Origin of the sequence: Maribacter sp. 4U21, from assembly GCF_002742365.1 — a bacterium.
Classification (GTDB): domain Bacteria; phylum Bacteroidota; class Bacteroidia; order Flavobacteriales; family Flavobacteriaceae; genus Maribacter.
On record NZ_MDGN01000039.1, the window covers coordinates 57,672 to 115,342 of the forward strand.

The window sequence follows — 57,671 nt, forward strand, 5'->3', positions numbered from 1 at the left end:
CCTCCTCGAACTTCTCTTCTTTGATAAGCCGTAGAAACTTTTTTGAACCCGCAACATTGGTACGCTCACCTACATTAATAAAATTTGTTTCAGGGGTAACCACAAGAGGTTCTAGGCCACTTAACTTCAAAATTTTAGTTGTTGGTTGTCGGTTGTCAGTTGATAGTATGTTCGTATTTCCTTCAGACATCAATTATTCTTATAATATTTAATAAACCCATTAATGAGTTTTTTACACTTCAAAATCTGATTCAACAAAGATTTAAATTCGTCTTTTTCTAAATAATTTTGATCAACAGCTAAATATAATTGTGTTTCTAGTTCATACAAAGAACCTCTGGCAATGTGCAAAAACTGTATGGTGTCAGATGATGTTCTGCGCCCGCAACCCTCCGCAATATTTGAAGGAACTGAAACCGCGCTGCGCCGTATTTGACTAGTCAATCCATACATTTCTTCTTTTGGAAAGAGCTTTGATATCTGATAAATTACATTTACCAAAATTCTAGCCTCTTTCCATACTTCCAATTCTGTATACTCCATTATCAATATATTACAAAAAACTGTCAACTGACCACTATCAACTATCAACCATCAACGTCCTTGGTTCATATTCTCTGACCAATTCAGCAATTGCAGCGATATGCTCCGGAGTGGTTCCGCAACAGCCACCAACGATATTTACCAATCCTTTTTCTACGTATTCTTTAATCTGTGCTGCCATCTGTTCGGGAGACTCATCATACTCGCCAAAAGCATTAGGTAATCCTGCATTTGGGTGTGCCGATACGGCATAATCAGACTTATTGGAAATGACCTCTAAATGTGGAACCAATTGACTAGCTCCTAAAGCGCAATTAAACCCGACAGATAAGATTGGAATGTGCGATATGGAAATCAGAAATGCCTCCGCAGTTTGCCCTGATAAGGTTCTGCCCGAAGCATCAGTTATCGTTCCGCTAACCATAATCGGTATAGCTATATTTCGTTCTTCTTTTACTTCCTCTATAGCGAACAAGGCTGCCTTTGCATTTAATGTATCGAAAATGGTTTCTACTAAAAGGATATCTGAACCTCCATCTAGCAATGCTTCTACCTGTTGTTTGTAGGCAATGCGTAAGTCATTGAAAGATACGGCTCTGAACCCTGGGTCGTTTACATCTGGTGACATGCTTGCCATTTTATTTGTGGGACCAATACTGCCCGCTACAAATCTCGGTTTATGCGGTTCTTTGGCAGTGAACTCATCTGCCACCCCTTTCGCTATTCTGGCAGATTCATAATTTAACTCGTACACCAATTCCTCCATATGGTAATCTGACATGGCAATGGTTGTACCTGAAAAGGTATTGGTTTCTACTATATCTGCGCCAGCGGCAAAATATTTTCGATGCACCTCGGCAATAGCCTCAGGTTGTGTTAAAGATAACAGGTCATTATTACCCTGCAGTGGATGTTGCCATTCTTTGAAACGTTCTCCGCGAAAATCATCCTCAGTAAACTTGTAGCGCTGAAGCATAGTGCCCATGGCCCCGTCTAGAACCAAAATTCTTTTATATAGTAAATCTTTAATCATAGTAAAAGTTTGCGCAATTGGCGCTGTTATATAGTTGTATGATCAAGCAAGGGAAAGAGGGAAAGTCTTTTTCGTTATCCTTCTCAAATAACCATTGATATAATTTCAATGGGCTCCACGCTTAGCTTTGGAGTGAGTAGAATGTAGCACCTTCTTTACAGATAAAGGGTTGCTAAGGCTTCATAGGGTCCATTCCCTCCGCCTTTCTTGATAACCATTTCAGTGTATTAATGAACGAATGACAAAGTAACATCAGAGTTACGGTTTTACCAAATTTAAACCACAATTTCTTACCCGATTTTTGATGCAAAAATCCTCTTAAATGTTTGAAAAATCAGAGGATTATTAGCTAATAAAAATATAAGGGGAAATTTTAAGAAATACTTTGTACTACTTCTTTTTTGGCTTCTTTTTTAGAACCATCAAAACCTTCTACTCCGCCAACTGTGGTATATTTCATTACAAAACGTTTGTTAGGATTAATGACCTTGTATGCATATTGGCACATTATCGCTGCCTCATGAAAACCGGATAAAATCAATTTTAGTTTGCCTTCATAGGTGTTTACGTCCCCGATAGCGAATACGCCAGGGATATTGGTCTGGTAATCTTTTGCGTTGTTTACTTTAATTGCGTTTTTTTCAATTTCCAGCCCCCAATTACCAATGGGTCCTAACTTTGGAGATAGACCGAACAGGGGAATAAAGTTATCGACCTCTAAATATGTTTCACCCTTATTCGCATCGTTATGCTTAATAACAACCGCTTCCAATTTTTCATCACCGTAGAGTTTTTTTACCTGTGCTTCGGTAAATAATTTTATCTTACCCCGCTTGGCCAATTCGGATGCTTTCTCCACAGAATCAAGAGCACCTCTAAATTCGTTCCTACGGTGCACCAATGATACCTCAGCGGCTACATCTGCCAAAAAGATGGCCCAGTCCAAAGCGGAATCACCGCCCCCTGCGATAACAACTTTTTTATTACGGTATATTTCTGGATCTTTGATAATATAAGCCACTCCTTTATCCTCGAAATCCTGTATATTTTCGATAGGTGGCTTTCTTGGTTCAAAAGAACCAAGTCCACCAGCGATTACAACAACTGGCGCATGATGTCGGGTGCCTTTATTGGTCGTAACAACATAGGAGCCATCATCTTGCTTGTCTAAAGTTTCCGCCCTTTCACCTAGCGTAAATCCTGGCTCAAAAGGTTTTATTTGTTCCATCAAATTATCGACCAAATCTCCTGCTAATATTTCTGGAAATGCAGGTATATCATAAATGGGCTTTTTAGGATAGATTTCCGAACATTGCCCTCCCGGTTGTGGCAGGGCATCAATTAAATGACACTTTAGTTTAAGTAATCCTGCTTCAAAAACGGTGAACAAACCCGTAGGTCCGGCACCAATGATAAGTATATCTGTTTTAATCATTTTTTTCTAGTATTTCAAATTCTTGATTTTGGGCTCTTGTTGTGATAACCGCTCTATGATTTACGACCGCTCCGATGATGATTATCGCCGGATTGGACAATTGTTGTTTCTTTACTTCTTTACTGATGGTAGCTATGGTCGCCACAGCAATTCTTTCATCTTCTCGTGTACCGTTTTGAATTATAGCTATAGGTATTTGGGCTTTTCCTTCGGCCAAGAACAAGGCTATAATCTCATCTAATTTGGACATTCCCATGAGAATGACGACCGTTGCACTAGACTTTGCCGCCAAGGTTACATCACTAGATAGTTTGTGCGCCTTAGTAGTGCCCGTAATCACCCAAAAACTCTCTGCAAACCCCCTTTTGGTAACCGGTATATTTTGTGATGCCGGTACAGATAAGGAAGAAGAAATACCCGGAACAACAGCAACGGCGATACCGTGTTGTGCAGCAAATTCCATTTCCTCCGCCCCTCGGCCGAAAACAAATGGGTCACCTCCTTTTAGGCGGACTACGTGACCATGGGTTTTGGCCCTACTTACAATCAGGTCGTTTATTTGTTCTTGCTGATACGCATAGCAACCCTTACGCTTCCCCACAAATATTGTTTCCGCGTTGGGGGCGTAGTTCAAAAGTTCTGGGTTGACCAAAGCATCGTAAAGTATAACATCCGCACTTTGCAAGACCTTAACTGCCTTTAAAGTGATGAGCTCCGTATCTCCAGGACCTGCACCAACTACAGTTAATTTTCCGGCTCTCGCTAGCTCCCCAAAAGGCAGGGAACTCTTTCTCTGATGGCTTCTTAAATTTGTCATGCTATGCTTCTTGAAGTTCTTGATTTCTAAAAGCTTCTATATTTTGAAGGAACGCTTTCGCATCTTCCAAATAGCTTTTGGCGAAAGTCTCGGTAGGTTCATTTTGATTTAATTGTAACACCAGATTTTCAAAACCTCCATCAAGTTTAAGACGACCCTCTTTCACAAACTTTTCGTCGAAATCTTTGATAATACTGGCATGGGTATTCACTTTTGTTTTTTCCGCTGTTAACATGGCTTTCGCTGTATTCACCATTGAGGTATAGGCATAATAAATGCTTGCTGCCCATTTTCCCTCTTCTAGGTTTTCCGTTGCTTTTTGTATTTTTTCTTCACTTTCATAAAGCAAGGTGGCGATCAAATCAATTACCACTCCCGCACATTCTCCAATACCAATGGCTTTTTCATAACGTTTATCACTACCCCAATCGATAAAATCTTCTTGCGTAAGGTGCGCTATATCCGTTAATGGTTTAAGAAAATCATAGAAATAATGTTCCCCTTTTTCCTGATAGTAGTCAGCATAGGACAATCCGTTGCCGTTCTTATCAAAATTGTCCAAAATTAAGCGCAAAGCTTGTGGGCCTCTTTTACTGGGTATCTTAACCACTTTATCGGCGAAACGGCCTTCGCCATTACCCATATTACCACCGCCCAACAATACTTGTAATGCCGGAGCAATTAATTTGTCCTTTGTTCGGATGGACATCCCTTGAAAGCCGATATTGGCCATATTATGTTGTCCACAGGCATTCATGCAACCACTGATTTTTATGACTACGTCCGAATTACTGATGTACTGTGGATAATCTGCCTTTATAATACGTTCTAATTCTTCAGCTATTCCTGTACTACTGGCAATACCTAAATTGCACGTGTCAGTTCCGGGACATGCGGTAATATCCAAAGCGGTGTTATAGCCTGCTTCCACAAAACCTAATTTTTCCAATTCCAAATAGAAAAATGGTACCAATTCTTCCTTTATATGAGGAATTAAAATGTTCTGCCGAAGCGATAGTCGTAACTCACCCGCAGCATATTTTTGGACTAAATCCGCAAGTGAACGTGCCTTATCCGTGTAGAAATCACCAAGAAGCACCTTTATGCCGATCGCTACAAAGCCAGCTTGTTTTTGGGGAACGATATTGGTACTCTTCCAAAGTTCAAAAGCTTTCTCATTAGACACCTGTGCATTGGGAACAGGAGCATCCGCTACCTTAATTTTAGGATATGCCTGTGCATCTATTACAACGGTAGCGTTAGGAACTGCCTTCTGTTCTTGAGCCAATAACGCTTTAAAGCCTTCTAAACCAACATCCTTTATCAAAAATTTCATCCTAGCCTTTGCCCTGCTCTTGCGTTCCCCATACCTATCAAATACCCGGACAACACCATCCATTAGGGGAATAATACAGTCAGAGGATAAGAATTCAAAAAGTACGTCCGCATGGCGCGGTTGTGAACCTAGACCACCACCGAGCATTACCTTAAAACCTTTTACGCCATCTTGTATTTTAGCGATAAAACCTAAATCGTGCATGTAAGACAATCCGGTATCGGCGTCACTGGCAGAAAAAGAAACTTTGAACTTTCTACCCATTTCCTGGCTAATAGGGTTCCTTAGAAAATAACGGAATAATGCATCTGCGTACGGAGAAACATCAAAAGGTTCGTTTACGTCTATACCGGCTGTTTCACTAGCTGTTACATTTCGTACCGTATTACCACAAGCCTCCCGTAGGGTAACATCATCCCTTTCTAATTCTGCCCATAACTCCGGGGTTCTGTTCAAATCCACATAATGAATCTGAATATCTTGGCGCGTCGTAATATGCAAGCGACCGGTTGAGTATTCGTCGGAAACATCGCATATACGTTTTAATTGTGTGGAAGTAACTTTTCCATAGGGTAATTTAATACGAATCATTTGAACGCCCTGTTGACGCTGACCATAAACGCCACGTGCCAAACGTAAACTTCGGAATTTCTCCTCATCTAATTTGCCATCCTTGAACTCATGGATTTTGCGTTCCAATTCTAGAATGTCTTTCTCAACAACGGGATTCTCTATTTCTGTTCTAAAACTTTGCATATGTTGCCCCTACTAACCTCCCCAAAGGGAAGGGACACTTTCTTGGGTATGAGAGTGTTTTTTATTAATATTTATCCTATAGATTTGCTAGATTTAAAATCTATTTCAATTCAATCTTTCTTTAAATGAACGTCAGTATTCTTTAACCTTTTAGAAACCAGGGATTATTTATAGTATAAACCCCGCCCCAACGGTACTATTCGTTTGGGTATCTATTAAAATAAAGGAACCATTTGTTCTATGGTCTTTAAATTTATCATAGAAAACAGGCTTGTTCAACCTGAAACTCACTTGTGCTATATCATTCATTCCCAAAGCATCTACCGTGGTATCCACTCCAGAATAATCCGGTGCAATTTTATGCTTCACAGCTTCTACTTTAGCCAAGACCTTATTTACGCCGTGCTGTACAATATACTTATTTCCGGCCGTTAGTTTTTGAGAATCCATCCATGAAATGGTTGCCGTAAACTGTTTTTCCACATTGGGCAAATCATCAACCTTTACCAACATGTCTCCCCTACTTAGATTAATTTCGTCCTCTAATGTTATGGTTACCGACGATCTTCTGGACGCCGTCTGACATTCTTTGTCGTAAAAATAAATTGCCTTGATTTTGGATTTTGTGCGCGACGGTAGTGCTACCACATCATCCCCTACGCTCAACTCGCCTCCATAAACCTTACCTGCAAAACCTCTGAAATCATGATGTTCTTCAGTTTTTGGACGAATTACATATTGTACGGGAAATCTAGGTGTTCCTACATTGGACACCGATTTTAAGTCTAAGCCCTCTAAATGTTCCAATAAGGTCTCTCCATCGTACCATGGAGTATTTTCAGATTTATGTACCACGTTATCACCTTTCAAAGCACTTACCGGAATAAAGGTTATTCGTTGTTCTGCATAATCACGCTTACCCATCAATTTCTGGAAATCTTCTTTAATTTCCTTGTACCGTGCTTCAGAAAAATCGACCAAATCCATTTTATTGATGGCCACTACAACCTCTTTTACCCGCAGTAGATTGTTGATGAAAAAGTGACGATTGGTCTGCTCGATAACCCCTTTTCTGGCATCGATGAGAATAATAGCCGCTTGCGATGTGGAGGCACCCGTTACCATGTTACGGGTATATTCTACATGACCCGGTGTATCCGCAATGATATAGCTTTTGTTTTGTGTAGAAAAATAGATATGAGCTACATCTATCGTAATTCCTTGCTCACGCTCCGCAACCAGACCATCTGTAGCTAGGGAAAAATCCAGATAATCATACCCTTTTTGCTTGCTGGTTTTTTCTATCGCCTCCAACTTATCCGTGGTCAACGATTTAGTGTCGTATAAAAGTCTTCCTATTAAGGTACTTTTACCGTCATCTACACTACCTGCTGTTGCTATTTTTAGTACTTCCATAAGTTCTTCCTAGCCTCCCCGAAGGGGAGAAACCCTTACTCGGAGTAATTTTAATTATTACTATTTTTTTAATTTAGATGCCACCTATTTTGTTCCCCTTTTTGGGGTTAGCGAACCTAAAAATATCCCTGTTGTTTCCTTTTTTCCATTGCCGCCTCTGAGCGTTTATCATCGATACGCGCACCTCTCTCCGATATGGTGGAGTCGCGAATTTCCTGAACCACGGCTTCAATATCCGTCGCTTCCGAATATACCGCAGCCGTGCAGCTCATATCCCCGACCGTTCTAAACCGGACCATTTTCTCTAACACCTCTTCATCTTCTTCTTGATACACGTAGTCAGAATGCGACCAGATAAGACCGTCTCGTAAAAAGACCTTTCGCTTATGTGCAAAATAAATGGATGGTATTTCTATATTTTCCTCTTTGATATAAGACCAAACATCTAACTCTGTCCAGTTAGAAATTGGAAAGACCCTAACGTTCTGTCCCAGTTCTATTTGCCCGTTCAGCATATCGAACAACTCGGGACGTTGATTACGTTCGTCCCATTGTCCAAAATCATCACGTACCGAAAAAATACGCTCCTTGGCCCTGGCCTTCTCTTCATCTCTACGAGCACCACCGATACAGGCATCAAACTTAAATTCCTCAATCGCATCCAATAACGTGGTCGTTTGCAAGGAATTTCTGCTGGAATACCTTCCAGATTCTTCCTTTACCTTTCCTTGGTCTATGGAATCCTGAACGTTTCTAACGATTAATTCCAAGCCCAATTCTGCAACGAGTTTGTCGCGAAAAGCGATTGTTTCGGGAAAATTATGCCCCGTATCTATATGCATTAGCGGAAAAGGAATCTTTGCCGGCCAAAAGGCTTTTTGAGCCAAACGGACCAAAGTAATGGAATCCTTACCTCCTGAAAACAACAACACCGGCTTTTCAAACTGCGCAGCCACCTCCCTAAAAATATAAATGGCTTCGTTCTCCAAGGCATTCACATGTGAGGTATCTTTCAGTAGCGCTGTTTTAGGTGCTAAAGGCAAATCCAATGCTGTACTACTTATTTCCATAATTATTTATCTATTATCTAAATTCTAACTTGTTACGTCTATTGCCTAATTACGTATGTAGGCCGCACTCTCTATTTTCCAAGACCTTTGTAGGGTCAAAATAGGTATGCTCGTTCGGTAAATCTCTCTCCTTTAAATAAGCGTCCAAGTGTGTATCGTTCCAATGATAGAACGGACTCACTTTAAGAACACCATCCTTGCTTAAGCTCAATATATCTAATGAATCTCTATGTGCAGTCTGTCCTTTTCTAAGGTTGGTAAACCACACATCGGGTCGGTGTGCCGCCATTGCCCTTCTAAACGGCTCTAGTTTTACCTGCTCGGTGAACAAGGCGTGCCTCTCATCATCTATCTGCGGAATACCCATTACGGCATCCCTGTGCGCAGTGGTTTGCTTGGGCACATATAAATCAATGTTCAAGTTTAATCGTGCAATAAGTTCTTCCGCGTGTTTATAGGTATTGGGCGTGTTGTAACCAGTATCGCACCACACCACAGGAATATTATCCTTTACTTGAGATACCGCATAAAGAATGGCTACCTCGTAAGGCCTAAAATTAGTCGTGACCAATGCCTTATTGGCATGTTCGATAGCCCATGATATAATTTCCTCTGGCGGAATTCCCTTGAACTGAACATTCAGATTTCTAATATCTTCTTGTGTAAACGCCATACTGTATATTATTTACCCCAGTTTATTTTATTCCATAAACGTTCATGGAAAAAGTATAAAAACATCTTTGTCACAAAATCTATGGAGGCTATGGAAGCCGCTATGGCAACCTCACCTGTTAGCAGGAACGAAATCAACAGGGTATCCAAAGTACCTATAATGCGCCAGCTAACAGCCTTGGCAACACTTCGTATAGGTCGTTCGGATTTTTTGTCCGAGCCAAACTTAGTTTTAGTCGTTTTTCTATCTAAAATCAATTCATCTACAATCATACCTCTTATACAACTTTTATTATCCTAGTGATTTAATAGGATAACAAAAATAGAATTATTATTTAGATAACAACTATAGTAATTTAGGAAAATTATAATTACCCTATAGATTTTATAGATTTTTAATAAAAAGAAAGGAATTTAAAGAATTGACAAGAATATCTACTGAAAACCGGCTGCTATTTAGGCCAGTAAATCTGCAAGGGTATTGTGGCGGTATACGGATAGGTTAGCATCGCGTACCTTTAGCATTAGCTTATGAACGGCACAGGCGGTTTCGTCCGGGCAATCATCGCACTGCTCGTAAAAATTGAGACTTACACAAGGCACCATGGATATAGGCCCTTCCAATACGCGCATAACATCTGTCATTAAAATTTCGTCCGGATTTTTAATTAGATAGTAACCTCCACCCTTTCCTTTCTTAGAACCCAGGAATCCGGTTTTTCGTAACGATAGTAAAATACTCTCCAAGAATTTTTGGGAAATGTTCTCCTGCTCGGCAATTTCCGCAATCTGAACGGGTTGCTTGTCCTTTCTGCCACCGAGATACGCCAATGCTTTTAAACCGTATTTTGTCTTTTTGGAGAGCATCAGGCTAATATAGGAAAATTAGGAGAGGGAATTCATTAACTAAAACGCTTTATTTATATCAACCATCGGACTTTATCCAAAAACCGAAACCTTTAACCATAGCAATATATCCGCTAGATAAAACAGTACCCGATAAGCCATGCACTTTTTGGCAACCAATCATTATTATTATAACTTACCCTTTTAAATTATAATTAGAATCTCATCAAACTACAAAATGACCCTATCTAAAACCACATTAAAACGCACCAGCATACTTGTCGTATCCTTTTTATTGTTAACAGTTGCGTCCTGTAAAGAAAAAACAAACACCTCAAAAGTTACCGATGATTCCTCTAGCGCTATCGAGAATACGACGGATACCAATGCACCCAAATTTGGTGGCCTAGCGCTGTACACCGTAAGGGATGCCATGGAGGTGGATACCAAAGCCACTTTAAAGACCATCGCCGAAACCGGATACGTAAATATTGAAGCTGCAGGTTATAAAGACGGTAAATATTACGACATGGCCCCCGAAGATTTTAAAGCGTTCTTGGCAGAAGAGGACCTGACCCCTATCAGCACGCATCAAAGCAGCGTAACGATTGATAATGCCGATGAGGAAATGGCTGCTGCCAAAGCCGCTGGTTTCGAATATTTTGTGGTTCCGATTCCGCCAATGGGCCTATTCAATTATGATGCGACTACCAATACCATGAGTATGACCGGCGGTGCCGAAAATTTAGCGAACATACTTGACGAACTTGGAAAAAAAGCCGCCGCTGCTGGACTCCAACTGTTATACCACAACCACGATTTTGAGTTCAAAACGGATGCGGACGGTATCGTACCCATTGACTATTTGTTGGAAAACTGCGACCCTGAATTCGTAAACTTTCAAATGGACTTATTCTGGGTGACCAAAGCAGGGGCCGACCCATTGGCCTATTTTGAAAAGTATCCGGGGCGTTTTAAAATGTGGCATGTAAAGGATATGGATACGGAAGGTAAGTTTGCTCCCGTAGGAAATGGTACTATTGATTTTTCTAGAATTTTAGCCAAAAAAGAGCAATCTGGCATGCGATACTATATGGTTGAGCAGGATAAAACGTTTACCATGAAACCTTTGGAGGCCATTAGAGTAAGTCACGAGGGGATTAAAAAAATCGGCTTTCAGTAACACTTGCCACATGACAATGTTATAGTACATGCCGGTATTCAGTTTAAATTAAAAATGAATATCTACGTTTTGTATCTAGTAATCTTTAGCTGATAAAAAGGGTGTCAAATAAATCAACTAGTCAATTACTAAGCCATAAAAGCTGATTTTCTTTTTTGAGATTGATATGAATTCGTTCCGTAAGGACTCCTTAGTACGCTTTATATCATATCGCTGCCCTAAATAGAACTTCACACTTTTTATACGCAGAAAGCAGTCGACTCAATACAACCCACTCATTATCAGTGCTTATTTTTCTTAGGCCCGTACATCCCTATACTAAATTTGTAATAATTAAAAGTAATACTATTGAATTATAATACTTTAACTATTATTTGTGATAAGTAATACTTTTATATCTGATGTGGTGACTTATATTTGTCTCGAATTTTAAATTAAGTATTATGAGAAGGAATATCATTGCTTTAGCCAGTGCAGTACTATTGACAACAACGATACAAGCACAAGAGCCACAAGAAGGGACCATTGAAATAGATAAGAGCCGTATTTTAGTTGAATCCGTATTATCTGCCGAAGAACAGGCGGCCCTTACGCCCCTAGATGTTTACCATAGCTTGGCCGCTGGAAATGAGCGCTTTGTAATGAGCGACCTTACCGCGCGTGACCACTCCATGCAGATTAGGGAAAGTGCAGATTCGCAATATCCAAAGGCCATTGTGCTTTCTTGTGTAGATAGCAGGGTACCCGTTGAAGATGTTTTTGACAAAGGTATTGGGGACATCTTCGTTGCACGTGTTGCAGGGAATTTCATTAACACCGATATTCTTGGCAGTATGGAATTTGCGACCAAAGTTGCCGGGGCCAAACTCATCTTAGTCTTAGGTCACGAGAACTGTGGAGCCATACATGCGGCCATTGATGGTGCAGAATTAGGAAATATCACCGCTATGCTAAAAAATATTGCTCCTGCAGTGGTCATGTCCACTAAGTCCGAAGGACCGAGAACTTCCAAGAACAGACTACTTGTTCACGAAGTAAGTGAGAATAATGTGCGTGTTGCCATGGACCGCATCGTAAAAGAAAGTACCATTCTCAAAACAATAAAGGACAATGGCGAAATAGATATTAAAGGTGCCGTATATGACATGGATACGGGAGTAGTAAACTTCCTTTAAGAGATTACCATATAAGCTATGCCCTTCCTTCCCAGGAAGGGCATTTTTCTGATACTTTACATACTTATTCTAAAACATTTTCCTGCTTACCCCAAGGCCTGCTCAATATCACGGATAATATCATCAATATGCTCTAAACCTACGGAGATGCGTACCATACCGTCCGTAATACCCGCTTCGGTTCGTTCCTTAACAGACAACTTTCTGTGGGTGGTAGATGCTGGATGGGTTACAATACTCCTAGAATCTCCCAGATTGGCGGAGAGCGACAAAAGCTTTATCCGGTCAAAGAATTGTTTCCCAGCTTCCAAGCCGCCTTTTAATTCAAAAGCCACCACGCACCCGCCGGCTTTCATCTGTTTTTTGGCGATTTCATATTTGGGATGCGATTTTAGGAACGGATATTTCACCCAATTCACATTATTATGCCTTTCTAAAAATTCCGCTAGTTTCAGCGCGTTCTCGCAATGCCTATCTACCCGTAACGCCAGGGTTTCTAAACTTTTGGAAAGCACCCACGCATTGAAAGGAGATAGCGCCGGCCCCGTGATTCTTGAAAAACGGTATACTTTATCAATTAAATTGGCCTTACCTACCGTAATACCGGCCAGAACCCTACCTTGACCGTCCATTAATTTAGTACCGGAATGTATGACCAAATCCGCTCCGAATTTTATGGGCTGTTGCAAATAGGGCGAAGCGAAACAATTGTCTATTACTAATATGAGCTTATGTTTCTCAGCAATTTTTCCCAAAGCTTCTAAATCTAGGATATCCACACCCGGATTGGTGGGGGATTCCGCATAAATAAGCTTGGTACTTGGTGTTATTAGGTGCTCAATACCATCCAAATCATCAATCTTAAAATAACTATGCCCTATATTCCATTTGGGAAAAAAGTTATTGAACAACGAGTGGGTAGAACCAAAAATACTCCGTGCGGAGAGGATATGGTCGCCACTATCCAGAAGTGCCGCCAAGGTAGAAAATACCGCCGCCATACCACTAGCAAAGGCAAAACCTGCCTCAGCACCTTCCATTTGGCAGACTTTCTCAATGAACTCCGAAGAATTTGGATTGGAGTAACGGGAATAGATATTGCGTTCTTTTTCTTCCGCAAAAGAGGCGCGCATATCCTCGGCGTCCTCAAATACAAAACTGGAGGTAAGGTATAGGGGCACTGAATGCTCTAAATGTTCCGTTCGTTTTACCTGCGTACGAATTGCGTTGGTCTCAAATTTGTTGTTCATTTATGCTATTATAATTTCATTTAAGTGACTTCGGCTGAGATTAACCACCTATGTTTCTAGGTCACTGCTGCCAGTCAATCAAAACTACCCTTTCTCCGCTATTCTTAAAATATCTCCAAAAACACCTCTGGCCGTTACGGCCGCACCAGCGCCTGCACCTTGTATCACTAACGGGTTTTCCCCGTAAGACTCCGTGTATATCTCAATAATGGAATCCGACCCTTTTACCTGACCCAATGCGCTGGACTTTGGAACGGAAACTAATTTTACGTCGAGTAGGCCCTTTTCCTTTTGCAGGTTACCATGCAAATCACCAACATACCGCAAAACATGATTCGGTTTTTGGTTCTTTTTTATTTCATTGAACTTTGCATCCAAAACCTCTAAGTTTTGCATAAAGAAATCGGTTTCTACAGTTTGCAAACTCTCAGGAATTAAATTTTTAATGGCAATGTCAGAGAACTCATTACTCAAATCTAGCTCGCGCGCCAAAATCAACAACTTGCGGCCCACATCGTTACCCGATAAATCTTCCCTTGGGTCGGGCTCGGTATAACCTCGCTGCATAGCATCCTTTAAAATAGTAGAAAACGGTGCATCTACCTCAGAAAAGGTATTGAAAATATAACTTAACGAACCGGAGAACACGCCATTTATACGGGTTATATTCTCACCCGAAAGATGTAATAGTTTTATGGTATCAATTAAAGGTAATCCAGCGCCTACGTTAGTTTCATACAGGTATTGTTTTTGATATTTTACGAGTTCTTCCCGTAGCAACTGGTAATAATCGAAGCCCAAGGTGTTGGCAATTTTATTGGAAGATACCATATCAAAACCGTTCTCAACAAAATCAAAATAATGCGCAACAAAATCATTACTGGCCGTATTATCCACGGCTATTAGATTCTCTAAGTGATGGGTTTGCGCAAAATCAAAAATATCCTGAACGGTATAGGACCTCCCTTTTCTCTTTAGTTCACTCTTCCATGTTGCTCCTAAACCCTCGGGATGCAGTACTACCTTTTTAGAGTTGGCGATGGCAAAGACCCGTAAATCGATTCCTTTTCTTTTTGCTATTTTCTTGGTGGATTTTAAAATCTGGTCAATAAGCGTACCACCAACATTTCCATGCCCAAAAATAGCCAAGTTCACTTTTTTACTTATCCCAAAAATCTGACCGTGCATCACATTCAAAGCCTTGGTCAAATCCGATTTTTTAACCACCAAACTAACGTTCTTTCCAGAGGCCGTATTATTAAAAAGCAACGGAATAATCTGGTTTTTTATAAGTGCATTGTATGGTTTGTGAAAGGTGCTTAAATCTTGCCCCACAATGGAAATGACGGATACCTCGTCCATGACCGTAATCATATTGATGTCTTTAGCCTGAAAGTCTTTGGAAAATTCATTTTCCATGGCCTGCTTGGCTTTTTGGGCCTTATTGCGCTTCACGACCAATCCAATACCACGTTCCGAAGAACCTTGGGAAATGATACTAACACTAATGTTATGGTTTTCTAGTGTTTTAAAAATACGGGCATCGATACCGACCTTACCTAGCAAGCCCCTACCCTCTAGATTTATAAGGGCAACGTCTTCAATGACGGATAAGCTCTTAATCCCCTCTTTACTAGATTGGGCGCTAATGAGCGTTCCTTCGTTATCGTTGTTGTAGGTGTTGAGTATTCGTAGCGGAATATTTTTCTCTATCAACGGAATTATGGTCTTTGCATGTAAAATAGTTGCCCCAAAATTAGCCAGCTCATTGGCCTCTGCATACGATAGGTGTGCAAGTCTTTTGGCTTCCTTAACGTAGTCTGGGTTAGCAGTAAAAATACCATCGACATGGGTATAGTTCTGGAGCTCCTCGGCATCTAGAAAATTTGCTATAAGGGCAGCGGAATAATTACTACCGTTTCTGCCTAGTGTCGTCGTTTCTCCATTCTCGGCCGCAGCAATAAAACCCGTAATTACGGGCACTGAACCATTGGGAAGTTTACTTAACAGCAGCGTTAATTTCTCTTTAGAAATTTTTTCTAAAATCTTTGCATCGCCAAAAGCAGCATCTGTGGTCAAAAAATCTCTTGAATCTATAAAAACTGCTTTGATTCCTTTACCGATAAGCAATTTGCTGACCAATTTACCAGAGATGAGTTCTCCATGGGCCAACACCTCGTCTTTTATCTTGGCGCTGTAATCCCCTAATAAGGATACACCTTCAAACAGTTGCGCCAGACTTTTAAACTCTTTGGATAAATCAATATTGGCAAAGGTGTGCTTCTGGTATTTCTCAAACGTCTCAAAATCCGAAAAATAATCTTTTCCCTGAGCGGCCTTCTCCAAGATATCCTCTAGTTGGTCCGTAGCTTTTTCTCTGGCGGACAGGACTACCGCAATATGTTCTCCCGATGACACCTTATGGGACACTATATCCAAAACTCGCTCTAGTCCTTCTCCATTACTTAACGACTTCCCGCCAAATTTCAGGACCTTTAATTTACCGGATTTTCCATTGGTATTGAAAACACCGTCCAGCAGTTTTTCCAACTGTTCAAATTCTATTAAAAAAGCATCATGACCGTGCAAAGACTGTATTTCGCCGTAAGTAACATTGCTATTGGCCTGTGCTATTTGTTTGAAAGTATCCTTGTTTTCTTTAGCCGTAAAGAACAGGTCAGAATCTACACCGACAATATGAATATTGGTATCGCTATTTTGTAATTCTAAGAATCGCTCATTTCCACCTCGGGTAACGTCGATAGTCTTTAGCAGCTGATTCATGAGTTTGTAAGCTGATAATTGAAAACGCTCCTGTAATTTTTTACCGTGATGGGTAAGCCAACTTTCTACATTGAAAACCTGAAGTTCTTCGTTGGTGCTCCTTTTAAACCGCTCCTTAAAGGATTCCGGAGTACGGTAGCACAACATCGCGTGCATACGTGCATCATGAACCGGTTGTTTTGAATTCACCAAGAACTGTTCCTGAATCTGACAGTTAGCAATGAGCCAATCGGTAGATTTCCAATCGGATGCCACAGGAATGAGATGTTCGGTGAGCTTTGGATTGAGCACAGCCATTTCCCAAGCAATACCGCCACCCAAAGAGCCACCGATTATTGCGAATAGCTTCTTTATGGACAGTTTCTCCAAGCCAAGTAAAAAGATTTTAGCCATATCACCGGCCACAAAATCCTTATAATTCTCTATGACGAATTTATCATGACCGTTCCCAGGAATATTGAAAGCGAGTATGGTATACTTTTGCGTATCGATACACTTTTTATCCCCAATTAAAGCAGACCACCAACCTTCTGGCCCGGTAACATTGGAATTGCCGGTTAAAGCATGATTGACCAAAACAAGGGGAGCCGAGTGTAACGCTCTTCCGAACAACTGATACGAAAGCTCAATATCCTGAGTTACTCCGCTGAGGGTGGTATAATTTTTAAGTTTTAATTGGTGTAGCATGATAAAAAATTACTCCCGGTTAAAGCATCTCGACTGCGTTGGTGATGCACCACCAATCAAAAATTGGCATAGCGCATCCCTAACACAGTCGAAAACCTTAATGTAAGAGAATGTTAGACAAGAATAGCCTTGTCAACTTTAGCAAAAGCGTTCTCTAAATCAGTTTTTAAATCTTCAATATCTTCCAGACCTACGGATAAACGAATTAGGTCTTGACCAACTCCCGCTGCAGTTTGTTGCTCAGCAGTAAGTTGTTGGTGGGTGGTACTGGCCGGGTGTATAATCAATGATTTGGTATCACCAATATTGGCCAACAGCGAAAAGACCTCGGTGGCATCCGTTACCTGTTTCGCTACTTCGAAACCTCCTTTGATACCAAAAGTTACCAAACCGCTTTGTCCTTTAGGAAGGTACTCTTGCGCTAAATCGTAGTATTTATTACTTTTTAATCCTGGATAGTTCACCCAGGCAACTTCTTCCCTAGCTTCCAACCAAGTAGCCAGTTCCAAGGCATTGGCACTATGCTGTTTTATACGTACCGGTAAGGTCTCTAATCCTTGTATAATCTGAAAAGCATTGAACGGGCTTAAAGCACCGCCAAAATCTCGTAACCCTTCTAAAATTAGTTTAAAGGTAAATGCCGCCGCTCCCAAGGCTTCGCTATACACCAACCCGTGATATCCCGCGGAAGGTTCGGTAAATTCCGGAAACTTTCCATTTGTCCAATCAAATGTGCCTGCATCTATAATGGCACCACCCAAAGAACTTCCTTGCCCACCAATATATTTAGTAAGTGAGTGTATCACTAGGTTTGCTCCATGCTCTATAGGATTCAACAAACCTGGCGTAGCCACGGTATTATCCACTATGAAAGGAACTTTTGCCGCTTTAGCTTCTTTAGAAATTGCTCTTAAATCGAGTACATCCAGCTTTGGATTCCCTAAAGACTCTACAAAAATAGCACGCGTATTTTCTTTAACCGCCTTACCAAAATTTGTTGGGTCCGATGCATCGACAAAGGTAGTAGTGATACCCAATCTTGGTAGGGTTACATTCAAGAGGTTAAAAGTACCTCCATAAAGACTGCTTGAGGCCACGATATGGTCTCCTGCCTTTAAGAGCGTTAACAGACCTGTAGAAATTGCAGCCGTTCCCGAAGCGAACACTACCGCACCTACACCGCCCTCTACAGCGGCCAAACGGTCTTGCAAAATTTGATTTGTCGGGTTGTTCAATCTCGTATAGATAAAGCCCAGTTCTCCCAAAGAGAAAAGATTGGCCGCATGGTCCGTATCATTGAATACGTAGGACGAGGTTTGATAAATAGGTACAGCTCTAGTTGCTCCCGTTTGTTTTGGGTCGTGACCTGCATGTAAAGCGTTCGTTGCTAATTTTTGATTACTCATGATTTTGTTTTTTAAATAATTAATAAATCGGTAAAAAAGCCAAACCCTAGCCAGCCGACATTGCGGATAGGTAAAATCAAAAAGTTATAAGAAAGTGACTCAATTGCGAAGGCAATTGGTTTTTGGTTATCTGCCAGATATTGTAACAACAATACTAGTAGAATTTAGCACCTTCTTTGTTTGGAACAAAGGGTTGCTAAGGCTTCAAAGGGTCTAATCCCTCCACCTTTCTTGATAACTATTCAATACGTGTTTGAACTTTGTAAAGCACAAATTAAGGTTAGAAACTTTTAATAACCTAATATTTTCGAAAATTTTCACAAAAACCTAGTACTATGATAGATTAATAGCTATTTCAGCGCAAAGTGTGCCTTAATCGTTCTTAAAATTAAAAACCGTATTTCTAATATAGAGCTTTGCCTTACCTCCTCTTACGCGGTACGCACCGTAACGGATGCCCGTTTCCGTTGCCCGTTGGGGGGTCTGGAATATCATAATCAAAACTTTCGCCGTTTATGATGGCATTGGAATAGTGCGACACCACCACGCCGTCCTCTTCCTCGAAACCTGTTTTTAAATAAAAGGTGAAATCTTCGTTCTTGGCCACACGAGTTAGATAAACGTTTTGTCTGCCGCCATCCTGCAGCGTGCCCCCACGTTCGGTTATTTCTTCCCGATAAATATCAAAATGGGTAACCTCCCCATCAGTGACAACGGATTGTGCTATAAATAAGCAAATAGCTGGATCTGGCGACCCTCCCCCGCCAGTGTGTTTCCCTTTGGTCTGGGCAAAATAAGAACCGGTATCACCTACTTCCGCTATACGGTAAATCGCGGAAAACTCGGAAAAATTACCGCCCGTAGGTTTTACTCGGGGTGTCAACGCCCGTTCCATTCTTGGTTGTAGTCCATTGGTGTCTTTATGATTGGAGCCGTCCGCTATTTCATATACACCGTAAACGTTACCGTCCATACTCAACTCCATATAATTGGCATAACAGGTGCGGTCATCCAACCTACCTACATTGACAGGATTTTCTGGCTCATCGTCCACTGCGCCGCCCTCGGTACAATTGAGTCCCGCTAAAGGGTCTGGAAGCGGATTGGGTTCTGCGGTGTCGTCCTCAACCATATCCACTATCTCTATTTCCGGCTCGTCCCTATTTTCGGCTTCATTTCCACAGGCCGTTACACAACATATAAAGAAGACCCAACCAAATGTTTTCGACATTAAAGCGTAAGAACTGATTTTCATTTTTTCTTTAAAATTAATTTTAAGAATCGACAACGTCATACTGGACTGTTATGGTCTGATTCTTCTACCATTAAAAATTTATGGGCTTATGAGGACTTATTTATGGTAAACGAATTCACTGGAATCCTTATCCTTAACTATATTTGAAATCTTAAACAAACGATTATGGCTTCAGGTTTTTTTGCGGTTTTAGATGACGTAGCGGCTTTGCTAGATGATGTTGCGGCAATGAGCAAAATTGCTACTAAGAAAACCGCAGGTATACTTGGTGACGATTTAGCGGTGAATGCGGAAAAAGCTTCTGGCTTTGTTTCCAAAAGAGAACTTCCGGTGCTCTGGGCTATCAGTAAAGGCTCCTTATTGAATAAAATTATTATTCTACCAATTGCCTTTTTACTAAGTGCTTTTTTACCCTGGGCAGTTACGGTGGTGCTTGTTTTGGGAGGTCTATACCTTGCTTTCGAGGGAGCCGAAAAAATTTATGAATTCTTTGTTCCACATGCCAAAGCCCACATTCCGACTCAAGCGGAAGCTCCTAGTAAAAGTGATATCCTTGAACTGGAAAAAGCGAAAATCAAGTCGGCCATTGTGACGGATTTTATTTTATCCGTGGAAATCGTCATCATAGCGCTAGGAACCGTTCTAGACCAACCTTTGGCAACACAAATTGCAGTAGTATCGGTAGTGGCCTTGATAGCCACCGTAGGCGTCTATGGCATCGTAGCACTTATTGTGCGTATGGACGAATTTGGCGCAAGCCTGATTAACCTCACTGAAAGTGACAACAGTATCTCGGATTACATAGGCCGGTTTTTTGTAAATGCCTTACCCAAGGTAATCAAAGCCCTGTCCGTTATTGGAACGATTGCACTGTTGCTCGTGGCTGGAGGTATCTTTGTGCATAACCTTGATTTTCTTCATGGGATATTTCCAACCATCCCCAGTATCATCGTAGAGTTTGTCATAGGATTGCTAGCGGGATTCCTAATGTTGCTTTTCTATAAAGGCGTTAAAAAAGTATTTAAAAAGAAATAGGCTTTTTATTTGAAAAGCATATCGCTTGACTTCATATTTTTTAAGGAGTTAACTATTGTGTTTCTTTTACCACCAAGACGGGTTTTTAAGGACTAAGATTTAATTCCCCTTCCCTGGAGGGTCTAGAGGTGGTTATTAACCTTTGATTTCCTCTAAAACATTACCCAGAATATTTTTTACGTCTGTATTAAAGAACCGAACACTGCTAGAATAATTCTTTCAATTCATTACGAAACTTAAAATTAGGAAAGACGGTTTAGATATGAATGGTAGAGGAGAAAACTGTGGTTCGCCTTCCACCTCACATGAAGCGAAATTTTTTTGTTTTGTTTTTTATTTGTCCTACCAAATAGCAACCCCGAAACTTTGGGGCTAAAAGATTTTGCGTAGATTATTAAAATACGCAAATCTTTAGATTAAACTCGCCCCCCATATTGCTGATAGGTTTTGCTGTTATTAGTTACGATACTTTAGAATAAGCACGTTTTTTGCTTAATATTGAAATCCGTTTTGAGTAATAGGTCCCTCTGTGCTGTCACGTTTGAGTAAGTTTAATGCTAAATTTGTACAGGAAGTAACCAATACTGTTTTAATTGTAACCAAGATGAACATAAAATATAATTTTTGACTTATATTTCTTATTTTGAAATTACAAAAAAGTATAGCTTTTGTCAATTAAGGAACTAAGACTTGTTGGGGTTAAAGAAATTTTGAAGGGAGGTAGCACAAGCCCCCTTTTGATAAATGCAATTGATTCTGATGAAAATGTTGACCCTTATGTATTAAAGTGTTACAAGAGTGATTATATAGAGCAGAATTTTACAGTTGCAAAGGAAATTTTCGTTACAATTATTGCACAAGAGCTTGATTTGCCTGTTCCTGGTTGGGCAATAATAAAATTTGATAATTCTGAATTAGTAGGGTTTTATTCTAAAGAAGGTATTGCACATCTACATAGCGGTTACAAGTTCTGTTCCAAGTATTTTGAAGGATATCAATTATACAACGATTTTATAAGCAATTCCTTTTTGAAGGATTATCATATGGAAAATGTTTTTGCTTTTGACAATATTATACTTAACGTTGACAGAGGTGGTTATAGAAATAAACCTAATTTATTAATAGGAAATTCAGATTTTTTATTAATCGACCATGAACTAACTTTTCCTTTTTTAAATAAATGGTCTGTTAATAACCATATTGATTTTAAATCTCACTTTGTTAGCTACGACCATACCAAGCATATATTTTATAAACGACTTAGAAAAGTTATAAAAAAAGAGAGCGTTTTTGATGAGTTTTATGAAGGGTTGAGAAGTCTAAATTTGGGTAAACTTCGTGCAATAATTGATTGTTTTGAAAGTTTTAACATCGAATGCGGAGAAAAAAAAGCTATTTTTGACTACTTAAATTGGGTGAAAGATAATAGAGATTTTGTTTGTAAAAAGCTAAAAGAGAGGCTTTTATGATAGAAAATAAATATACATATAGTTTACTTACATATAGGCATTCCGCATTGTTAGGAGAGTGCTTAAATATAGGTGTGCTTGTTTATTTTGCTCATGATAAGCGTTTTGTTTTCGAATTTTCCAAAAATTTGTTGAGAATCAAGTCGGTTTACTCAAATGTGTCTGAGAAAACTTTGAAGCACTTTTTAAGACAGATTGACTTAAAAATTGATAAGATTAATAAGAGGAATGATAGCTTCATATATAATGAAATAGAATCATCATTTGATGAATTTGTAAAGGAATATATCTTACCTATTGACGGAAGTGCCTTACAATTTGCAAAGAGTACTGCGAATTACCAATATGGAATATCGAACTTAGCTGTATTGAATTATTTGAACGATCTATTTTTATTTGAATTAACCAAACACGGTGAAAACAAGGAATATCTTCTAGGTAAAAAGTTTTATGATTTTGTAAGTCCTCACGTTAATGAGGTAGGTAAAAGCAATAATCCAAATTTCTATAAAGATTTTGCTATAACTAATACTACAGGTGTCGAATATAAATTCAGATTTGCTTGGTTAAACGGAAGTACAAATTTAGTTAAACCATTGAATTTTGATTTAAAACAACCAATTTCAATTGAAAAAAAGGCACATGAAAATTATGGTTTGTTTGTTGATTTAAGAGATGTTGCTAAAGATAAAAATTTGGAATATCATCTAATTGTGGGTAGACCAACAAAAAAACTATTGTTCAAACAATATGACCACTCTTTAAAAATACTCGGGGATTTACCTGAAACAAAAATTATTGAAGAGGGTGATTTGAAGAGTTATAGTAACAAGTTGATAAGTACTATCAGAAAATAAGTTCTCTTTTCTTTTTTGTTTTGCTATTTTTTGAAAAATCAAACACAACAATCCTATATAGTCAATACAATATCCTACTTTTAAAAAATTTACTCCAACACCGAAAACTCCACACTAGAATCGGTAAAAACAGTATGGGTCTGGGTTTTAAAATCGGCCTCATCGGCTTTAAAGATATTGTCCACATAAGTCTGTGGATTCAAGTCTATTAGAGGAAACCACGTGCTCTGAACCTGCACCTGTAGTTTGTGTCCTTTTTTTATGGTGTGAAACACGTCCTGTAGTTTAATGTTCACCTCCGTTTTCTCGTTAGGCAGAAAGGGCTCTGGATTAGAAAAACTATTCCTGAACCTACCACGAAGCACCTCGCTACGCACCATTAAGTGATAATTACTCATCTTTAAATGGTCTTGCATTTCCTCATTGGTCTCAACATCGGCCGGGTGCACATCTATAATCTTGACAATCCAGTCCGCAGCGTCTCCCGTAGTGGCTACTTTTAGTTTGGCCATTATGTCGCCCGCCAAGGTAAAATCTTCTTGCATCACCTCGGTTTCAAAAACCAGAACATCGGAACGACGTGCAGCAAAACGCTGATCGTCCGTCATATACTTACGTGGCGTAAATACCGATTTAATATCCTCCGAATACGGGACAGGTTTCTTGACATCACTAACGAATTTAATTTCGGAAGCACCTTTTAGCTCTGTGGTCAACTCTTGGTTTTCCGAAAGGAACATAGCTTTCTTTGTAGTGCCTTCAGGAGGCCAAGCATTGTACTCTTTCCATTCTTTTCTGCCAGAATCGTATACATAGGCTTCTGGTAGACCGCTATTAGCATCACCTTTTCCTTTAAGGAAATGATTAAAAAATTTAGTTTCTATTTTCTCTTGGAAAAATTCGGAGATAGAGTCCCCAAAATAATAGTTCCCTACCAAGTTCCTGCCATTTCTTCTTGCCCAGCGTCCATGGTCCCAAGGACCAAAAACCATAGTATTATAGCCATCGGAATTCTTCTCAATATTTTTATAGGTTTCTAAAGGGCCATACAGGTCCTCAGCATCAAACCAACCTCCAACAATCATGGTGGCTACATGGGATTTTGACTTGTCCAAGTGCTGTATTAGTCCGCGACTTTGCCATAACTCATCATAATTGGGGTGTTCCTTTAATTCGTTCCAAAAGTAATCGTCCGTCATACCATCTGGTGCTATGCTCATTTCATCCTTGATATCATATTCAAAGAAGGAATTCAGGTTCTTCAAAGGTCCCTTGTCCAAGAAAAACTGGTACTGGTCTTCGGTCTGCAAATCGGGTAGACTGTACCAGGCCGTATCTATAGGTTGGTCTCCATTTGGTCTTGGCGTACCGAATAAAGAGGTAGCTCTAAAATAGCTCAACAAATAGGCTCCGTTATGATGAAAATCATCGAAGAAAAAATCTCCGATACACGCTTGGGGTGATGATGCTTTTAAGGCCGGGTGCGCGTCTATAGTGGCATAGGTGGCATAATAACCTGGATACGAGATTCCCCACACGCCTACATTACCGTTATTATGCTCAACGTTCTTCACCAACCAGTCAATAGTGTCATAGGTATCCGTGCTCTCGTCTACATCCTTATCCGATGTCTTGTTCGGTATATAAGCCCGCATATTTTCATAGTGACCTTCGCTTAACCACCTACCGCGAACATCTTGATATACGATGATATTACCCTCCTTCATAAGATGAATATTTGGACCAATTTGTGTCTTAAATTCGCCTTCACCATACGGCCTTGAACTGTAGGGGGTGCGTTGCATAAGAATTGGATATTCTTTTGAAGTATCTTTTGGTGTGTATATGGTAGTATGCAAGGTGATGCCATCCCGCATCTCTATATCGACCTCCTTTTTAGTATAATTATCCGAAACGTAAGTTTCAGAAATTTCTGCTTCAGCGGTCTTATTTCTTTTAGTACAAGCAACCAATAAGAATAGGGAAATCAGGACAATACTATAACGGTAAGCGAATTTTGACATGGCTTTAAATTTTAAGTCTTAAAGCTACTAAATTTTATAGCTTTCAAAAGCGGAATGATATAAAATAGAGAAACTAAAACCTTGTCCGACACCTAAATTCCCTGATTCATCTTTCATTTTGTATGAACTATTCTAAAACAAAGAAAGAGGAGATTCTTACTTCGTTCTATTGATAGCAATTATTTATACATTTTTATGTCGGTTTCTTTGCCAATGTATCGGCGCTTAACCTTTAGGCAACCTGTTTTTATGGGCATTTTATTAAGGAATAACGAGCATATCTTACACAAAAAAGAGCGACTTGTAGGTGAGTCGCTCTTTTGATGTATTAAAACTAGTAGGTTTTTCTTTTTAAGCGTATATGCTCAAAAATCAATCAATCCGCACTTGAGACCTTTGGGCCCCAACACCACTTTAAGGTGTAACGTTATTCTCAATTTTAACGGTATGCGCCCCAGAAATGGGGGTTTGTTGTAACACATGATTATTTTCAACAGATTCTACATTTCTAATGACAAACTCGGATATGAGGTCAGTATCCTTCGCACAGGAATTAAAAACAATACAGATTAAAATAATCAAAGACAATTTGGGGAATCTTGGATAACGATACATAGTTGGGGTAGGTTAAGGTTTCAATGTATTTTTGATGAATTTTAAACATCCGTGGAGCAGGCCATCTAACCCTCCTTCAGGAGCTTCAACAATAATTTGTTTTTGTCCGTATTTGGTTTGTACTATTGCTATATATTTCATCATTTTATTTGATGGCGATTTGGGCATCACTCTAATTACACTTTAAATATATGTAGTATTTTTCTTACAAAAAATTTATTGTGGTGTATATAGCTAAATGTGTGGTGTAAACCTAACATTCATGCAATTGTGGTCCTTTTAGAGGTTTTAGGACCAATCGCCTTATGGGCTTGTAAATGCGCCGCATATGCAGCAATCAACTTTTTGATGTGCTATTCAACCAAATAAAAAAGCAACGCTGTAACGTTGCTCCTTAAACATTTTTCAGTACCATGACGGAATACTTCACAGGTTTCCTATAAGACCTTACGCATTTAAACGACCTGTGTAGTTAGGTTAATCAGATTCCAAAAACTTCTTTTACTTCCGCTACGCTATCCAGTTTCTCCCAAGTAAACAGTTCCACTTCTTTCTCTACCTTACCATTATAAGGAGATTCAAACACCTTGGTCACCGTAGTGGGTTCCTTGCCCATATGTCCATAGGCAGCTGTTTCCAGGTAAATAGGGTTTCTTAGTTTTAATCTTTCTTCTATGGCAAATGGACGCATATCGAACAGTTTAGCAACTTTCTCGGCTATAGCACCATCGCTTAGGCCAATATTAGAAGTGCCATAGGTGTCTACATAAATAGATGTTGGCTCTACTACACCAATGGCGTAACTAACCTGTACTAGAATCTCATCTGCAACGCCGGCAGCAACCAAATTTTTGGCCGCATGTCTAGCCGCATAAGCAGCACTACGGTCTACCTTGCTTGGGTCTTTTCCACTAAAGGCTCCGCCACCGTGCGCACCTTTACCACCATAGGTATCCACAATAATCTTACGACCGGTAAGTCCTGTATCTCCGTGAGGGCCTCCGATGACAAATTTACCAGTAGGGTTAATGTGGTAGGTAATCTGCTCGTCGAACAGCTCTTGGATACCTAAAGGCAACTGCGCTTTTACTCTAGGAACTAGAATAGAAACAATATCCGACTTTATCCGAGCTAGCATTTTTTCATCATCCCCATAAAAAGCATCATGTTGTGTAGAGACGACTATGGTATCTATACGTTGTGGCACGTTATCATCAGAATATTCAATGGTTACCTGGGCCTTGGCATCCGGTCTTAAATAGGTAATCTCTTTATTTTCCCTACGTAAATCCGCCAAAACCTGTAGCAGCTTATGTGAAATATCCAGTGCCAAAGGCATATAATTTTCCGTTTCCTTTGTAGCGTACCCGAACATCATCCCCTGGTCACCAGCACCTTGCTGCTCTTTAGCACCTCTATCTACACCTTGATTAATGTCTTGCGATTGTTCATGTATCAAAGAGATAACCCCACAAGAGTCGCCACTAAATTGATACTCCCCTTTGGTATACCCAATTTTATTGATGACCTCTCTGGCGATATTCTGAACGTCCAAATAGGTATCACTCTTCACTTCTCCCGCCAAGACCACCTGCCCCGTAGTTACCAAAGTTTCACAGGCCACTTTACTTTCTGGGTCAAAAGCTAAAAAATGATCGAGAAGTGCATCACTGATTTGGTCCGCTACTTTGTCCGGATGCCCTTCACTGACCGATTCCGAGGTAAATAAATATGCCATTGTATTTTTTAATTATTGGACGATTTGACGGGATGGTTCAACCTTGCTTACAGATCTAGCGAGAAGATTCCGGAGAATACCCGGAAAACTGCTTTAGCATTTTTAACGAGGTTGCAATCAGTCAAATCCTTCCTCCTTATTTATTGCGTAAAAGTATGAAAATTGTTAAGCTTCTAAAAACTATTGGCACTCATTTTGTACCGTTTTTGGATAACAAAACAAGCCCATGAAATATTCGTGTATTTCATCTACATTTTTTTCTAGTAGCTAATATACTTTGTATATTGTGCGGTACAACTTTTGTTTTAACTAACCATTAAAAAACTTCGAAATGCACATTGCCGTTGCCGGAAATATAGGAGCAGGAAAAACCACCCTGACAAAATTGTTGGCAAAACACTACAAATGGGAATCACATTTTGAAGACGTTGTGGACAATCCTTATTTGGACGATTTCTATAACCAAATGGAACGTTGGAGTTTTAATCTTCAGATTTATTTTTTGAATAGCCGGTACCGTCAAATTTTGCAAATACGGGAAAGTGGTAAAGACGTGATACAGGACCGCACCATTTATGAGGATGCACATATTTTTGCTCCTAACTTACATGCCATGGGCCTAATGACCAACAGGGATTTTCAGAACTATTCGGATTTATTCAATTTGATGGAAAGTTTGGTTGAGCCCCCTGAACTCTTAATCTACCTTAGGAGCTCTATTCCCAATCTGGTAAAACAAATTCATAAGCGAGGAAGGGAATACGAAAATACCATTTCCATCGATTATTTAAGTCGGCTTAACGAAAGGTACGAAGCTTGGGTACATGGTTACGAAAAAGGCAATCTTTTGGTTATTGATGTTGACCAACTGGATTTTGTTGACAATCCGGAAGATTTGGGAAGTATAATCAACAAGATTGATGCTGAAATCAACGGTTTGTTTTAATCGGCTTTAATAAAGCCATGCTTTTGAGCATGCACTATGGCATCTTCCGTTTCCTTAACCAATAGAAAGGGCACCTCTTTAAACTCCTTGAACAAGCTAGTTACCCGTTCTATTCTTTTTGTGTCATTGACACTTCTTAGATAGATAGCCTTTACCTGATTTGGATATCTTTTGGCTATTTCTATATAAATATCACCATCTTTTTCTCCACTATCCCCTATAAGCACAAAGGGTAATTCCGGGTACGTTTCTAGAATATTTACAATTTCATGCTGCTTTTGCGGCGCAGCACTTTTTCTATTTCTAGCCCTAAAGCTGGCCATACTTCTTAGTAAAATAGGCCCTTTGGGAAAATCGTTGGTTTTTAGAAATAATTCCAAGTACCTATATAAATTCCATGGACTATGGCTTACATAGAATATTGGGTTCGCCACTGTCCCAGATTTTCCCAGGTGCAACCTATGATAAAAAGATGCCGTACCCTCAAGAGCAGCCCTCTTTGTAGCTCTTTTGAAAACCGTATTTACCAACACCCTCCATTTTAAGGAAGAAACCACCCCCGTATGTAGAATAGTGTCATCTATATCACTAATAACCCCGAATTTTGCCGTATTACTCGGAATAAGCATTTCCGTAGGGAATCTGTTCTGATGAAGAATTTCCCTTTTAAGATTGGTATCCGTATAGGAAAGCTCAAGATTTACCCACCCTTCCGTATTTGCTATTTCATCAAGTTGCTTCACCTCTTCTTCAACCAAAAAATACCCGTCCTTATCCGTAGTTGCCGTATAGCTAGAGGCATTGGGCAGTTTAACGGTAATGTTGGTATGTTTTATTTCATCGCTCTCAAAGCGTTTCCACGTATTCTGTATTAATTTAAAGAAACCTTTTTCCTGTAAATCTATCTCTTCATCCTTCAAAGCCCGACCTCTTACGTACAATTTATTCGGCTTTCCATAACCTTGGAATCCTAAAATTTGAAGCTTATCTTTTTTAAATATTCCCATAAACCAAAAGTAGCATATCTCCTAAACTATAGTATCTCATATGATAAGGGAAATAACGTAAACACTATAATGCACGCTTCCCTAACTCAACTTGGGGCTTTACTCATTACCCCTTCCTTATGCGCTTCTTGACTTATAACTTTAAGAGAAATTCAGAAAATAATGTATAACCCAATTTGCTGTAACGGCAATTTTAAACTTTAGAATTATGGAACTTAAGAAAAATCCTAGAAAAGACATCAACAAGAGAAGTGGTCTATATTTTGCATTTGGACTGGTCTTGGTAATGCTCCTTTCCTATGTGGCATTGGAATGGAAAACCTATGATAAAACCGATATTTATGCGAACAGGTTTGATGTTGAAGACAGTATCGACGAAGAAGCCCCTATATTTCAATTGCAAACACCACCACCCCCTCCTCCGCCACCGGTTGCACCTGTTAAAATTGAAATAGCAGAAGATGATTCAAAAATCGAAGAAACGGTGATTGAAGCTACTGATACAAATCAAGACAATGAAATCATTGATGTTGACAGTATTGTGGTTGATGAATTTATTGATGACGAACCGATTCCTTTTTCGGTAATTGAACATGTTCCAGTATTTCCGGGATGCGAAAACGATAAGGATAAACGTGCTTGTTTCAATAAAATGATACAAAAACATATTGTCAAGAATTTTAGATACCCAGAAATTGCGCAAGAGATGGGTATTCAAGGAAGAGTAAATATTATGTTTGTTATCCAAAAAGATGGAAGCATAGGTCAAATTCAACTTAGAGGTCCAGATAAAAACCTAGAAAAGGAGGCAAAGAGAATCATTGATAAACTCCCTAAAATGACACCGGGAAAGCAACGCGGAACCGCAGTGAAGGTTCCTTTCTCAATACCTATAAATTTTAAACTACAATAATTAAAAAGCCCTTCATGGAATCCATGAAGGGCTTTTTTAATATGAAGTAAGAACTAGGTCTAGTTCATTTCCTCTTTTACTTCTTCAACCACTTTTTCTATTTGAACTTTAACGTCTTCAGAAGTAGCATTAAATGATGCTATTTTAGCTTTTACCTCTTCTTCCGTTCCCTCAAAAACTTGTTCCGAAACAGATTCCTCTCCGTTTTCTGTTAGCGTAGTCACCACTACAGCTCTTGAAGTTCCGTCGACGTTATTGGTCATAGAAACCTCAACACTTCTTTCTGTTTGACTGGAAACTACTTCTGTAGCAGTTTTAGATTCGTTGTAGGCCGTCATGGTATCTCCGCTCATGGCTATACTAGGTGCAATCACCAAAGCAACAACGGACATTAATTTTAACAAGATGTTCAAAGATGGTCCTGAGGTATCCTTGAAAGGATCACCAACGGTATCTCCCACTACAGCCGCCTTATGAGCATCTGTTCCTTTACGACCGTCCGACTCAATCATTTTCTTGGCATTATCCCATGCACCACCTGCGTTAGATTGGAAAATAGCCATTAGAACACCACAAGTTGTAACACCGGCCAATAGCCCGCCTAACATTTCAGCACCACCGATGAATCCAACGGCAACCGGCACGGCAATCGCTAATAAACCTGGCAATACCATTTCCTTAATGGAAGCTTTGGTAGAAATATCCACACATTTGTCATATTCTGCATACCCATCGGCAGCATCGAAAATTTCTCGTTGCGCAGGAGTAGCTTTGGACATATCCGAATCTACCGCTCTCATTACTTCAAGTGCCGCCTTTAATTGTGGAATATCCCTAAACTGACGACGAACCTCTTCAATCATTGCCATCGCAGCTCTACCCACGGCATTCATGGAAAGTGCGGAGAAAACGAACGGTAACATACCACCAACTAAAAGACCTGCCATTACGGTAGGTTTAGAAACATCGATTGAAGTTACGTTAGCTACCTTCATAAAAGCGGAGAACAAGGCCAATGCCGTTAAAGCAGCGGAAGCAATGGCGAAACCTTTACCAATTGCTGCAGTCGTATTACCAACCGCATCTAATTTATCCGTACGCTCTCTTACTTCTGGTTCTAATTCTGCCATTTCTGCGATACCACCAGCATTATCGGAAATTGGTCCGTAGGCATCAACGGCCAATTGTATTCCCGTATTCGCCAACATTCCTACAGCAGCAATCGCAATTCCGTAAAGTCCAGCAAAATGATGCGAAATTAAAATTGCCGCAGCAATCAAGAGAATAGGAATCATCGTAGACATCATACCTACACCTAAACCAGCAATGATGTTAGTTGCAGCTCCTGTTTCTGATTGTTTTACTATGGAATTCACCGGTTTTGTACCCGTTCCTGTATAATATTCTGTAATCTTACCAACACCTAGACCAGCAATAAGACCGGCCAAGGTAGCATAGAAAATACCCATAGCTCCACTCGGAAGGCCTTCTACAGATTCTGGTATCAATGCATTGATGATAAAGAAAGACGCAATCACCATTAAACCTGCGGAACCGAATTCTCCGATGTTCAAAGCTGTTTGTGGGTTCCCGCCATCTTTCACCCTAACAAAGAAGGTTCCTATAATGGACATAATAATACCCACTGCCGCCAGTACCAATGGAAGATATACTGCACCCAACCCTGCGAAATCAGGAGTAATAATGAATGCTCCAAGAACCATAGTTCCTATAATAGAACCAACGTAGGATTCAAATAAATCTGCTCCCATACCCGCAACATCACCAACGTTGTCACCAACGTTATCAGCAATCGTAGCCGGGTTTAAAGGATGATCTTCTGGAATTCCTGCTTCTACCTTTCCTACTAAATCGGCACCAACATCAGCAGCTTTTGTATAGATACCACCACCTACACGTGCAAAAAGTGCAATGGACGAGGCACCCAAAGAGAAACCAGAAAGTACATTAAGTACCAGACCAAGATTATCTGGCCCAGACCAAATATTCTGATAAATCATGAACAACCCACTGAGTCCTAAAACACCAAGACCAACAACACCTAGTCCCATAACCGCCCCACCAGCAAAAGCGACCTCTAGTGCTTTTCCTAAAGAGGTTTTAGCCGCTTGGGTAGTCCTTACATTTGCCTTGGTAGCTACTTTCATTCCAATAAATCCTGCTAGTGCAGAGCAGATAGCCCCAACAATAAAGGATACGGCCACCATACCGTGCGAACCTGCCTCATTACTTCCCTTGAAATACAATAGAGCGGCCACTGCCACTACAAAAATCGAAAGGATTTTATACTCGGCCTTTAAGAAAGACATTGCACCGTCTGCAATATTCTTCGCTATACGCGCCATTTTGTCGTTTCCGACTTCTTGTTTACCTACCCAGGCATTTTTAATCGCTACGAATACGAGCGCTAAGACACCAAATACCGGTAGAAATTGTACAATTAATTCCATTTGTTCAGTTGTTTTATAGTTTTTTAAACGGCTGCTAATGTACTAAAATCAAATAGAATAAAAAAAGCCACTTTTATTGCTAAAAGTGGCTTTTTATAATATGATATTTATCTATATCGTAAAGGTGCGTTTCTTCTTATGTTCGCTTTCGTCATAGCGCTTCACACATTCATGGTATATTGCTATGGCCTCGGCCGCATTGCCCCAACCACCAGTATCTACTTTCTTTTCCTCCAAATCCTTATAGACTTTGAAAAAATGTTTGATTTCTTTTTTACGATGCGGATTTATGTCGCTTAAATCATATTTGTTGTTCCAAACGGGGTCGCTAACAGGGACACAGATTATTTTTTCATCGGGCCCTTTTTCGTCCGTCATGTGAAAAACACCTATGGGCCTAACCTCCATCACCACCATGGGATATGTAGGTTCCGTACCCAAAACCAATACGTCCAATGGGTCTTGGTCCAAGGCCAAGGTCTCTGGGACAAAGCCATAGTCTCCAGGATACATCATGGACGAGAACAACATACGGTCAAATCTTATTTTATGAAGTGTAAAATCGTATTCGTATTTATTTCTACTTCCCTTTGGTATTTCTATTAATACATCAAAAGTTACTTCTTCATCTTTACTCATACTATTTAGTTATTTATGCTATGAACATTAGTTGAACGAAAGCCTGTGCACTAAATTGTTAGACTGCCGTATTTATTAAAAACTAAAACCGAAGGTCCCTGTGACCCCAAAGGGCCTTGCCTCCGGGTTATCCAGATAGTTCCCTCTAAAATTAAAATCAATTCTAAAGATTTTAAAAATATTACCGATACCAAAAGTATACTCGTAGTATATGGTTTCTGAAGGAGCCCTTAACGGTGTATTTATAGTTGCAGGTGCACTCAAAGCCCTGTTGGCATCGGACAAATCTCCCCATACTCCTCTGAGTCCCACAATTTCCCTTAAGTTCAATTTACGCAAAAACGGTATCCTAGAGAAGAGTCGCCCATTAAAATTATGTTCAAGATGTACAGCGGCATAGGTATCCGTTACGAACTCATAAAAATCAAGATTGGGAAAAGTGCCGTAATTAGAAAAAAAGGTCTGGTTGCCAGGGACTACACTCAACAGCCCTAAAGGCACTTCTCCAAAGGTTTTTCCAAGTTCTATGGTACTCATTAATCTACCAAACCCTCCGAGTTGCCATGGCTGATTATAGGAGAATTGAAGTTTACTATAATTAAAATCGCTATCCAAGAATCCATTTGTGCCTTTGGTGAAGTTAAGCAGCAATGTGCTGTAAGTATCGTTTACATCCCTTCTTTCAACACCATAACCAATAGTCTGTTTGCCCGGTGTAAATATCAACAAAGTATTAAAATCGAATTGTCCTATCTCCGATGCCACCCCTGTAGGAGATGTTGCATCAACATAGTCTAAACTAAAATTATTGGGCAGAGCAGAACTGAGCGTTCTAAACGTACCTCCGACCGAAACCCGTAAATTGGTAATAGGTTCAATTTCAAAATTAAGTGCGCTCAAATTTATGTTCGTTAACCTGTTATTGGCCCCAACGGTTAGTAGTGACGAAGATGCGACGCTCCTTCCCAAAACATCGTTCGTAGCGGTTAGACTAACTCCCAGTTGTTCAATATCCCTCCTATTTCCACCGGATACGATTAACCTGCTCTTTTGATCCAGCAAGAACTTTCCCGAAATTCCGTGCTTAAATTTTTTATCGGTAAAACCATAGGCTCCGTAACCCTCAACACGCCATAGATCGTTTTGCCCGCGATAAGTCCTTGCACCAAGCCGAACTCTGGGTCCTTCCGCATCGTTAAAACCGAAAAAATCATAGATGGTGCCTATATCCAGGTTCCATTTATTAATCTCCACATACCCAGAACCTAGGACACTCACTATATTGTAGTAGGACTTAAACTTTGGTACTGTTTTTAGCGTATCGAGCAACTTGTAAATTCCGGCCTCGTCCTTATTAAGGGATTCCAGCCTATTTTCTTCCCAAAAAGCATCATCCTTTACGATGAGTTTAGGTTCTAAAGGATTTCCTTTGCTTCGGTAAAACTCTTTTGGCTGTGCCTTATCAAATTTATAATTATCAAAAACCGTCGTCCGTTTACCATAAACACCCTTTGATTCCTCTTTCTTTTTAAAACTAAAATCACTTAACATATAATCCCGCTTAAGTAAAAAGACGGAATCGTTCATCACCTCAAAATCTTGCTCTATGTAAATTTCCTTGACCCAATTGATATTGGCACTTTTGGTTACTTCCAAGTTGATGTTCTTTATGGCCCAAGTAGAATCATTTACCCAAAAATCTCCTTTGAACGTAAGTTCATTTTTTCGACGCGGATAATAGACAATATTATAACACCATTTGTTATCGATAAAGGCACTATCCCTTAATGCATAATTATAGGTATCTACTCCCGTTCGTGACAATGGACTGGTAAAGCTCTTATCAAAAAACTTTAGGTAATTATCATAAATGTCATAATTCTGGTAAAGGTCCTTTACAAAAGCGATGATGGCCTGATTACTGTCGAAACCTGAATTCTTGTTCCCCAAGACTTCCTCTATCTCTTCTTTGAGACTATTATCGCCATACACCTTAGAAAAGGTTTCGTTCAAAAATATGGGCAGATAGGTTTTGCCGGTAATCCTAGACGTATCCAAATCCTGAAACACGAACTCGAGTCCCTTGAAAATTTTTCGTTGCATTAGGGCACTATCAATCGTATTGAGGTCAAACTCTACTTTTTCATACTTATCAAAAGCGTACTGTTTAAATTTCCGTACCCCGTTCTCTCGTTTTTTGGCCCATATTTTTCGAAGGATGTCTACAGCCGGATTATTCTTTTTAGACTGCTTTCCGGAAATTAACACCACCTCGTTTAATTGTTCTGCTGCTTCCGCGAGAACAATCTCCATTTCGTAGTTGACCCTAGATTTTAAAGTTATTTCCTGATTTTCGAACCCAATGAAGGATACGATCAAAATCTCATGATTGTTATCCGACTCCAAGTAAAATCTACCATTATCATTGGTGATCGTTCCTTCTGTAGAGTTCTTGAACAATACGTTGGCAAAAGCTACAGGCTCGCCCGCATCATCCAAAACCATACCGCTAACCTTGGTCTGAGCACTACTTATAGCAATAAAGAAAAGAAAAAAGGAAAATATGATTTGTTTCATGAATGATGATGTTCTCAAAAGCTACACTGCAAATAACATACCAACAAAAAAGCTTCTTTGACCTTGGTCGAAGAAGCTAAGATACTTTTACAAAAGTTTGATAATTATTTATATAATACTTTTTTAACCGCCTTCACCACATCCTTATGGTTTGGTAACCACTCCTCCAATAATACGGGAGAATAGGGAGCAGGAGTGTCCGCGGTATTAATTTTAACGATTGGAGCATCCAAATAATCAAACGCATGAGCTTGAACGTAATAAGTGATTTCCGTAGCAACATTACCAAAAGGCCAAGCTTCTTCTAATACCACTAAACGATTGGTTTTCTTGACCGACTTTAAAATTGCATCATAGTCCATTGGTTTTACCGTACGTAAATCGATAATCTCACAACTAATACCTTCTTTTTCTAACTCGTCGGCAGCCTTGTCCGCTTCCTTTATAATTTTGCCGAAAGACACAATGGTAACATCGCTGCCCGTTCTTCGCATGTCTGCAACGCCCAGGGGAATGGTATATTCTCCTTCGGGAACCTCACCCTTATCTCCGTACATCTGCTCCGATTCCATGAAAATGACCGGATCATCATCCCTAATGGCCGCTTTTAAAAGTCCTTTGGCATCTGCCGGATTAGATGGTACCACCACTTTAAGACCTGGACAGTTGGCGTACCAACTTTCAAATGCCTGTGAATGCGTAGCTGCTAATTGACCCGCCGAAGCAGTAGGTCCCCTAAAAACTATAGGACAAGGAAATTGCCCACCGGACATTTGCCTGATCTTTGCAGCATTATTTATTATCTGGTCAATACCGACCAACGCAAAATTAAATGTCATAAATTCTACTATGGGTCTGTTCCCTGTCATCGTAGACCCTACGGCAACGCCCGCAAAACCCAATTCGGAGATAGGCGTATCTATGACCCTTTTCTCTCCAAACTCATCTAACATACCTTTAGAAGCTTTGTAGGCACCATTGTACTCAGCAACCTCCTCACCCATCAAATAAATGGATTCATCTCTTCTCATCTCTTCTGACATGGCTTCGGCAATAGCCTCTCTAAACTGTAATGTTTTCATGTATATGGATAATTATATAGATTCTATTCGTATGAAAGCAAGCAAAAATAGCAAATATTATGTCAATTTAATGAATGCTGGAATCAAAAAAAGTTATAAAATTTACTATGCATGCATAGTAAATTTGGAAATTATTAGCTATCTTCGTTACCATCATTTTAAAAGCATTTCATAAATGAAAATATTAGTTTGCATAAGTAATGTTCCAGACACTACTTCAAAGATAAATTTTACCGAAGGAGATACTAAATTCGATACGAACGGCGTCCAATTCGTAATCAACCCTAATGATGAATTTGGATTAACGAGGGCAATGTGGTTCAAAGAAAAACAAGGCGGTACCGTTCATGTTGCCACAGTAGGAGGTCCTAATGTAGAACCCACAATGCGCAAGGCTCTGGCTATCGGTGCCGATGAGGCCATACGGGTTAACGCAGAACCTACAGATGGTTTTTTTGTTGCCCAGCAACTTGCGGATGTTGTTAAAAACGGAGCCTATGATTTGGTTATAGGAGGTAGAGAATCTATTGATTATAATGGCGGAATGGTGCCGGGTATTCTGGCATCTTTACTGGATATGAACTTCGTAAATACCTGCGTACAACTTGAGGTGGACGGGAGCACCGCGACTGCAACAAGAGAAATAGATGGCGGTAAAGAAACCCTAAGTACTAGTCTTCCTTTAGTGGTTGGCGGACAAAAAGGTCTTGTTGAAGAAAGTGATCTTCGCATCCCAAATATGAGAGGAATAATGCAAGCGCGCCAGAAAAAATTAACTGTTGTTGAACCCGTTGATACCGCTAAGACAACGCAAGATGTTAAGTTTGATAAGCCCGCACCGAAGGGAGCCGTAAAGCTTGCTAACGATGTAGACGAATTGGTGAACCTACTTCACAACGAGGCCAAAGTAATATAGGTAGTTAATCTAAAAAGAAAGAAAAATGTCAGTTGTTGTATATACAGAGTCCGAAAACGGAAAATTGAAAAAAAATGCCTTCGAAGTAGCTTCTTATGCTGCCGAAGTTGCAAAGCAGTTAGGCACATCCGCCACTGCGGTAACCATAAATTGTGATGAGAACGAGCTGCTTGGAGATTACGGAATTACGAAGGTCTTACACGTAAAAAACGACGCCTTAGGCACCTTTAACGCTAAAGCTTATGCGCAAGTGGTCGTTAGTGCAGTCGAAAACGAAAGTGCTACGGTTACCATCGTAAGCTCTAGTGCGGACACCAAATTCATGGCACCACTGCTAGCAGCATCTTTAAATGCAGGTTATGTACCTAATGTTGTTGCGGCACCAGAGAGTACCAGCCCTTTCAAAGTAAAAAGAACAGTTTTTAGTAACAAAGGTTTTGCCCATACCGCCATAAATTCCGAGAAGAAAGTGATCGGTGTTTCCAATAATGCTTTTGGTGCTATTGAGAATAAGACCAGTGCTACCGTTGAAGATTTCGCCGTGTCCCTATCCGATAATGCCTTTAGTACCAAATCAACGGAAATAGATAAAGTGGTCGGTAAAGCAACTATTGCTGATGCCGATATCGTCGTATCTGCAGGAAGAGGTTTAAAAGGTCCGGAAAATTGGGGAATGGTAGAAGAATTAGCCGATGTACTCGGTGCCGCGACGGCATGTTCCAAGCCCGTTTCCGATTTAGGCTGGAGACCGCATGGAGAGCACGTAGGACAGACCGGGAAACCTGTAGCAAGTAATCTTTATATCGCAATAGGAATCTCTGGAGCCATACAGCACCTAGCAGGTGTTAGCGCATCAAAAACAAAGGTGGTTATTAATACGGACCCTGAAGCTCCATTTTTTAAAGCCGCAGATTACGGCATCGTGGGTGATGCTTTTGAAGTGGTGCCACAACTCATCGAAAAATTAAAGGATTTTAAAGCTCAAAACAGCTAAATTTTGTTAATTTGTGCCCCGAAAGGGCTGTTCAAATAGTTGGAGTCCCAGTTATCTGAACAGCCTTTTTTATTTTAAACTATCCAATGAGTCTAGTACGATTGAAAATAAAGGGTATTTCCTATAGCCAAACCCAGAATGGTGCCTATGCCCTTATATTGAACGAAGTTGAGGGAGACCGAAAATTACCTATCGTCATAGGGGCTTTTGAGGCACAATCCATTGCCATAGCCTTGGAAAAAGAGATAAAACCACCAAGACCGCTTACCCACGACCTATTTAAAAATTTTTCGGATAGGTTTGAAATTGTCATTAAACAGGTAATCATACATAAACTAGTAGATGGTGTTTTCTATTCCAGTATTATATGCGAACGAGACGGAATAGAGGAAATCATTGACGCAAGAACAAGTGATGCGATTGCTTTGGCACTCCGGTTTAACGCACCCATCTTTACATATAAGACCATTCTGGACAAAGCGGGTATTTTCTTGAAATTCTCCCCTAAAGACGGTGACAAGAAAGATACTGACGACAGTATTATGGTAGATGAGATTCTTCAAGAGGGGGAAACAATTTCCATAGACCAAGGTGCAACCGATGGATATACTGAATTAAGTATAGATGAACTAGAAAAGGAATTGGCCAAAGCAGTGGCCAATGAAGATTACGAGAAAGCCGCAAAGCTGAGGGATGAAATATCCAAGAGAAATTAATGGACAAACCCCAATTTATGAAGAAAGGTACTTGGTTGCTTACAACATTCTGCCTACTTGTAACCCTTAGCCTTTTTTCCCAGACCACAGCTCCAGTTACCGAATCCCTTAGTAATCCTGTAGATACGACCATCATAAACGATGTAGCTTCGGATACCATGAATTCTGCTATCCCCAGTGAAGGTTTTTCACTAAATAGCCTCTGGCGAGGTATTTTGGGCATGATAGTGCTACTTTCCTTAGCATTCTTGTTCAGTTCCAATCGTAAGGCGATTAACTGGAGAACCGTAGGTATTGGTCTTTGCCTGCAACTATTGATAGCCATTGGGGTGCTTAAAGTACCTTTTGTACAGTTGATATTTGAACAAATCGGTAAAATATTCGTGAGCATTTTAGAATTTACCCGTGCCGGCAGTAAATTTCTCTTTGAAGGCCTTGTCGTTGACACAGGCACCTTTGGGTATATTTTCGCTTTTCAGGTACTACCTACCATAATTTTCTTTTCCGCCTTAACATCTTTGCTTTTTTACTTGGGAGTAATACAAAAGGTGGTAAAGTGGCTTGCTTGGTTGTTATCCAAAAGTCTGGGTATTTCAGGAGCGGAAAGTCTTTCCGTAGCCGGTAATATTTTTTTGGGCCAGACCGAAGCCCCACTATTGATCAAGGCTTATTTGGAGAAGATGACAAAGTCGGAAATTCTCTTAGTCATGGTTGGCGGTATGGCTACCGTGGCCGGTGCTGTCTTAGCGGCATATATAGGATTTTTAGGAGGAGAGGATGAAACTTTACAATTATTATTCGCAAAACACCTACTAGCAGCCTCCGTTATGGCCGCGCCAGGTGCTATTGTAATTTCTAAAATGTTGTACCCACAAACGGAGGCGGTCAATACCGACGTTACTGTTTCTTCAGAAAAAATAGGATCTAATCTCCTTGATGCTATTGCCAATGGCACAACCGAAGGTCTAAAACTAGCTGTAAATGTTGGCGCCATGCTCTTAGTTTTTGTTGCTATTATTGCTATGGTCAACGGTATTTTGGAATGGACAGGAGATTTTACCAATCTCAATGGCTGGATGGCGGAGAACACCTCTTATCAAAAATTTTCTTTGGAAGCTATTCTAGGAACCATATTTGCCCCTTTAATGTGGCTGATAGGTATTGCTAAAGAAGATATTATGCTCATGGGGCAATTACTAGGTATTAAACTGGCCGCAAGCGAATTTGTAGGCTATATTCAATTGGCAGAATTGAAGGACGTGACCAGCTTGCCACACTTAAAATTCAACAAATCCATTATCATGGCCACTTATATGCTTTGTGGATTTGCCAACTTTGCTTCAATAGGCATACAAATTGGCGGAATAGGCTCACTAGCCCCTGGCCAAAGAAAGACCCTTTCTGAGTTTGGAATGAAAGCTGTTTTGGGCGGATCATTAGCATCACTCTTATCTGCAACAATTGCCGGTATGATTTTGGGTTAAAAGCCCCTCCCCTAAATCCGCTCCCCAAAGGGAAGAGGACTTCTAAATACTGGTTGATAAATAGTTCATAATCAAATTTGTTTTTAATAGCTAAACAGCTCCAATACTTTTATTTTAGTATTCTTAAAAAGTGTCTCCCCTTTGGGGAGACGGAAGAGGGGCCTATGAAACAATACCACGACTTATTAAAACACGTACTCGCTGAAGGTAACCAAAAAGGAGATCGCACGGGAACAGGTACAAAAAGTGTTTTCGGTTACCAAATGCGATTTGACCTTAGTAAAGGGTTTCCCATGGTAACCACAAAAAAATTACACTTAAAATCCATTGTATACGAACTGCTTTGGTTTTTAAAAGGAGACACCAATATTGCATACCTGCAGGAAAACGGAGTTAGAATATGGAACGAATGGGCAGACGAAAATGGTGATTTGGGTCCAGTTTACGGGCATCAATGGCGTAATTGGAACGATGATGAAATAGACCAGATCAAAGAAGTTGTCCATTCCCTGAAAACCAACCCAAACAGCCGAAGAATGCTGGTATCCGCTTGGAATCCCAGTGTGCTTCCAGATACTTCAAAATCGTTTTCTGAAAACGTAGCGAACAATAAAGCGGCATTGCCCCCTTGTCACGCATTTTTTCAGTTTTACGTGGCCGATGGTAAATTATCTTGCCAACTCTATCAAAGAAGCGCGGATATTTTCTTGGGCGTTCCTTTTAATATCGCCTCTTATGCATTGTTTACCATGATGATGGCCCAGGTCTGTGGCTACGAACCAGGTGATTTTATTCACACCTTTGGTGACGCCCATATTTACAACAACCACATGGAACAGGTTGAATTACAATTGAGCAGGGAACCTAGACCGCTACCTAAAATGGTGCTCAACCCAGAGGTGAAAGATATTTTTGATTTTAAGTTTGAGGATTTTACTTTATTAGATTATAATCCACACCCTCATATAAAAGGGGCGGTAGCGGTATAATTGCAATCTCTTATCCTTATGCATTAATTACCAAAAACCTATTTTATTTATCTTTAGAGAAAATTGTTTTCATGATTCTTACCCATACGCTTCTGGATTTCTTCATTGAAACACGGAAGCATACAGAAACTATTTGTTTTCCGCTTGAGACAGAAGACTATGTAGTTCAACCCATTGTGGACGTATCTCCACCAAAATGGCATCTGGGACATACTACTTGGTTCTTTGAAGAGTTCATACTCAAAGTCTATCAACCAGACTACAAGGTTTTCAATGCTGATTTCTCATTTGTGTTCAATAGTTACTATGAGACCGTAGGTAAGAGAGTGGTCAGAGCCGATAGAGGCAATATGTCCAGACCTTCCGTACAAGAAGTTTACGATTACCGGAAATATGTTACCTCAGCACTCACAGAATTATTGTCCGAAGTACAAAATACCACATTACATGAAGTGCTGGAAATAGGGATACACCATGAAAAACAACATCAAGAATTATTGTTGACGGATATTAAATATGTTTTAGGCAACAATCCGCTACTGCCTAAATATTCCGATACTTTTCAAGAGCATGTTCCTGAAAAGCATGCCCATGAATGGATATCCATTACGGAAGGAATCTATGAAATAGGTCATGCTAACGAAGGTTTCTGTTATGACAATGAACTAGGGAGACATAAGGTTTATCTGAATGACTACTCCATAGCCAACCGTTTGGTGACCAATGGAGAATTCATAGCGTTCATAGAAGCTGGAGGTTACCAAAGGTTTGAGCTTTGGCATGCAGAAGGATGGGATTGGGTGAATAATGAAGCTATTAGTGCGCCCTTATATTGGCATAAAATTGATGGTGAATGGCACCATTACACACTAAACGGTTTACGAGAAATAGCCTTGAATGAACCCCTGACCCATATTTCTTATTTTGAGGCTTTTGCCTATGCCCAATGGAAGGATTGCAGACTTCCCACTGAATTTGAATGGGAAGCGGCACAGCATTTGTTTTCATGGGGACAGCGTTGGGAATGGACTGAAAGTGCCTACCTCCCCTATCCCAATTATAAAAAAGCCGATGGAGCCTTAGGGGAATACAATGGTAAGTTTATGGTAAACCAAAAAGTTCTTAGAGGTAGTTCCGTAGCTACCCCGAACAGCCATTCTAGACCCACCTATCGCAATTTTTTTCAAACGAACTTAAGATGGCAATTTACTGGTTTAAGGTTGGCCAAATAATTACGACATAGCATCTATGCAAAACGAAACCGAACCAAAGTTTACTTCCCAATTTCAAAGGGAGGTCTACCAAGGCCTTACAGCCTATCCCAAGTATTTATCCTCAAAATATATTTACGACAAAGCTGGAGATAAGCTTTTTCAAGATATTATGGCTATGCCCACATATTATCTTACAGATACCGAATTTTCAATTTTAGAAAAGCACAAGGCAGAAATAGCTTCTTATTTTTCCAACGGAGATAGTTTTTTCCACCTCATTGAAATGGGTGCCGGTGATGGTAAGAAAACAAAGATATTACTACGTCATTTTACAGAAAAAGATATCAACTTTACCTTTAGACCAATAGATATAAGCCAAAACGCGCTAGATTCCCTCAAAAAAAATTTAGAGATAGAAATACCAGGTCTTAAAACAGAACCGCTGCAAGGAACTTATTTTGAAACGCTGGAAACACTTCATTTTAATTCAGAGGAAAGAAAAGTGATTCTATTCCTAGGCTCAAACATTGGTAACCTCCTACATGAGCAAGCCATTGAATTTTTATCCAAAGTACAAAGTTACATGCAACCAAACGACCTCTTATTTATAGGCTTTGACCAAAAAAAGAACCCCCAGACGATACTGAACGCTTATAATGATCAAGAGGGAATTACCGCAGCTTTCAATAAAAATTTATTAGTCCGTATCAATAGAGAACTACATGCCAATTTTAAACTTGACAAGTTCATCCATTGGGAAGTCTATGACCCTGAAACGGGCACGGCAAAAAGCTTTTTAGTGTCGAAAGAAAGTCAAAAAGTGCATATTGCTGATTTAGGTCTGAATCTCTCCTTTGAAGCTTGGGAAACCATTCACACGGAAATTTCTCAAAAATATGACGACCAAACAGTGAAATGGCTGGCTGAAAAATCGGGACTGCAAGTTATTACAGAATTTACCGACTCAAAGAACTATTATAAAAATTATCTTTTTAAAAAGTCAGTTTAACAACTAAAATAAAAGCCATGAAAGCTATTTGGAACAATACCGTAATTGCAGAAAGTGATGACACGCTCATAGTAGAAAACAATCATTACTTCCCAGCAGAAAGTATTAAAAAAGAATATTTTAAATGTAGTGACACTCATACTTCTTGTCCGTGGAAAGGAACAGCCTCTTATTACACTTTAGAAGTTGATGGAAAACAAAACCCGGATGCGGCCTGGTATTACCCAGAAGTGAGCGAATTGGCCAAAGGCATCAAAGGCAGAGTAGCTTTTTGGAAAGATGTCACAGTAGAAAAATAATTGGCTATAAAGGTTTAAATGCAAAAGGCATGGATATTATCCATGCCTTTTGCACAACTTTTCCTGCCTATGTTAAACTTCTAGAACAGCGTTCTCAGAACCTGCATAATCATTCCACTGATAACGATCAGCTTCAGTTTCATTAACGTAAGCACCATCAACGATGTACTTAAACTCAAAAGAATTTTCTTTTGGTAAATCAAACGTACCTTTAAAAGTTCCGTTCTTCAATTTTTTTAAAGTGCTGCCTTTTGGGCTCCAATTATTGAAATCTCCAACTACTGCTACTTTTTTTGCTTCTTCAGCAGGCACGGTAAAAGTTACCTTACATACTGGTTTTGTTTTTAAATATTGTTTTGCAATTGCCATGTTAATTCATTTTTAGAATATACGGCAAAACTACTGCATTAAGATGCTCATTTACAATGACTAACATCATTTTTATCATTTTGATAAAAATTTAGCAACATTTAACGTCAATTTTAAAATTAGAACCTCCAAAAATTAGAAGTAGTTAATAGCTATAAGGCTGTCTTTAAGATTTTTACAATAGCATCTATCTCATTTTCTGTATTGTAAAAGTGAAAACTAAGCCTAACACCGTCTCCTCGTTGTGCACAACTCACGTTATTCTCTAATAAATGATTGAAAACCCTAGTATCTACCTTTATATTAAAAATAGTACTGTGCGCTTTTCGTTCCACAATTCTATCTTCAAGTAACCCAAGGGAATTAAACTGTTGTTTTGCTTTTTCAGAAAGCAATTGATTATACTGTGATATTTTATCCATTCCTATGCGCTGCATAAATTCCATGGAAAATTTTAGACTTCCAAAATTTAGGCATGACAAGTGTCCTGGCTCAAATTGCTTTGCAAAACGTATTGCATCTTTTTTATCGAAATCGCCATTGGCGGCATTGAAACCAATAGTGGACAAAGAAAATAGTTCCTTTACACGGTCCGAGAATAACATAAAACCATTTCCATAACCGGCCAAAAGCCATTTATAGGCACTTGCCCCCAAAACATCTATCCCAGAATCTGCAAAGTTAAATTGCCTTGTGCCGCAAAATTGCGTCCCATCTGCCATGATTATTAAATTAGGATAGGTAGTTTTTAATTTCTTGACAAAAGCCAAATCAATTAAAAAACCATCTAGCCATTGCACAAGACTTAGTGCCAAAACATCGATATGTTGAGCGCCTATTGCTTTTTCTATTTTCTCCTCAACGGTAGCACTTGTTTTTACGTAAGAGATGTCAAAGTCTCTGTTTTCAAAAGACCAATTGACGGAAGGATAGTCATTCTCCAGAAGTAAAATCTTCTTTTTGGGATGAAGACCTTCTAACAAGACATTGAGTCCGGTGGAAAAATTGTTGATCAAGGCTACATCCTCCCTTTTGCAGTTAAAGAACTGACCAACAGTTTTTCGGGTATCAGAAAGTATTTGAAGTGATTTTTTTCGCATTCCGCTTCCGTGCAGCAGAAAATCTAAATCGTGCTCTTGGCGCCAATCTATAAGAGAATCGTATAATGGCCCATACACGGCTGTGTTCGCGTAAATACCTTTTCGCGTTACCGGAAATTCCTTTCTTACTTTATCCATCTATTCTTTATATCTATAATGCCCAATTATCTTAAAATCAAAAAGCATATCCTCAAGAACTTGTCCGGCGCCAATATTATGAACAATAAGGTTTCTCTTTCCATCTTTTGATTTTTTATCCACCACTATACCAATATGTGTTAGTCCATGACCTAAATCCCAACAAACAATATCCCCGGGTAGATAATCTGTTGCCAGTTCTGAATTAGCTTTAACCTCACCATGTCGTTCAAAAAACCTCATCAAATTAGGAACCCTACGATGATCTATATTCTTATCCGTTGTTGTTAAACCCCAATTATTTGGATAAGCCTCAAAATTGGACCTCATGTCCTCATGCACTTCTTTTTGTAAATCTATTGCCAACTTTCTATAGGCGCGAATAATGACATCTGTACAAACACCCTTATCGCTCGGAACATCACCGTTGGGATATTTTAGTGCAAAATAACTGGGGTCATAACTTACCCTTTAGTTCGTGAGCTCAAGAGCGTAATCGGATAATGTAGCTGATTGTACTATAGTTTGAGACGTACAAAAAAAACTGCTAAAAACTATGAAGCATCCTATGATATACGTTAGCCGGTTATTATGCATCTTATGACTAGAAATTAAGGTAGCAATGAAAAAAGACAATTCTGAATAAAAGAACAAATTAAACCAGAAAATCCCAATTAGCTTATCTTTAACCTAAAGATAGCCATAGTCCTATTTACTTGGTCCGCTTTTTGCATTTGATTAAGATATATTTAAAAAGATTTAAGTGAACAGTATTACCATGATTGCCGCCGCCGCGGAGAATAACGCCTTGGGAAAGGACAACGACCTTTTGTGGCACCTGCCAAACGATTTTAAGCGTTTTAAAAAATTAACAACGGGACATAAAATTATCATGGGTCGTAAGACCTTTGAAAGCTTTCCTAAACCACTGCCTAACCGCATCCATATTATAGTAACTCGGGATAAAAACTATACGGTGCCCTTTAAGGATTGTATCATAGTCCACGGGCTTGAAGAAGCCTTGAAACTGGCGGAAGACGAAAATGTTTTTATTATTGGTGGAGGTGAAATTTATCAACAGGGACTACCTTATTCAAACAAGATTGAACTTACAAGAGTGCACGGTAATTTTGAAGCAGACACTTTTTTCCCTAAGATAGATAAAGAAAAATGGGAACTTGTCTCCGAAGAACATCACCCAAAAGATGAAAAACACGCATATGCTTTTACGTACCTAACGTACCATAAAATTTCAGGTTCTTAAAAGTCTAAAAAGCTTACTTCTTGCTGAACCGATTCCTTGAGGACAAAACGCTGTAAAACAGCTACTTCCCCATTGGTAAAAAATTGGTGCGTTCCTTTTTCGCTGGCACTATTTAAATTTCCCACTTTTTTCAAAATTGCTTTGGTCTGCCTAGCTACTGCTTCGCCCGAATCTATGATTTGCACATGCTCCGGTAACAACTCCTTTAATACAGGTATTAAATAAGGATAGTGCGTACATCCCAATACAAGGAAATCTATATCCTTTGCGATCATCGGTTCTAAAAATTCTTTTAAAAGCCCTCTGATAGCCTCACTTTGCAATGCTTCTTTTTCTATAAGCTCCACTAAACTTTTACCTTGTTGCTCAATAATTTCTATTCCTTCGGCGTGGTTTTGAGCGGTACTATGAAACAAAGTGCTGGACAAAGTTCCTTTAGTCGCCAATACACCAACCCGCTTTGATTTTGAATTTAATGCTGCCGGTTTTATCGCCGGTTCAATGCCAATAAAAGGTATTTTATACGTTTTTCTTAAATAGTCAATCGCATTGGTGGTGGCCGTATTGCAGGCTACAACTATCAGCTTACACCCTTTATCTAAGAGAAATTCCGTATTCTTAATACTTAACCGTAGTATTTCCTCAGGTGATTTTTCTCCGTAGGGAGCATTTCTACTATCCGCTAAATAGATATAATGCTCGTTAGGCAAAAGGTTATGGATTTCTTTCCATATGGATGTACCTCCCACGCCCGAGTCAAATATACCTATTGGAAGTCTGCTCATAACAATAATTACTGTAATACCTCTGGAATGGGCTTTCCCGTGGTACCGCTTGGAAAGGAAATTCCCAACAGGGCAGCCACCGTAGGGGCAATATCGGGAATTTCTGTTCGTTGTACCGTATTTCCTTTTTTGATGCCTTTCCCATAGAAAAGTAATGGCGTATGTGTGTCATATATTTGAGGGGAACCATGAGTGGACCCTGTCATAGGATAGCTGATAGTGTTAGGCTTTAAGACCACCAAGACATCACCGGACCGTTTTTGGTTATACCCCTTTTGCAGTATGTACGGGATGCCAGAAGTATATTGATATTGCCACATTTGATACCCTGTATACACCCTATCTACATAATCGTAACCCAGAAATTCTTTCGCAATCTCCTCTTGTACATCTTTTAAACTTAAATCCAAGTTCTTGATAATCTTATGATCTAAAAACAATTGCAGATTTGAAAAATTCTTTACTATACCTTCTGTTCCATACTTATATTTTAAAAAATCCGAAAACTTGTCTTTCGTAGTGTTATAATCTACATGACCTGCAGGTATCTTAACATCCTTCAAATAAGCAGGCACTTCTATGGCACCATGATCGGCGGTCAAAAAGAGTGTATATTCCCCTTCGCCAACATTTTTGTCCAATGCTTTGAACAAACGCGCCAGGTCTTCATCTAATCGTACGTAAGTATCTTGAATTTCTTTTGAATTGACCCCGAATTTATGTCCTACATAATCGGTGCTAGAAAAACTTATGGCCAAAAAATCCGGTATATCATCCTTTCCCAGGTTTTCATTTTTTAATGCTTCAATGGCAAAATCAGCGGTAATACTATTCCCATAAGGCGTGGCCTTAATAAATTCAAAATCCCTTGTCTTATCCAATAAATTAGGAGTACTATGGGGAAAGGTAGGTGTCGTTTCCGTCTCAAACAGCCCTTCGTACTTATTGTCATCCTTTCCACTTTCCGTGTAGCTGGTGATATCCCTTAAAGTATTCCAAGGTTTTTTGTAAGACTGTACCGCACCGGAAGAATTAAAATCGTTCACCCATTTTGGCAACGTGGTCATATAATATGAACTAGTTATCCATTTTCCCTCGTCGGCACCATGAAACCAATAAGCAGCATTGGCGGTATGCCCCCCTGGAAGAACTGCACCTCTATCCTTTAACGCTATAGCAATGGTCTTACCCCTCATCTGTGTATGTAGGCGCAACTCATCGGTAATTGTTGTACCCGTCATGCGATGTGGTGACATTTTTCCTGCATCAGACATGGTACCCACAGAACTATAGCTATCATCGGACGCACAGTAGACTTCAATATCCTGTTCTTTGTCATACCAATTGTTTCCTATGATACCATGCGTAGCAGGAGTGGTACCTGTATATACCGAGGTATGCCCCGGCCCTGTGCTAGTAGGCGCATAATTAAAGTGGTTATTCTTACAATTAAAACCTTCTTTCACCATTCGCTTAAACCCGTCATCCCCAAAATCATTATAAAAACGGGTCAAATAATCATAACGCATTTGGTCTACAACGATACCCACTACCAATTTTGGCGAAGTCCTAAGATCACTCTCATCTGCCATTTTGCCTTTCTTTTGTGCCGATAGGTTAAACACAGTGAAAATACCTGTAAAAAGGGTTAAAAAGGAAATTCGATTTCTTTTGTTCATGCTGCGAATGTTGATGCGTAAAAGTAAATAAAATCCTTCTTAAAAGTTTAATTGGAAGTTAAATGAAGTCCTTTATTCTTATTTTTACGTTAAGAAATATATTCTTAATATATGAACTACTTAGCGTCTATTGGCAGCTACTCAATTATGGTTCGGGAGGTTTTTAAAAAACCGACCAAATGGAGGATAATGAAATCGCTCATTTTAAAGGAAATAGACGAGCTCATATACGGCTCTTTGGGTATCATCGTTTTTATCTCTTTTTTCATCGGTGCGGTCGTTGCCATACAGACGGCCTTAAACCTTACCAATCCTATTATACCGAGAAGTCTTATAGGTTTTGCTACTAGACAATCCGTTATCCTAGAGTTTGCGCCCACTTTCGTATCGATAATAATGGCCGGCAAAGTAGGTTCTTACATTACCTCGAGTATCGGTACCATGCGGGTAACGGAACAAATAGACGCCCTTGAAGTCATGGGTGTAAACTCATTGAATTATTTAGTCTTTCCTAAGATAATCGCCATGCTTTTCTATCCCTTTGCTATTGCCATTTCTATGTATGTGGGCATTTTTGGAGGATGGATAGCGGGTGTATTCGGTGGCTTTTTAACCAGTGCCGATTTTGTATCGGGGCTTCAGACAGATTTTGTCCCCTTTCACATTGCCTACGCTTTTGTAAAAACTTTAATCTTTGCCTTTGTAATAGCTACAATTCCGTCCTTTCATGGCTATTATATGAAAGGTGGAGCTTTAGAAGTGGGGAAGGCCAGCACCACTGCATTCGTGTGGACAAGTGTGGTGATCATTATCTTAAACTATTTATTAACGCAACTCCTCTTAGGCTAATGATAGAAGTGAATGACATACAAAAATCGTTTGGAGAAGCACATGTTCTTAAAGGAATATCCACAACTTTTGAAAATGGGAAAACCAATTTGGTCATCGGGCAAAGTGGGTCGGGAAAAACAGTTTTCTTAAAATGTCTTCTAGGTCTCTTTAGTCCTGAAGAAGGTTCCATTGTCTACGATGGCAGACAATACGCTAACCTAACCGAAGATGAAAAGAGAGATTTGCGCCAAGATATGGGTATGGTCTTCCAGGGCAGTGCACTTTTTGATAGTATGACGGTTGAAGGAAATGTAAAATTTCCTTTGGAAATGTTCACCAAACAGTCTGCCTCGGAAATGGAAGATCGCGTAAACACCGTATTAAAGAGAGTAAACTTAATTGATGCCCATCACAAATACCCATCTGAAATCTCCGGTGGAATGCAAAAACGTGTTGCCATTGCAAGGGCCATTGTTATGAACCCAAAGTATCTTTTCTGCGACGAACCTAACTCCGGACTAGATCCTAAAACGGCTATTTTAATTGACAACTTAATCAAAGAAATTACGGAAGAATACGATATTACCACAGTGATAAACACGCATGATATGAATTCCGTGATGCAAATAGGGGAAAAGATATTATTTCTTAAAAATGGTCTTAAGGAATGGGAAGGCACTAAAAATGAAATATTTAAAACGGACAATGAAGCCGTAACGAATTTTGTGTACTCTTCCGATCTGTTCAAAAAAGTTCGCCAGATGTATATTGAAGAGCGAAACTAGTCACTAATAACTTCTTTTATCTTGATATTTTCATCTTTCAAACGAAGTTTAAGCCACTCGAAAATTTTTTTTGCATCCTTTTCTGTTTGAAAACGTTTAGCTTCCTTTTTCCAAGTCACCTCAAAAACTGGTATAGTATCCGTCTTGGTAAAATCAGTAGAAATGAGGTAAGAATACCCCAATCGGTATAAATTTTCGTAATTGGTCTTAGCTTCAAGACTTATCTCCACAAATGGTATTTGACCTACCGCACTTTTATTTAGGCGCGTCAATTCCGATTCCAATAGCGCTATTTTTTCGTCTTTACTCGATAATTGATTTTTTTGGGATTCGTAAAGTTCATTCACATATTTGAGTTCATTCGCCGCTCCACTTTTTGAGCCCTGAACTACGTTTAACGCACTTCCCTTTAATTTAGGATATTCGTTCATTTGATTTTCCCAGGTAGCAATAATGTTATCCGGAATAGTCTCACTTCCCATAAAAACTATTTCAATGGAAGGGTCTAGGCCGTCATTAAATTCTATATCTGTAAAATCCTCTAAAAATCTACCCTCTCCAGAAAATTGATACAGCGCAATTTTTTCGTTTATAAAATTGTTTGCCTCTCTTCTAAAAAGTGATTCTTGAAATACCTTATAAAACGTAATTCCTGCAGGTATCATTACGGCAACCGCCACCAAGGAAGCCAGTCTAGCAATGAGTCTACGCCTTTTAGAATTGACATAACGGACCATTGGAAACCGCAACAACTTTATAATTAGAAAGGTAGCCAGGGCAATGAAAATCGTATTTATCGTAAATAAATACATAGCACCCATGGCATATTCCCAATTCCCGATAGCCAATCCAAACCCCACGGTACAAAGTGGAGGCATCAACGCGGTAGCAATGGCCACACCGAATATAACACTTGCAATAGTTCCCTTTTTAGCTCTGGCGATGACTAGGGCCAGACCACCAAAGAACGCGATTAAAACATCCCTTATATCTGGTGCGGTTCTTGCCAATAACTCGGATGATTCATTTCGAAGCGGAAAAAACTTAAAGAAAAGAAAAGCGGTCAGAACACTGAGTATAACCATTACCGCAAAATTCTTAAGAGAACGCTTTAAGGTATCAATATCGTTAATGCCAATGGACAAGCCAATTCCTAAGATAGGGCCCATTAATGGCGAAATAAGCATCGCACCAATGACAACAGCGGTAGAGTTCGCGTTTAACCCGATAGAGGCTATAAAAATAGAACAGATAAGAATCCAAGACGTGTGCCCTTTGAAAGGAATGTCTGCAATAATAGCTTCCTTGGTGGCATCCTGATCCGTATTAGTTCGTATATCCAACAGCTCGGACAAAAACCTTTTTACGCTACCCGCTAAACCCTTCAGGTCTTTTTTTACTTCCTCACCACTTTCTTGAGGTTTCTCTGAAGGGGTGATATTATCTTGATTTAACCCTTGACTCATATCTTATGCATGTTCACTTCCAAACTTGTCCTTGACCTTCGTCAGGACTTTTTTAATGTCTTGCTCCTTCGATTTTGGATAGATTAAAAGTACTTCTTCCTTATCCACTATAATATAATCTTTTAAGCCATCTACAACAACAATTTTATCTTTCGCCGCACGTATCATATTTCCTGAGGCATCCTCGGCCAAAACTTTGGCGTTTACCACTGCGTTGCCGTCGGAGTCCTTATCCAGCTTATCGAACAATGAACCCCAAGTGCCCAAATCGTTCCAATCAAAGGTTGCTGCCAAAACATATATGGAGCTACTATGCTCCAAAATAGCATAATCAATTGAAATATTTTCGGCCTTTGGGTAATTTTCTGCTATAAAGCCACGTTCCTTATCCGTGTTATAATATGCAAAACCTGACTCAAATAATTGGTACTGCTGGGGCTGATAGGCCTCAAAAGCTCCCACAATGGTTTTTACACTCCACATAAATATACCGCCGTTCCACAAAAAATTACCTTGTGCCAAGAAATCCTTGGCCGTTTCATAATCCGGTTTTTCCCTAAATTGATTTACCTTTTTTATTTGATTATCGTCTGATTTATTATACTCTATATATCCGAAACCGGTGTTGGGAAAAGTGGGTTTAATCCCCAAAGTAAATAGCACATTCTCCTTTTCACATTTTTGAAAGCAAGCGGTAACATCTTCTGCAAATGCTTGTTCATCTTCGATCCAATGATCACTCGGGGCCACTATCATAACCCCATCGGGATTCATCTTCTTAATTTTAAGTGCTGCATAAAGAATACACGGTGCCGTATTTCTCATTGCGGGCTCTAGAACTACTTGCTCCTGTTTTACCTTGGGTAATTGTTCCAGTACTAAATCATTATATCTTTCATTGGTCAATATCAAAATATTCTCTGTTGGAACAAACTTGTTTAAACGTTCAAATGTTTTTTGTATCAAGGTTTTACCCGTACCCAACATGTCATGAAATTGCTTTGGATATTCACCAGTGCTTATTGGCCAAAATCTTGACCCTACTCCACCTGCCATCAAAACCGCGTAATAATTTTTATTCATCTCAATTACGTATTAATTCTACTTCTGCATTGGGCTGAAAAAGGTACATTTTACCAGATTCCACCTCAATACATTCATATCGCTTTACTCTTCTATTCCCTTTTTTAAAAAGCTTGCCATTGTACATTCTGAAAATGCTTCCTAAAGGCAATTCAAAAACGTAGGATTTTTCGGATTGTTGCGCATCATAGGTTTTTAAAGCTATTGACAATCTGGCATCAGTGCTGCTGCTTGCCTTTGGATTTCTAAAATGTGAAGCTAAAAGGGGCAAAAGCATAGATGGGAATATTTCTGGCCGTATAAAGGGAAGCATCAGATGTTGAAAAGTTTTTTTCCATTCCAAACCATGAGGTTTTATGCGCCTTCCAAATTTCTCAAATGCCACCAGATGGGCAATTTCATGAACAAGTGTAATCAAAAACCGATATTTATTCAGTGTTGCATTTACGGTAATTTGATGCTGGCCGTCCGCTGTTCTTCTATAATCGCCATGCCTAGTAACCCGTTCATTCACTATTTTTAAATGAACATTATTTACTCGTATAAGCTCCATGCAAGAAGGCACTGCTCTTTCGGGTAAATATTTCATGAGAACATTATCCATCACAACAAAAATACCTGAAAAAATACTATTGGTTTATTTTAAATTAGTAATATCTTCAAAATCATAAGATGCTTGTTATGAAGAAGTACTTAATAGCCATAGTAACACTAATTATTGTGAGCTGTTCCTCTAAAATATTCTCTAAAAAATGGACTACGGAAATAGCTCCTAAAAATTTTACGGTAGCATTTAATACCTCAAAAGGAGATTTTGATGTGATGATAACAAGGTCCTTATCTCCTAAAGCCGCAGATAGGTTCTATCAACTTGTTAAACATCGTTATTTTGATAATCAACTTTTTTATCGTGTCAATCCTGGTTTCGTAGCACAGTTTGGAAGCACGGACAGCGTAAATTACAATTATTGGAACAGTGTAAAAGTTCCTGATGAAAAAGTGATTCTGGGAAACTCAAAAGGCACGATAAGTTTTGGTAGAGGCGGACCAGAAACAAGAACTACAGACCTTTATATTAATTTAAGTGACAATCATCGCCTAGATACAATTATATACAATAATGTAAAAGGTTTTCCTGCTTTTGGAAAAGTTGTAAATGGTATGGACGTCGTTGAAAGCCTACATTCTGGCTACGCAGACACCACGATGGATACTCTAGACTTGATGTATACTGATAGAAAAGCTTTTTTAGCATTATTTCCAAAACTAGACACTATATATAAAGCCTATGTGAAGCTATAGATTAAGGTGTACTACTACTCACTTGCAATAGCTTACCGTTGTACAATTTATTACCGGTCAGCGCAAAATCCTTAATATACGTCGCCATTTCCAAAGCGGTTGTTGGTGCCTCATATCCAGGGAAAGCCTCCTCTAACATTTCTGTTTGTACCGCACCCAAAGCAAGCACGTTGAAGGATGGGCCAGCCTCCTTGAATTCTTCCGCCCATAGCTCCGTCATTGTGATCACTGCCGCCTTGCTTGAGCTATACGCGGAAAGACCTGGGAATTTCATGCTTCCTTGAACCCCACCCATAGAACTGATAGTAACAACATGGGCATTTTTGTCCATAAACGGTATGACCAATTTAGTTATGGCGGCCACACCAAAGACATTTACATCATAAACGGCTTTGAATTCTTCTTTACTCGTTTCTAGAAAAGGCTTGTTCAAAAGCGCTCCCGCATTATTTATCAACACATCAACCCTCTTCCAATTCTCGTTCAAAAAACGCTCTAATTTTAATAGATCAGCATCACTTACAATGTCAAAAGGAAAGGTGTGAATATCCTTTATACCCAAGCTTTTAATTGGATTTTCGTTTCGAGATAGGGCCAACACTTCATGGCCTTCTTTAGCAAATAATTGTGCTAGTTCAAAACCGATACCTCTACTTGCTCCTGTAACTATAATTTTGGCCATTAGTTATATTTTATTTCTTTAACAGGTGCATTCGATATTCCTTCAACAACAGGTATCATCCTATTCACCACGCGCGCCATATGCTCAAAGTCCATTAGATCAAGCTCATCGCCAACCTTGTGATAATATTCAAAATTGGTAAAATCGAAACTACTAAAGGTTTGTGACGGCACATTAAAAGCCTTATGAAACGCATAGTTATCCGATCGCTTGAACAAATTAAAGGCCTTAGCTTTTGGCAAAAACCCTGTCAATTTTTCTTTGGCATATATATTACTTACTTCCGATAAATTTGAGAGTTCATAACCGGTCAGGTATAACAAATGATCTTTATTGACCATTGGCACGCCGACCATTTCAAAATTGAGCATCGTATAAAGCGTAATATCTTCACCTTTCAGCTTTTCAGCTAAATGTTTGGAACCAAGTAGTCCTTTTTCTTCAGCACTAAATAGCGCAAATATAATACTCCTCTTATTTGATTTTGTTTCACCAAAATACCTAGCCAGCTCTAGTACAACACTAGTTCCGGATGTATTGTCGTTTGCTCCGTTAGCAATAGCATCACCATTTTCGCTACCCATGATACCTATATGATCATAGTGGGCACCAATAATTATAAATTCCTTTTTTAGTTGTGGGTCCGTGCCTTCCAAATAACCTACCACATTAGAAGTTGGTTTCTCAAAATTACTCAGTGTATCCCTATACGTTTTAAAATAAGGCGATACATTATTATTTTTAAAAATACCCGCTATAAAATCAGCAGCTTTTTCTATACCCACACTTCCAGAATCTCTGCCCTCTAAATCATCCGATGCCAAAAAGGTCATGATACCTTCTATTTTTTCTGCCGATGTAAAGGACATTTGAGTGGTCGCATTTAAGGCTGACCCCTTTGCTACCATTGGTTTCTCTTCTTTACCAATTGCTCCCACCAAAGCACCAGTGGCTTCATTGGTAGTATTCATCGTGTTACTGGCGTTTTTGTTCTGAACACCACATGCCATTAGCAAGAGTGTTTGAGCTAAAATAATCAGTCTTTTCATTTTTCCACTTTATATTAAAGATAAAAAGCATCCCGAAAAGAGGATGCTTTTTACTGTTTATTTAAGATTTGGCTTATGCCAACATCGTTACCGGGTTTTCAACGAAATACCTCAGGGTCTGTAAAAATTGGGCTCCGACTGCCCCATCTACCGTCCTATGGTCACACGCAAGTGTCAGTTTCATGGTATTACCCACAACAATTTCTCCATTTTTAACTACTGGTTTTTCTACAATAGCACCGACTGAAAGTATGGCCGAGTTAGGTTGATTGATTATAGAAGTAAACTCCAATATACCGAACATACCTAAATTGGAAACCGTAAAAGTACTACCCTCCATCTCCGATGGCGCAATCTTTTTGGTCCTAGCCTTACCCGCTAAATCCTTAACGGCAGCACCTATTTGTGTAAGACCTAATTGGTCCGCAAACTTAACTACCGGCACAACTAGACCTTCGTCTACGGCAACCGCAACACCCA

Annotated in this window: 52 protein-coding genes, 1 pseudogene and 2 riboswitches (2 of these 55 cut by a window edge); of the genes and pseudogenes, 19 read left to right on the forward strand and 34 right to left on the reverse strand. The window is 39.5% G+C overall.

Going from position 1 to position 57,671, the window contains the following annotated elements:
• The 11 genes from BFP77_RS08270 to BFP77_RS08320 form a co-directional block, all read right to left on the reverse strand.
• Positions 1–190, reverse strand: partial view of a vitamin B12 dependent-methionine synthase activation domain-containing protein gene (locus BFP77_RS08270; RefSeq protein ID WP_099573566.1) — the beginning only. 2,981 nt of this gene lie to the left of the window's left edge; only the first 190 of its 3,171 coding nucleotides appear in the window; the start codon lies at positions 188–190; its stop codon lies off the left edge, out of view.
• The gene (locus BFP77_RS08275; RefSeq protein ID WP_180272330.1) at positions 190–543 is read right to left on the reverse strand and encodes a four helix bundle protein; all 354 of its coding nucleotides are present in this window, start codon (positions 541–543) and stop codon (positions 190–192) included. The genes BFP77_RS08270 and BFP77_RS08275 overlap by 1 nt, the downstream gene beginning before the upstream one ends.
• Before the next feature lie 37 nt (positions 544–580).
• Positions 581–1,576: a homocysteine S-methyltransferase family protein gene (locus BFP77_RS08280; RefSeq protein ID WP_099573568.1), complete on the reverse strand. Its 996-nt coding sequence runs from the start codon at positions 1,574–1,576 to the stop codon at positions 581–583.
• A gap of 118 nt (positions 1,577–1,694) precedes the next feature.
• Positions 1,695–1,793: riboswitch (SAM riboswitch) on the reverse strand.
• 156 nt (positions 1,794–1,949) lie between these two features.
• Positions 1,950–3,011 (reverse strand): NAD(P)/FAD-dependent oxidoreductase, encoded by a 1,062-nt coding sequence (locus BFP77_RS08285; RefSeq protein ID WP_099573569.1) that lies wholly within the window; start codon positions 3,009–3,011, stop codon positions 1,950–1,952.
• Positions 3,004–3,828: a uroporphyrinogen-III C-methyltransferase gene (cobA, locus tag BFP77_RS08290; protein ID WP_099573570.1), complete on the reverse strand. Its 825-nt coding sequence runs from the start codon at positions 3,826–3,828 to the stop codon at positions 3,004–3,006. Before cobA ends, BFP77_RS08285 begins: the two co-directional genes overlap by 8 nt.
• 1 nt (position 3,829) lies before the next feature.
• Positions 3,830–5,920, reverse strand: coding sequence for a HEPN domain-containing protein (locus BFP77_RS08295; RefSeq protein ID WP_099573571.1), 2,091 nt, complete (start codon positions 5,918–5,920; stop codon positions 3,830–3,832).
• A 168-nt stretch (positions 5,921–6,088) separates the two neighbouring features.
• Complete coding sequence (locus BFP77_RS08300) at positions 6,089–7,336, reverse strand: sulfate adenylyltransferase subunit 1 (RefSeq protein ID WP_099573572.1); 1,248 nt, start codon at positions 7,334–7,336, stop codon at positions 6,089–6,091.
• A 116-nt stretch (positions 7,337–7,452) separates the two neighbouring features.
• Complete coding sequence (gene cysD, locus BFP77_RS08305) at positions 7,453–8,406, reverse strand: sulfate adenylyltransferase subunit CysD (protein ID WP_257212912.1); 954 nt, start codon at positions 8,404–8,406, stop codon at positions 7,453–7,455.
• 49 nt (positions 8,407–8,455) lie between these two features.
• Positions 8,456–9,079 carry a phosphoadenosine phosphosulfate reductase domain-containing protein gene (locus tag BFP77_RS08310; protein ID WP_099573573.1) on the reverse strand — a complete coding sequence of 208 codons (624 nt, stop codon included), beginning with the start codon at positions 9,077–9,079 and terminating at the stop codon, positions 8,456–8,458.
• An 8-nt stretch (positions 9,080–9,087) separates the two neighbouring features.
• Positions 9,088–9,351: a DUF2061 domain-containing protein gene (locus BFP77_RS08315; RefSeq protein WP_099573574.1), complete on the reverse strand. Its 264-nt coding sequence runs from the start codon at positions 9,349–9,351 to the stop codon at positions 9,088–9,090.
• A 183-nt stretch (positions 9,352–9,534) separates the two neighbouring features.
• Positions 9,535–9,945, reverse strand: coding sequence for an RrF2 family transcriptional regulator (locus BFP77_RS08320; protein WP_099573575.1), 411 nt, complete (start codon positions 9,943–9,945; stop codon positions 9,535–9,537).
• Positions 9,946–10,162: 217 nt separating this feature from the next.
• Between BFP77_RS08320 and BFP77_RS08325 the strand changes: the two genes are divergently transcribed.
• Together BFP77_RS08325 and BFP77_RS08330 are read left to right on the forward strand one after the other, a co-directional pair.
• Complete coding sequence (locus BFP77_RS08325) at positions 10,163–11,107, forward strand: sugar phosphate isomerase/epimerase family protein (protein WP_099573576.1); 945 nt, start codon at positions 10,163–10,165, stop codon at positions 11,105–11,107.
• A 443-nt stretch (positions 11,108–11,550) separates the two neighbouring features.
• On the forward strand, positions 11,551–12,282 hold the full coding sequence (locus BFP77_RS08330) for a carbonic anhydrase family protein (RefSeq protein ID WP_099573577.1): 732 nt from the start codon (positions 11,551–11,553) through the stop codon (positions 12,280–12,282).
• A gap of 86 nt (positions 12,283–12,368) precedes the next feature.
• Here BFP77_RS08330 and BFP77_RS08335 read toward each other — a convergent pair whose 3' ends face one another.
• The 5 genes from BFP77_RS08335 to BFP77_RS08350 form a co-directional block, all read right to left on the reverse strand.
• A complete protein-coding gene (locus BFP77_RS08335) occupies positions 12,369–13,532 on the reverse strand; it encodes a trans-sulfuration enzyme family protein (RefSeq protein WP_099573578.1) in 1,164 nt (387 codons plus the stop codon).
• A gap of 84 nt (positions 13,533–13,616) precedes the next feature.
• Complete coding sequence (gene thrA, locus BFP77_RS08340) at positions 13,617–17,003, reverse strand: bifunctional aspartate kinase/homoserine dehydrogenase I (protein ID WP_099573579.1); 3,387 nt, start codon at positions 17,001–17,003, stop codon at positions 13,617–13,619.
• 113 nt (positions 17,004–17,116) lie between these two features.
• A complete protein-coding gene (locus BFP77_RS08345; RefSeq protein WP_099573580.1) occupies positions 17,117–18,409 on the reverse strand; it encodes an O-acetylhomoserine aminocarboxypropyltransferase/cysteine synthase family protein in 1,293 nt (430 codons plus the stop codon).
• 123 nt (positions 18,410–18,532) lie between these two features.
• A riboswitch (SAM riboswitch) is annotated at positions 18,533–18,650 on the reverse strand.
• 131 nt (positions 18,651–18,781) lie between these two features.
• Positions 18,782–18,865 carry a hypothetical protein gene (locus BFP77_RS17510; RefSeq protein ID WP_373604820.1) on the reverse strand — a complete coding sequence of 28 codons (84 nt, stop codon included), beginning with the start codon at positions 18,863–18,865 and terminating at the stop codon, positions 18,782–18,784.
• Entirely contained in the window at positions 18,831–19,640 is an 810-nt protein-coding gene (locus BFP77_RS08350) for a hypothetical protein (protein ID WP_143751878.1), read from the reverse strand. Before BFP77_RS08350 ends, BFP77_RS17510 begins: the two co-directional genes overlap by 35 nt.
• A gap of 189 nt (positions 19,641–19,829) precedes the next feature.
• Here BFP77_RS08350 and BFP77_RS08355 point away from each other — a divergent pair, with 189 nt between their 5' ends.
• From BFP77_RS08355 to BFP77_RS08365, 3 genes are all read left to right on the forward strand, one after another.
• Positions 19,830–20,699, forward strand: coding sequence for a DUF808 domain-containing protein (locus BFP77_RS08355; protein ID WP_099573582.1), 870 nt, complete (start codon positions 19,830–19,832; stop codon positions 20,697–20,699).
• A gap of 668 nt (positions 20,700–21,367) precedes the next feature.
• Positions 21,368–22,168: a HipA family kinase gene (locus tag BFP77_RS08360; protein WP_099573583.1), complete on the forward strand. Its 801-nt coding sequence runs from the start codon at positions 21,368–21,370 to the stop codon at positions 22,166–22,168.
• Positions 22,165–23,025, forward strand: a complete 861-nt coding sequence (locus tag BFP77_RS08365; protein WP_099573584.1) for a DUF3037 domain-containing protein — start codon at positions 22,165–22,167, stop codon at positions 23,023–23,025. Before BFP77_RS08360 ends, BFP77_RS08365 begins: the two co-directional genes overlap by 4 nt.
• An 89-nt stretch (positions 23,026–23,114) precedes the next feature.
• Here BFP77_RS08365 and BFP77_RS08370 read toward each other — a convergent pair whose 3' ends face one another.
• Positions 23,115–25,049: a CocE/NonD family hydrolase gene (locus BFP77_RS08370; protein WP_099573585.1), complete on the reverse strand. Its 1,935-nt coding sequence runs from the start codon at positions 25,047–25,049 to the stop codon at positions 23,115–23,117.
• A 1,096-nt stretch (positions 25,050–26,145) separates the two neighbouring features.
• Entirely contained in the window at positions 26,146–27,402 is a 1,257-nt protein-coding gene (gene metK / locus BFP77_RS08375) for a methionine adenosyltransferase (RefSeq protein ID WP_099573586.1), read from the reverse strand.
• A 331-nt stretch (positions 27,403–27,733) separates the two neighbouring features.
• Here metK and BFP77_RS08380 point away from each other — a divergent pair, with 331 nt between their 5' ends.
• Positions 27,734–28,348, forward strand: coding sequence for a deoxynucleoside kinase (locus tag BFP77_RS08380; RefSeq protein WP_099573587.1), 615 nt, complete (start codon positions 27,734–27,736; stop codon positions 28,346–28,348).
• Here BFP77_RS08380 and BFP77_RS08385 read toward each other — a convergent pair.
• A complete protein-coding gene (locus BFP77_RS08385; protein ID WP_099573588.1) occupies positions 28,345–29,355 on the reverse strand; it encodes an App1 family protein in 1,011 nt (336 codons plus the stop codon). The two genes, BFP77_RS08380 and BFP77_RS08385, sit on opposite strands and share 4 nt — an antisense overlap.
• A 208-nt stretch (positions 29,356–29,563) precedes the next feature.
• Here BFP77_RS08385 and BFP77_RS08390 point away from each other — a divergent pair, with 208 nt between their 5' ends.
• Positions 29,564–30,268, forward strand: coding sequence for an energy transducer TonB (locus tag BFP77_RS08390; protein WP_099573589.1), 705 nt, complete (start codon positions 29,564–29,566; stop codon positions 30,266–30,268).
• Between the two features lie 59 nt (positions 30,269–30,327).
• Here BFP77_RS08390 and BFP77_RS08395 read toward each other — a convergent pair whose 3' ends face one another.
• The 4 genes from BFP77_RS08395 to BFP77_RS08410 form a co-directional block, all read right to left on the reverse strand.
• A complete protein-coding gene (locus BFP77_RS08395) occupies positions 30,328–32,739 on the reverse strand; it encodes a sodium-translocating pyrophosphatase (protein ID WP_099573590.1) in 2,412 nt (803 codons plus the stop codon).
• Positions 32,740–32,850: 111 nt separating this feature from the next.
• A complete protein-coding gene (locus tag BFP77_RS08400; protein WP_099573591.1) occupies positions 32,851–33,378 on the reverse strand; it encodes an inorganic diphosphatase in 528 nt (175 codons plus the stop codon).
• Between the two features lie 75 nt (positions 33,379–33,453).
• Positions 33,454–35,955: a DUF5686 family protein gene (locus BFP77_RS08405; RefSeq protein WP_099573592.1), complete on the reverse strand. Its 2,502-nt coding sequence runs from the start codon at positions 35,953–35,955 to the stop codon at positions 33,454–33,456.
• Between the two features lie 104 nt (positions 35,956–36,059).
• Positions 36,060–37,037, reverse strand: a complete 978-nt coding sequence (locus tag BFP77_RS08410) for a pyruvate dehydrogenase complex E1 component subunit beta (RefSeq protein WP_099573593.1) — start codon at positions 37,035–37,037, stop codon at positions 36,060–36,062.
• Positions 37,038–37,212: 175 nt separating this feature from the next.
• Between BFP77_RS08410 and BFP77_RS08415 the strand changes: the two genes are divergently transcribed.
• The 8 genes from BFP77_RS08415 to BFP77_RS08450 all read left to right on the forward strand — a co-directional run bounded on the left by BFP77_RS08415 (position 37,213) and on the right by BFP77_RS08450 (position 44,658).
• On the forward strand, positions 37,213–37,953 hold the full coding sequence (locus BFP77_RS08415) for an electron transfer flavoprotein subunit beta/FixA family protein (RefSeq protein ID WP_099573594.1): 741 nt from the start codon (positions 37,213–37,215) through the stop codon (positions 37,951–37,953).
• Positions 37,954–37,978: 25 nt separating this feature from the next.
• Positions 37,979–38,947 carry an electron transfer flavoprotein subunit alpha/FixB family protein gene (locus tag BFP77_RS08420; protein ID WP_099573595.1) on the forward strand — a complete coding sequence of 323 codons (969 nt, stop codon included), beginning with the start codon at positions 37,979–37,981 and terminating at the stop codon, positions 38,945–38,947.
• Positions 38,948–39,033: 86 nt separating this feature from the next.
• A complete protein-coding gene (locus tag BFP77_RS08425; RefSeq protein WP_099573596.1) occupies positions 39,034–39,663 on the forward strand; it encodes a bifunctional nuclease family protein in 630 nt (209 codons plus the stop codon).
• Between the two features lie 17 nt (positions 39,664–39,680).
• Positions 39,681–41,147, forward strand: a complete 1,467-nt coding sequence (locus BFP77_RS08430) for a NupC/NupG family nucleoside CNT transporter (protein WP_099573597.1) — start codon at positions 39,681–39,683, stop codon at positions 41,145–41,147.
• Positions 41,148–41,311: 164 nt separating this feature from the next.
• Positions 41,312–42,136 carry a thymidylate synthase gene (locus BFP77_RS08435; protein WP_099573598.1) on the forward strand — a complete coding sequence of 275 codons (825 nt, stop codon included), beginning with the start codon at positions 41,312–41,314 and terminating at the stop codon, positions 42,134–42,136.
• Between the two features lie 71 nt (positions 42,137–42,207).
• Complete coding sequence (gene egtB, locus BFP77_RS08440; protein WP_099573599.1) at positions 42,208–43,368, forward strand: ergothioneine biosynthesis protein EgtB; 1,161 nt, start codon at positions 42,208–42,210, stop codon at positions 43,366–43,368.
• Between the two features lie 16 nt (positions 43,369–43,384).
• Complete coding sequence (egtD, locus tag BFP77_RS08445) at positions 43,385–44,359, forward strand: L-histidine N(alpha)-methyltransferase (RefSeq protein ID WP_099573600.1); 975 nt, start codon at positions 43,385–43,387, stop codon at positions 44,357–44,359.
• 17 nt (positions 44,360–44,376) lie between these two features.
• On the forward strand, positions 44,377–44,658 hold the full coding sequence (locus tag BFP77_RS08450; protein ID WP_099573601.1) for a DUF427 domain-containing protein: 282 nt from the start codon (positions 44,377–44,379) through the stop codon (positions 44,656–44,658).
• A 72-nt stretch (positions 44,659–44,730) separates the two neighbouring features.
• On the opposite strand, the gene BFP77_RS08455 is transcribed toward BFP77_RS08450, so the two are convergent.
• The 3 genes and pseudogenes from BFP77_RS08455 to BFP77_RS08465 all read right to left on the reverse strand — a co-directional run bounded on the left by BFP77_RS08455 (position 44,731) and on the right by BFP77_RS08465 (position 46,862).
• Entirely contained in the window at positions 44,731–45,027 is a 297-nt protein-coding gene (locus BFP77_RS08455) for an isoamylase early set domain-containing protein (protein ID WP_099573602.1), read from the reverse strand.
• Between the two features lie 152 nt (positions 45,028–45,179).
• Positions 45,180–46,265 carry an aminotransferase class V-fold PLP-dependent enzyme gene (locus BFP77_RS08460; RefSeq protein WP_099573603.1) on the reverse strand — a complete coding sequence of 362 codons (1,086 nt, stop codon included), beginning with the start codon at positions 46,263–46,265 and terminating at the stop codon, positions 45,180–45,182.
• Positions 46,266–46,862: pseudogene (locus tag BFP77_RS08465) on the reverse strand (DUF1287 domain-containing protein).
• Positions 46,863–47,043: 181 nt separating this feature from the next.
• On the opposite strand from BFP77_RS08465, the gene BFP77_RS08470 reads away from it, so the two are divergent.
• Positions 47,044–47,529 carry a dihydrofolate reductase gene (locus tag BFP77_RS08470; RefSeq protein WP_099573604.1) on the forward strand — a complete coding sequence of 162 codons (486 nt, stop codon included), beginning with the start codon at positions 47,044–47,046 and terminating at the stop codon, positions 47,527–47,529.
• Here the strand turns inward: BFP77_RS08470 and murI are convergent.
• Positions 47,526–48,314 carry a glutamate racemase gene (gene murI / locus BFP77_RS08475; protein ID WP_099573605.1) on the reverse strand — a complete coding sequence of 263 codons (789 nt, stop codon included), beginning with the start codon at positions 48,312–48,314 and terminating at the stop codon, positions 47,526–47,528. The two genes, BFP77_RS08470 and murI, sit on opposite strands and share 4 nt — an antisense overlap.
• 8 nt (positions 48,315–48,322) lie before the next feature.
• Positions 48,323–49,993, reverse strand: a complete 1,671-nt coding sequence (gene pafA / locus BFP77_RS08480) for an alkaline phosphatase PafA (protein ID WP_099573606.1) — start codon at positions 49,991–49,993, stop codon at positions 48,323–48,325.
• Positions 49,994–50,104: 111 nt separating this feature from the next.
• Between pafA and BFP77_RS08485 the strand changes: the two genes are divergently transcribed.
• Positions 50,105–50,842, forward strand: a complete 738-nt coding sequence (locus BFP77_RS08485; RefSeq protein WP_099573607.1) for an MlaE family ABC transporter permease — start codon at positions 50,105–50,107, stop codon at positions 50,840–50,842.
• Positions 50,842–51,609 (forward strand): ABC transporter ATP-binding protein, encoded by a 768-nt coding sequence (locus BFP77_RS08490; protein ID WP_099573608.1) that lies wholly within the window; start codon positions 50,842–50,844, stop codon positions 51,607–51,609. Before BFP77_RS08485 ends, BFP77_RS08490 begins: the two co-directional genes overlap by 1 nt.
• Here BFP77_RS08490 and BFP77_RS08495 read toward each other — a convergent pair.
• Genes BFP77_RS08495 through BFP77_RS08505 form a run of 3 tightly spaced genes read right to left on the reverse strand, consistent with a single transcriptional unit; the run spans position 51,606 to position 54,762 of the window.
• Positions 51,606–53,075, reverse strand: a complete 1,470-nt coding sequence (locus tag BFP77_RS08495; protein WP_099573609.1) for a DUF389 domain-containing protein — start codon at positions 53,073–53,075, stop codon at positions 51,606–51,608. The genes BFP77_RS08490 and BFP77_RS08495 overlap by 4 nt on opposite strands.
• Before the next feature lie 3 nt (positions 53,076–53,078).
• Positions 53,079–54,158: a mannose-1-phosphate guanylyltransferase gene (locus tag BFP77_RS08500; RefSeq protein WP_099573610.1), complete on the reverse strand. Its 1,080-nt coding sequence runs from the start codon at positions 54,156–54,158 to the stop codon at positions 53,079–53,081.
• Position 54,159: 1 nt separating this feature from the next.
• Positions 54,160–54,762 (reverse strand): SprT-like domain-containing protein, encoded by a 603-nt coding sequence (locus BFP77_RS08505; RefSeq protein WP_099573611.1) that lies wholly within the window; start codon positions 54,760–54,762, stop codon positions 54,160–54,162.
• A 77-nt stretch (positions 54,763–54,839) separates the two neighbouring features.
• Between BFP77_RS08505 and BFP77_RS08510 the strand changes: the two genes are divergently transcribed.
• A complete protein-coding gene (locus tag BFP77_RS08510; RefSeq protein WP_180272331.1) occupies positions 54,840–55,460 on the forward strand; it encodes a peptidylprolyl isomerase in 621 nt (206 codons plus the stop codon).
• 1 nt (position 55,461) lies between these two features.
• Here BFP77_RS08510 and BFP77_RS08515 read toward each other — a convergent pair whose 3' ends face one another.
• The 3 genes from BFP77_RS08515 to BFP77_RS08525 form a co-directional block, all read right to left on the reverse strand.
• The gene (locus tag BFP77_RS08515) at positions 55,462–56,142 is read right to left on the reverse strand and encodes an SDR family oxidoreductase (RefSeq protein WP_099573613.1); all 681 of its coding nucleotides are present in this window, start codon (positions 56,140–56,142) and stop codon (positions 55,462–55,464) included.
• Positions 56,142–57,191: a M28 family metallopeptidase gene (locus BFP77_RS08520; RefSeq protein ID WP_099573614.1), complete on the reverse strand. Its 1,050-nt coding sequence runs from the start codon at positions 57,189–57,191 to the stop codon at positions 56,142–56,144. The genes BFP77_RS08515 and BFP77_RS08520 overlap by 1 nt, the downstream gene beginning before the upstream one ends.
• Positions 57,192–57,264: 73 nt before the next feature.
• Positions 57,265–57,671, reverse strand: the 3' portion of a protein-coding gene (locus tag BFP77_RS08525; RefSeq protein WP_099573615.1) for a pyruvate dehydrogenase complex dihydrolipoamide acetyltransferase. Its footprint extends 1,225 nt past the window's final position; only the last 407 of its 1,632 coding nucleotides appear in the window; its start codon lies off the right edge, out of view; the stop codon is at positions 57,265–57,267.

Coding starts and splice junctions, on each gene's coding strand:
- metK (WP_099573586.1), bottom strand. CDS start 27,402: ATGGCATATTTATTTACCTCGGAATCGGTCAGTGAAGGGCATCCGGAC.
- BFP77_RS08280 (WP_099573568.1), bottom strand. CDS start 1,576: ATGATTAAAGATTTACTATATAAAAGAATTTTGGTTCTAGACGGGGCC.
- cysD (WP_257212912.1), bottom strand. CDS start 8,406: ATGGAAATAAGTAGTACAGCATTGGATTTGCCTTTAGCACCTAAAACA.
- BFP77_RS08330 (WP_099573577.1), top strand. CDS start 11,551: ATGAGAAGGAATATCATTGCTTTAGCCAGTGCAGTACTATTGACAACA.
- BFP77_RS08285 (WP_099573569.1), bottom strand. CDS start 3,011: ATGATTAAAACAGATATACTTATCATTGGTGCCGGACCTACGGGTTTG.
- BFP77_RS08370 (WP_099573585.1), bottom strand. CDS start 25,049: ATGTCAAAATTCGCTTACCGTTATAGTATTGTCCTGATTTCCCTATTC.
- BFP77_RS08275 (WP_180272330.1), bottom strand. CDS start 543: ATGGAGTATACAGAATTGGAAGTATGGAAAGAGGCTAGAATTTTGGTA.
- BFP77_RS08310 (WP_099573573.1), bottom strand. CDS start 9,079: ATGGCGTTTACACAAGAAGATATTAGAAATCTGAATGTTCAGTTCAAG.
- BFP77_RS08335 (WP_099573578.1), bottom strand. CDS start 13,532: ATGAACAACAAATTTGAGACCAACGCAATTCGTACGCAGGTAAAACGA.
- BFP77_RS08410 (WP_099573593.1), bottom strand. CDS start 37,037: ATGAAAACATTACAGTTTAGAGAGGCTATTGCCGAAGCCATGTCAGAA.
- BFP77_RS08425 (WP_099573596.1), top strand. CDS start 39,034: ATGAGTCTAGTACGATTGAAAATAAAGGGTATTTCCTATAGCCAAACC.
- BFP77_RS08295 (WP_099573571.1), bottom strand. CDS start 5,920: ATGCAAAGTTTTAGAACAGAAATAGAGAATCCCGTTGTTGAGAAAGAC.
- BFP77_RS08395 (WP_099573590.1), bottom strand. CDS start 32,739: ATGGAATTAATTGTACAATTTCTACCGGTATTTGGTGTCTTAGCGCTC.
- pafA (WP_099573606.1), bottom strand. CDS start 49,993: ATGAACAAAAGAAATCGAATTTCCTTTTTAACCCTTTTTACAGGTATT.
- BFP77_RS08350 (WP_143751878.1), bottom strand. CDS start 19,640: ATGTCGAAAACATTTGGTTGGGTCTTCTTTATATGTTGTGTAACGGCC.
- BFP77_RS08485 (WP_099573607.1), top strand. CDS start 50,105: ATGAACTACTTAGCGTCTATTGGCAGCTACTCAATTATGGTTCGGGAG.
- BFP77_RS08420 (WP_099573595.1), top strand. CDS start 37,979: ATGTCAGTTGTTGTATATACAGAGTCCGAAAACGGAAAATTGAAAAAA.
- BFP77_RS08500 (WP_099573610.1), bottom strand. CDS start 54,158: ATGAATAAAAATTATTACGCGGTTTTGATGGCAGGTGGAGTAGGGTCA.
- BFP77_RS08320 (WP_099573575.1), bottom strand. CDS start 9,945: ATGCTCTCCAAAAAGACAAAATACGGTTTAAAAGCATTGGCGTATCTC.
- BFP77_RS08405 (WP_099573592.1), bottom strand. CDS start 35,955: ATGAAACAAATCATATTTTCCTTTTTTCTTTTCTTTATTGCTATAAGT.
- BFP77_RS08520 (WP_099573614.1), bottom strand. CDS start 57,191: ATGAAAAGACTGATTATTTTAGCTCAAACACTCTTGCTAATGGCATGT.
- BFP77_RS08345 (WP_099573580.1), bottom strand. CDS start 18,409: ATGAGTAATCAAAAATTAGCAACGAACGCTTTACATGCAGGTCACGAC.
- BFP77_RS08390 (WP_099573589.1), top strand. CDS start 29,564: ATGGAACTTAAGAAAAATCCTAGAAAAGACATCAACAAGAGAAGTGGT.
- BFP77_RS08365 (WP_099573584.1), top strand. CDS start 22,165: ATGATAGAAAATAAATATACATATAGTTTACTTACATATAGGCATTCC.
- BFP77_RS08495 (WP_099573609.1), bottom strand. CDS start 53,075: ATGAGTCAAGGGTTAAATCAAGATAATATCACCCCTTCAGAGAAACCT.
- BFP77_RS08325 (WP_099573576.1), top strand. CDS start 10,163: ATGACCCTATCTAAAACCACATTAAAACGCACCAGCATACTTGTCGTA.
- BFP77_RS08455 (WP_099573602.1), bottom strand. CDS start 45,027: ATGGCAATTGCAAAACAATATTTAAAAACAAAACCAGTATGTAAGGTA.
- BFP77_RS08505 (WP_099573611.1), bottom strand. CDS start 54,762: ATGGATAATGTTCTCATGAAATATTTACCCGAAAGAGCAGTGCCTTCT.
- BFP77_RS08510 (WP_180272331.1), top strand. CDS start 54,840: ATGAAGAAGTACTTAATAGCCATAGTAACACTAATTATTGTGAGCTGT.
- BFP77_RS08430 (WP_099573597.1), top strand. CDS start 39,681: ATGAAGAAAGGTACTTGGTTGCTTACAACATTCTGCCTACTTGTAACC.
- egtB (WP_099573599.1), top strand. CDS start 42,208: ATGATTCTTACCCATACGCTTCTGGATTTCTTCATTGAAACACGGAAG.
- murI (WP_099573605.1), bottom strand. CDS start 48,314: ATGAGCAGACTTCCAATAGGTATATTTGACTCGGGCGTGGGAGGTACA.
- BFP77_RS08415 (WP_099573594.1), top strand. CDS start 37,213: ATGAAAATATTAGTTTGCATAAGTAATGTTCCAGACACTACTTCAAAG.
- BFP77_RS08315 (WP_099573574.1), bottom strand. CDS start 9,351: ATGATTGTAGATGAATTGATTTTAGATAGAAAAACGACTAAAACTAAG.
- BFP77_RS08515 (WP_099573613.1), bottom strand. CDS start 56,142: ATGGCCAAAATTATAGTTACAGGAGCAAGTAGAGGTATCGGTTTTGAA.
- egtD (WP_099573600.1), top strand. CDS start 43,385: ATGCAAAACGAAACCGAACCAAAGTTTACTTCCCAATTTCAAAGGGAG.
- cobA (WP_099573570.1), bottom strand. CDS start 3,828: ATGACAAATTTAAGAAGCCATCAGAGAAAGAGTTCCCTGCCTTTTGGG.
- BFP77_RS08300 (WP_099573572.1), bottom strand. CDS start 7,336: ATGGAAGTACTAAAAATAGCAACAGCAGGTAGTGTAGATGACGGTAAA.
- BFP77_RS08450 (WP_099573601.1), top strand. CDS start 44,377: ATGAAAGCTATTTGGAACAATACCGTAATTGCAGAAAGTGATGACACG.
- BFP77_RS08460 (WP_099573603.1), bottom strand. CDS start 46,265: ATGGATAAAGTAAGAAAGGAATTTCCGGTAACGCGAAAAGGTATTTAC.
- thrA (WP_099573579.1), bottom strand. CDS start 17,003: ATGCTACACCAATTAAAACTTAAAAATTATACCACCCTCAGCGGAGTA.
- BFP77_RS08435 (WP_099573598.1), top strand. CDS start 41,312: ATGAAACAATACCACGACTTATTAAAACACGTACTCGCTGAAGGTAAC.
- BFP77_RS08380 (WP_099573587.1), top strand. CDS start 27,734: ATGCACATTGCCGTTGCCGGAAATATAGGAGCAGGAAAAACCACCCTG.
- BFP77_RS08385 (WP_099573588.1), bottom strand. CDS start 29,355: ATGGGAATATTTAAAAAAGATAAGCTTCAAATTTTAGGATTCCAAGGT.
- BFP77_RS08355 (WP_099573582.1), top strand. CDS start 19,830: ATGGCTTCAGGTTTTTTTGCGGTTTTAGATGACGTAGCGGCTTTGCTA.
- BFP77_RS08400 (WP_099573591.1), bottom strand. CDS start 33,378: ATGAGTAAAGATGAAGAAGTAACTTTTGATGTATTAATAGAAATACCA.
- BFP77_RS08490 (WP_099573608.1), top strand. CDS start 50,842: ATGATAGAAGTGAATGACATACAAAAATCGTTTGGAGAAGCACATGTT.
- BFP77_RS08470 (WP_099573604.1), top strand. CDS start 47,044: ATGATTGCCGCCGCCGCGGAGAATAACGCCTTGGGAAAGGACAACGAC.